Below are 57267 nucleotides of genomic sequence, written 5' to 3'. Positions count from 1 at the left end.
AGGACCAGCTGGTGGGCATCGAGGCCAAGGCGGACAGCCGGCCCATTTACGCCCGCAGCGCTCCCGAACTGCTGGATCTGCCCAGCGTGGGCACCGCCAAGCAGTTCGACCTGGAAGGATGCCTTGCGCTGGAGCCCGATCTGGTGATCCTGCCCCTCAAGCTGCAGGACAGCGCCGACACCCTTGCGGAAATGGGGATCCCGGCCCTGGTGGTCAACCCCGAGGACCAGGACCTGCTGAACGAGATGACCAGCCTGATCGGCCAGGCCACCAACACCGCGGACCGGGCCGACGCCCTGCTGGACTTTGTCGCACAGCAGGAGGCCGCCCTGGCCGAAAAGCTGGACGGCGTTGAAACGCCCAGCGTCTATCTGGCCGGCAACTCGGACTTTTTGTCCACCGCAGGGGACGCCATGTACCAGTCGGACATGATCCGGATGGCCGGCGGCGTCAATGCGGCGGCTGAGATCACCGACACCTACTGGGCCAATGTCAGCTATGAACAGATCCTGGCGTGGGACCCCGCCTACATCATCCTGGCTTCGGACGCGGCCTACACGGTGGAGGACGTGCTGAACGATCCCGCCCTGGCGGGCTGCGCCGCCGTGGAGAACGGCAGCGTCTACCAGGTGCCGGGGGACGCCGAGGCCTGGGACAGCCCGGTGCCCAGCGGTATCCTGGGGTCGGTGTGGCTGGCGTCGGTGCTGCATCCGGACCGGTGCCCCGAGAGCGAGGCCGTGCAGGTGTACAACGATTTCTATGAGAGCTTCTATGGTTTCACCTACAGCGAAAACTAAGATGCTGTGCGCAGCCGGGGCCGCCTTGTTGGCAGCCCTGGCTGCTGCCAGTTTATTCACCGGGAAATACCCCCTGACCCTGGCCGGCCTGCTGGCGGGGGAACCCATGCAGCTGCAGGTATTCTGGTCGCTGCGGTTCAGCCGGACGGTGGTGGGAGCCGCCGGGGGCTTTGCCCTGGGAGCGGCGGGGTTTGTCTATCAGACCGTGTTCCGCAACCCTCTGGCCTCCCCCGATGTGATCGGGGTGTCCTCGGGGGCCAGCGCCGGTGCGGCGGCGGGCATCCTCTTTTTACAGGGGGCGGCGGGGGTCACCCTGGCCGCCTTTGGGGGCGCGCTGGCCGCCGTGGGTCTGGCTCTGGGCCTGTCCGCCCTGGACCGGTCGGGCCGCCACAGCACCATCGTGCTGGCGGGCATTGCGGTGCACGCCCTGGCCCAGACCGTCCTGATGTGCCTCAAGCTGACCGCAGACCCCGAGCGGGAGCTGGCCAGCATCGAGTACTGGATCATGGGCAGCCTGAACGGCGTCACCTCCGACACCATGGGCGGCAGCCTGGCCCTGTGCGCCGTCAGCGTGGGGGCGCTGTTCCTGCTCCACCGGCAGATCCTCCTGCTGGCAGCGGAGGAAGGGGAGGCCCGGATGCTGGGGGTACAGGTGGGCCGGCTGCGGCTGGCCGTCCTGCTGGCAGCCACCCTGGCGGTGGCCTGTGTGGTCAGCCTCACCGGGCTGATCAGTTTTGTGGGCCTGCTGGCTCCCCACGCGGCGCGGATGCTGACCGGGCGCAGCAGCCTGGGAACCATGCTGCTGGGCGGCCTGCTGGGCGGCGTACTGCTGACCGGCGCGGACATCCTGGCCCGCAGCGCGGCGGCGGTGGAGCTGCCGGTGAGCATCTTCACCAGCCTGCTGGGCGCGCCCTTTTTGATCTTTCTGATCCTGCGCGGGAGGGTGAGGGCATGAGCTTTTTTACGGTGTCCGGCCTGGGGGCCGGCTATGGGGACAGGGCGGTGCTGCGTGAGGTGTCCTTTGCGCTGGAGGCTGGGCAGCTGGTGGGAGTGCTGGGCGCCAACGGCAGCGGCAAGACCACCCTTTTGAAGGCGGTGTGCGGTATCCTGCCCCATACAGGCCGGTGCACGCTGGAGGGGGCCGGTCTGGAGGGCCTTTCGGCCCGGCAGCTGGCCCGGCGGTGCAGCTATATCCCCCAGCGCAGCGGCATCGGCATCGACCTGCCGGTGCTGGATGTGGTGCTGATGGGGTTCAATCCGTGGCTGGGCTTGCTGGAGCAGCCCACCCCCGCCATGCGCGCCCGGGCCGCCGCCGCCCTGGCCCAGGTGGGGTTGGCCGGCCGGGAGCAGGAGAATTACCTGCATCTGAGCGAAGGCCAGAAGCAGCTGTGCATCCTGGCCCGCACCCTGGCGGCGCAGGGGCAGCTGCTGCTGTTGGACGAGCCCGAAAGCGCCCTGGATTTCCGCTACCGCTACCGGATGCTGGCCCTGCTGCGGGGCTGGGCAGCAGAGGGCGGGCGGGCAGCCCTGGTGACCCTGCACGACCCGGGCCTTGCCCTCAACTGCTGCGACAGGCTGCTGATCCTGGCGGAAGGCGGGGTGCAGGGGGTATTGGCTCCCAAAACCGACCCGCTGCCCCGGATGGAGGAGCAGCTGTCGGCGGTGTATGGAGCGGTCAGCCTGGCCCGATGCAGGGACCGGGCGGGCCGGGAGCAGCTTGTGATGCTGAAAGAACCTGACTAAAACGGAGGTACGACGGATGCAGGCAGTGACCCGGGTCATCTTTCTGGATGAAGATGGGGAGAAGTTCTTTGGCGAAGGCCCCTGCCGTCTGCTGCACGCAGTGGAGCAGACGGGCAGCCTGCGGGCTGCGGCCCAATCGATGGGGATGGCCTATACCAAGGCCCTCAAACTGGTGCGGCACGCCGAAAAAGCCCTCGGCTTTGCCTTGACCGAGCGGACTGCGGGAGGCAGGGACGGAGGCGGCAGCAGCCTGACGGCCCAGGGAAAGGAGTGGCTGAGGCAATATGAACGATATCGGGACGCCTGCGTGGAGGCCAACCGCCAGCTGTACCTGGCGTGCTTTCCGCAGCAGCGGTAAAAAGCATCTGCTGCTGACCGGGGGCCGGGGCAGCGGCAAGACCACCCTGCTGCGGGCCCTGCAGCCCCTGCTGTCCGCCGGACCCTGGCCGGGGGTGACTACATGGGCCCGGCCCGGCGCCGGGGTGTGGCTGCGGCAGGAACCGGAGGGCGCTGTGGTCCAGGCGGGACGCTTTGACCCCGCGCTCCCCGGGCCGGAGAACCGGATGCGGCCCACCGGCGGCTTTGACGCTTTGGGGGTGGAAGCGCTGGAGCAGGCGGCCCGGGCTCCCGGCCAGTGGGCCGCCATCGATGAGATCGGCTATCTGGAATGCGGCAGCTCCGCCTATTGCCAGGCCATCCTGCGCCTGATGGGCAGCAAGCGGCTGTTGGCGGCGGTGCGCAAACAGGACCTGCCCTTTCTGCGGCAGCTGTGCGCCCGGCCCGACGTGTTCTGCCTGGACCTGGACCGCCCTCTGGGCCGTGCAGGCTGCGTGGTGATGGCTTCGGGGCTGGGGCGGCGGTTCGGGGGCAATAAGCTGCTGGCCCCGCTGGGAGGCAGGCCTCTGCTGTCCTATGTGCTGGCATCCACCGAAGGGCTGTTTGCCCGGCGTGTGGTGGTGACCCGGAATCCCGACACGGCGGCGCTCTGCCGGCAGCAGGGGATACAGACGGTGCTCCACAGCCTGCCCGGCCGCAGCGATACCATCCGGCTGGGGCTGGAGGCGGCGACGGCAGAGGGGACGCTGGACGGATGCCTGTTCTGCCCCGGAGACCAGCCCCTTTTGCGGCGGGAGACGGCAGCGGCCCTGGCGCTGTGCGGGGCTGCCGTGCCGGACAAGATCTGGCGGGCGGCCTGGCAGGGGACGCCCGGCGCGCCGGTGTGGTTCCCGGCCTGGAGCTTTGGGGAACTGGCGGCCCTGAGCCAGGACCAGGGCGGGGGATGGGTGCTGCGCCGCCACCCGGAACAGGTGGGCCTGGTGGAGGCATCCAGCGGCGCCGAGCTGGCCGACGTGGACACCCGGGAGGACCTGCAGCGGATGCGATTTGGGCACATGAAATAAGTATTACACATAAGTACGACTTATTTTCCGCTTGCTTTATGCCGGATTTTAAGATATAATGTCCTGCGTTGGCTTTTTTGAGCGAAGTTTGGAAAGTGAGGAAATCAAATGAGCAATCCCTCTCAGGCGAACGTCGAGCTGATGAAGTTTGACGGCAAGCCCTCCTGGGCCGCCGCCTTCCCCCAGGCCATGCAGCACGTGCTGGCCATGCTGATCGGCAACATCACCCCGCCCATGCTGATCGCAGGCACCTGCGGTTTGTCGGCGGAGGAGAAGATCATGCTGACCCAGGCCGCCATGATCATCGGCGGCATCACCACTCTGCTGCAGCTGTTCCCGGTGTTCGGCTTCGGCATGAAGCTGCCCAACGTCATGGGCGTGGCCTTTGCCTATATGCCCATCCTGACCATCATCGGCCAGCAGTACGGCATTGCGGCCATCTTTGGCTCCCAGCTGGTGGCCGGTTTCGTGTCCATCTTTGTGGGTATGTTCATCGGCCATATCCGCCGGTTCTTCCCGCCCATCGTCAGCGGCACGGTGGTCATGAGCATCGGCCTGTCGCTGTACAAGACGGCCATCAGCTACATTGGCGGCGGCAGCGCCGCCCAGACGAACGGCACCTTCGGCTCGCCCAAGTTCTGGCTGCTGGCCATCCTGACACTGGTGGTCACCCTGGCCTGCAACTTCTTTGGCAAGGGTCTGCTCAAGGCGTCCGGTATGCTGATCGGCATCGTGGTGGGCTACTGCGCCGCCCTGGCCATGGGAGGCGTGGTCAGCTTTGCAGACCTGCAGGCTGCCTCCTGGTTCGCTCTGCCCCGGCCTTTCTACTTTGGGCTGGAGTTCCACTTTGACGCCATCATCATGATGATCCTGATGTATATGGTGCAGGCGGTGCAGACCATCGGTGACGTGTCCTCCACCGCCATCGGCGGCTTTGGCCGGCAGTGCACCGACCAGGAGCTGGGCGGCGCCATCAAGGGCCAGGGCCTCTGCGGCATGATCGGCGCGGTGATCGGCGGTCTGCCCACCGACCCTTACAGCCAGAATGTGGGCCTGATCTGCACCACCAAGGTGGTGGCCCGGCGCGTGTTCGCCATGGTGGGCGTCATCATGCTGGCAGCAGGCATTTTCCCCAAGTTCAGCGGCCTGATGGCCACCATCCCCCAGCCGGTGCTGGGCGGCGCCACGGTCACCGTGTTTGCGGCCATCACCATGTCGGGCATCCAGCTGCTGAATGAGCAGCCTCTGAATTACCGCAACCGGATGATCGTGGGCATCGCGCTGGCCATTGGTCTTGGCATCGACGCTGCCCCCGATATCCTGCAGTTCGTGCCCCAGCTGGCGCGCAATATCTTTGGCAGCAGCCTGGTGGTGTCCTTCCTGATCGTGTTCGTGCTGAACCTGATCATCCCCCAGGACGATACCCCCGCAGACTGATCCAATCATAAAAAGTCCTGTCCAGCTGACATGCGCGGATGGACAGGACACATACAGGGAAATTTAGCACTGAGAGTGTGCGAGGCCGCAAGGCCGAGTGCGCGATTCGGCGCTAAATTTTGTCCCCAGGGGGATACCAGGGGGAAGGAATTTCTGACGCGCGACTGCGCGCAGAAATGGGTTCCCCCTGGAGCGTGTCGTTCTTCGACACGCCCAAAAAAAGCCGGACCCCGCAAGGGGCCCGGCTTTTTGGTTTTCAGCGTGCGGGTCAGGCGAACAGCACCCAGAAATAGATGTAAGCGGGGATGATGGCGGCCAGAGTGAAGGGGATGCCGATGCGGCAGAAGTCGCTGGTCTTGACCTCATACCCGGCGCGGCGCAGGATGCCGATGCCGGTGATGTTGGCCGACGCGCCGATGGGGGTGCAGTTGCCGCCCAGAGTAGCGCCGGACAGCAGGCCGAAATACAGCAATGTGGGGTCGATGCCCAGGCCCGCCGCCAGGCTGGTGACCACCGGCAGCATGGTGGCAACATAGGGGATGTTGTCGATAAAGGCCGAGAACAGCACCGAGGCCCACACGATGACGGTGTAGATCACAAAGACGTTGCCCCCGCCCATATGGGCCAGCAGGTTGGCGGCTGCGTCCACCACGCCCATGTGGGTGATGCCGCCGATGACCAGGAACAGGCCGAACAGCAGGCCGATGGTCTCAAAGTCAATGGCCTTGAGAGGGCCGGTGACGGCGGCGGTGTCCTTCTTTTTGAAGTAGTTGTACACAAGACCAATGGCCATCAGGGACAGGCAGATCAGGCCGTTGGTGATATCGGGCTTGTTCGGGATGAAGGAGGCCGAGATCAGCAGCACGATCATGCCCACCAAAAGCACGGTGGGGACATAGTCGGTGACCGGGGTCAGGCTGCCGCTCTTGGGGATGGCGCCCTTTTCCTTACGGAACAGGAACGCCAGGATGCAGGCCGAAGCCACGGCGCCCAGCTCCACCGCCCAGAAGATGCCGGGGCGGCCCTTATAAAAGAAGAAGTCCAGGAAGCTCATGTTGGCATAGGAACCCAGCATGATGGCGGTGGTGTCGCCCACCAGAGTGGCTGCGCCCTGGAGGTTGGAGGACACCGCAATGCCGATGATGAAGGGCACGGGGTTGGTCTTGAGCTTTTTGCAGATCTCCATGGCGATGGGGGCCACCATCAGCACGGTGGCCACGTTGTCCACAAAGGCCGAGATGATGCCCGCAAAGAGGGCCAGTGCCACGGCGGCCATCTGTACATTGGGCACCTTGGCCATGATCATGTCCGCCAGACGGGCGGGCATTTTGCTGTCGATGAACAGCTGCACCAGCCCCATGGTGCCGGCGATCATCATCAGGACGTTGAAGTCGATGGCCCCCAGGATCTGGTCCAGGGGCAGCATGCCGGTGAGGATGAACACCAGCGCAGAGACAAGGGCAATGTATGGCCTGTACTTGCTGAAGGTGAGCATCAGCACATAGGTGATGGCAAAGAGGATCAGGGCGTATAGCATGGGTGAGATCAACTCGCTTTCCGGCCCGAGGGCCAATGTTTGGTGTGCGCGGTAGTATAGGATACTTACCATGGTACAATGAAAGAACCGAAATGTCAAATCAAATCGGCGGCCCTATCGTTCTCATGGGCCGAAAAGAACGGCATAGCGCGGCTTGAGCGCCTGCGGGGCGGCGCGTATCACCTTGATGCCTCCCTTGCAGCCCGGCGGGCCCCAGATGGCAAAGCAGATGCTCTCCCACAGGGCGGCCCGGGCGGCGGTGGAGCGGCGGTCCCCGGCGGGGAGATAGGCGGGCAGGTCGGCCTTGAGAGCCAGCAGGGCGTCCAGGCTGGCGGTGCTGGCGGCCAGCTTGGCAAAGGTGGGACCGGGCCGCAGCCGCCCGGCTGCCTGCACCCCGCGCACCAGCACCGGCAAAACCTCGGGGACAAAGCCGGTCTGGGCGATCAGCGTGTGGAGGAACTTTTCCACCAGATGGGCCTGGGCCGGACCGCACAAAGCCAGATGGTCACAGGCCAGGGGCCAGTATTGGGGACTGGCCAGGGCCAGGGCGAACACCGCAAAGGCGCCGGGCACAGCCTGGGGGAGGTTGGTGTACTGGGCTTTGGGCCGGGCCGCCAGCCGGGCATAGGTCTGGATGGCCGGGTGCAGGGCGGGATACCGCGCCGCACAGGCGAACAGCTGGTTGACGCCCTTTTTGGGCAGGCCGGGCAGATAGTCCCTGGCAGGACCGCGGTACTCGATGGCGTAGCTGTGGGGGAAGCAGGGCTGCTGCACCACGCGGCACAGATAGTCCAAAGCCTCAGCATAGGCGGCCGGGCTGTCCTCTTTGACCAGAAGGCGGATGGAGGCCATGGCGTCGTTGGCGCAGGCGGTCAGCCGGGGCGTTTTGCAGCGCTGCAAGTCGGAGGGCAGCTGGCCGGTGCCCTGTTCCTTCAGCTGCTGCGCAAGGCCGGGGCAGAGCGCTGCCGCCAGCTGAAAGACGCTGCACTGGGGCAGGGGCCCGCCCGAACCATAGACCATATGGCACACCGCCACATAGCACCCGAACCGCAGCAGGGGCTCTGAGACGGGCTGGTCCGGCTGGGCGTACCGCCGCAGGATCTGCTGTTCTACAAATTTGTCCAAAGGGAAGGCAAGCTCCCGCCAGGCGGTCAGCTGCCGCAGGGCGCTGCAAAGATCCATCGCTTCCGAACAGGGAAAATCCAGGGGGTCCGCCCCGGTCAGGTAGCGCTCCAGCAGCTGCCCCGGGGTGAAACTGCAGCAACCGCCGGGGGCGTACACGGCGGGCGGCAGGGCGCTGGCGTCGGCCTGGGCGGCGCCTGCCAGCACCGCCTGGATGCACAGATCCGCCTGGCGCTGCACATCGGGGGAAAAAGGGCTTTTGGCAGGGGTCAGGGGACGGGGCTCGTCGGAATGGGTCATGGTGGGATCCCTCCTTATGCAAAACGCCCCGCGCCGCCCCGCCGGCAGGGCAGGGAAGGGCGCAGGGCGCAAAAAGACCACAGGATGCCCGCCGGCATCCATGCCGGCAGACCGGACAGAGAAAACAGGACGAACGTGGATTTCATGGCGGGCCTCATGGAACGAAACAGAAAAGGGCGGCGGACGATCGGACAGCTTTGCAGTTATTATAGCACAAATTGTCCAAAAAGTCCCGCCTGTATGGCATCTGTGGGCCGGAAAGAAGGACAGGGGCAAAAGGGGCCTGCGCCATTGCGCCCGGAGGCCGGGCTGTGCTATAATGAAGCGGAAAAGCCGCCGCCCAGGCTGCGGCCCGGCGGAACGGCCATCCTTTGCAGACGGAACAAGGAGGACGGGCAATGAAGGACAAGACATTGGATGTGGTGGCTCTGGGAGAGCTGCTGATCGATTTCACCCAGAACGGGCTTTCGGAGCAGGGCAACCCCCTGTTTGAGGCAAACCCCGGCGGCGCGCCCTGCAACGTGCTGGCCATGCTGCGCAAGCTGGGCAAGCGCTGTGCCTTTGTGGGCAAAGTGGGCCGGGACGGCTTTGGCCGCCAGCTGGCCCGGGTCGCGGAGGAGGCGGGCATTGACCTGCAGGGCCTGCGGTATGATCCCGACGTACACACCACCCTGGCCATCGTGCAGACCTTGCCCGGGGGCGACCGGGATTTCAGCTTTTACCGCAAGCCGGGGGCGGACGCCAACCTGACGGTGGAGGACCTGGACCAGGAGCTGATCCAGAGCTGCCGGATCTTCCACTTTGGCACCCTGTCTTTGACCGGGCAGCCCTGCCGCGCCGCCACCCAGAAGGCGGTGGCCCTGGCCAGGGAGGCGGGCGCTCTCATCTCCTTTGACCCCAATCTGCGGGAGCCTTTGTGGGACAGCCTGGAGGAGGCAAGGGAGCAGATCGCCTGGGGGCTGGCCCGGTGCGACATCCTCAAGATCTCCGACAACGAGCTGCTGTTCATGACCGGGCAGAGCGACTTTGAAAAGGGTGCGGCCATCCTGCAAAAGCAGTACCCCAACATCCGGCTGATGAACGTCACCGCCGGGGCGCAGGGCAGCTATTCCTTCTGCGGGGAGGCGCACACCTTCCAGCCCGGCTGCACTTTGGGCGGCGTCATCGAGACCACCGGGGCCGGGGATACCTTTTGCGCCAGCGTGCTGAACTTTGTGCTGGAGCATGGCATCGAGGGTCTGACTCGGCCGGACCTCGACCAGATGCTCCGCTTCGCCAACGCCGCGGCCTACCTGGTCACCACCAAAAAGGGCGCCATCCGCTCGATGCCCGAACCCGAACAGGTGGAGGAGACCATGGCCAAAGCCTATCCGAACCCGTGATCCTGCGGGACTGGACGCTCCGATCAAAGAGAAAAACAGGGAACGGCATCCGCTGCCCGGGTGGGGCGGGATGCCGTTCCCTGTTGTTTTTGGCCGGGACGGCGCTTTTCAGGACGTCTGGTCCGGAGGGTCGGGGACCACGGTACTGACGATTTGGGTGCGGGACCAGCGCTCATAATAGAGGGGTTTGCGCAGCAAAGCCAGCACCAGGGCAAAGAACAGCCCGAACAGGTATCCGCCGGTCAAAAGGGTGCGCAGCACCGGGGCGGCCAGCGCGCCCACATGGCTGGCATCGGACCAGGCCAGAAGGAGCGCATCGAGCAGGAAGGGCAGTCCCCACACGCCTGCCAGCAGCAGGCCGTAGCGCAGAGGGTATTGGTACCAGCTGGCTTTCTGGCCGCCGGTGCGCAGGATGCGGGTGCGGGTCAGGCGCTTGCCGGGGGTCTGGCCGCCCATCAGAAGGGGCATCAGGCTGAAATAGCCCCACAGGAACAGGGGCAGCCACCGGGCGGGCAGGGCCTGGCCCAAAACCAGCGCCGACACCATAAAGAACAGGGGGCTGGCGACGGCGGCGCAGGCGCAGTCCACCAGAAAGGAGAAGGCCCGCCGCGCCAGGGATACCGAAGCGCCCCGGCGCAGGCTGGTGGCGTCCAGCTCCTGGCGGCTGGGCAAAAGGCGTCCCACAGGGCCGGCCAGGGCCCAGCCTGCCATGCTGCCCGCCGTGTTGACCAGCAGGTCATCCACATCGAACAGGCGGTAGCTGCCGGGATAGATGAAGTACAGCCCGCTGAGCTGGGTCAGCTCGAAAAAGAGGGTGAGGGCAAAGGAAAGCCCCAGGGCCTTTTTCCAGCCGCAGCAAAAGTAGTACCGCAGGTAGACGCCGAAAGGCAGGGTCATGAAAAAGTTGTAGAAGGTGACCCAGAACGTGCTGCTGTCCAGGATGGAAGGCCAGGTGGCGGGCTGGGTCAGCGCCGCGCCGGACTGCTGGGCGATCTCCCTGACGAACCAGAAGGGGATCAGCTGGGCCTGCCGCCCCTGCAGCGCGGCGGCCTCCTGAGGAGAGGGCAGGGGAAGGATCACCAGACAGTAGACGCACAGCAGATACAGGATGAACGAGTAGACGATCAGCACACGGAGGCTGAGCACCGACCCGTATTTGTGGTAATTGAACGCGATATAGGGGATGGTGAACAGCACGACGATGATGGGATAGATCACCGCCGCCTGCCCGAGCACCTGGATGTATGGATTCATAGGCCCCTGCCTCCTGTTGCAGTGTCAGGCCCGGGGGCCCGCGGCTTCATTGTAGCACCGGCCCGGGCCGCTTGTAAAGGGGAGGGATTGCAGCTGCCGGAGCCTTTGTGTTATAATAACGGCGTAACAAGAACCGCCCGGGCCGGGCTGCCTGAGCAAAGGAGGGGTGTTGTCGTGGCGACACAGGACAAGAAAGAACTGCCGGCCTGCCCGGTGGAGACGACCCTGATGCTGATCGGGAACAAATGGAAGGTGCTGATCCTGCGCGATCTGATGCCGGGCACCAAACGCTTTGGCGAGCTGCAGCGCTCGGTCGGGCATGTGTCCCAGAAGGTGCTGACCGCACAGCTGCGGGAGATGGAGGCCCAGGGGCTTGTGCTGCGCACCGTCTACCCCGAGGTGCCGCCCCGGGTGGAATACAGCCTGACCGCCCTTGGCCGCAGCCTCAAACCCATCCTGGATGTGATGGGCGCCTGGGGCGAGGAATACAAGGCGCATGCGTGATCGCGCCGCCGGCCCTTCCCGGAACGTCATGCAAAAACACCCCCGTCTTTTGAAAGAGGCGGGGGTGTTTAACGTTGTGTGGCCGTGTCACCGCCGGGGGTGGTCCTGGGCCAGCTGGCATTGCAGTTTGTGACGCAGGTAGTCCAGGCGGGCCAGCTGTTTTTCTTCAAAGTGGATCTGCTCCAGCACGGCGGCGCGGCGGCGCTCCAGCATCGAAAGACAGGCCTGGCAGCCGCAGTCCCGGGTCAGCTGTCCCATATAGGCTTCCACCTCGTCCAGGGTGAAGCCGATGTCCTGGAGGGTCATCATCAGGCTCAGGCGCTCCAGGTCCTGGTCGCTCCAGTGATCCAGCGCCCCGGGTCCGTAGACCCGCCGGTAGGCCTCCAGCAGCGAAGGCGGGATATGATAGCAGCCGCAGGCTTTTTGGATATCCATGGGCGTTTCCTCCTTGCAGCCTCTATTGTAGGCCGCAAAGAGCCGGATGTCTAATACTTATTCCGTATGGACGGGCATACCCGCTCTGCATCTTTCAGACGCCGGCGGGCTGCGCCCCGGCGGTTTGCGCCCCGGCGGACTGGATGTGCAGATGGAACTCGTTGACCAGGGGCGAAAAGACCTGGTCTTTTTTCCAGGCCAGGACCACCCCGCTCTCCATGGCGGGGGCCAGGGGCACAAAGCGCAGCTGGTCGGACAGGTTGCCCAGATCAAAGCCCATAGCGATGCCCACCCCGTTTTCCACCATGTTGACGGCGTTCAGCATCAAATTGAAGGTGCCGGCCACTTCCAGATGGTTCCACTGGTCCCCAAACCAGCTCTCCAGCTCGGTGACCACCTGATAGCGGCTGCTCATCAGAAGAGGCCAGGGAGCCAGGTCCTGGGGCGTCACCCCGTCCAGCTGGGCCAGGGGACTGTCTTTGGGCACCAGCACCCCCCACCGGTCCCGCTGGGGCAGACGGAGAAAGGCGTAGCGGCCGATCTCCACCGGCTCCACCAGCAGCCCCATGTCCAGCAGGCCGTTTTCCAGCCGCTCCTTGATGTCGTCGGCGTTGGCGCTGTGGATCCGGAACCGCACCTGGGGGTGCAGCGCCCGGAAGGAGCGCACCTGCGCCGACAAGAAATTCATCCCCCGGGTCTCGCCGGCCCCGATGGAGATCTCTCCCGACAGCTCGGCGCCCCGGCGCGCAAATTCCTGCTCGGTCTTTTCGGCCAGTTCCACGATCTCCTGGGCCCGGCGGCGCAGCAGCATACCGTCCTCGGTGAGGACGATGCGGTATTGACTGCGGCGGAACAGCTTGACCCCCAGCTCCTCCTCCAGCTGCATCAGCTGACGGGACAGGGTGGGCTGGGTCAGATGCAGCAAGGCCGCCGCCCGGGTGATGTTCTCCTCCCGTGCCACCGCAAGAAAGTAACGCAATACACGCAGTTCCATACCATCCCTCCTGTCACAAGAGTACCACATCCCGGCCCAAAAGAAAAGGGGCAGGGTGGATCTGTTGGTCCAGCGCATTGTGTTTGCGCGGCAAATCATGTATAATAAAAGAGAAAATGCACACCCGGTGCGCTGCACCGACAAACACAGGAAGGTCTTCATGAACGATCTGCAAAATGCCCCGGTATCGCCCGCCCCGGCGGGGCGCAGCACCTTGCTGGTGGTGGATGACGATGTCATCAACTGCGGCATCCTGGAACATATCTTTTCACCCTATTACAACATCGGCATGGCCCACGACGGCCAGGCCGGGCTGGACTATATCCTGGAGCGGCAGGACAGCCTCTGCGCCGTGCTGCTGGATGTGGTGATGCCCCGGATGGACGGCCTGCAGGTGCTGCGCCAGCTGGCCGCCCGGGGCCTGCCCGAGCGCATCCCGGTCTTTCTCATCACGGCGGAAGCCAGCGGCAGCGTGATGAAAGAAGCCTATGAACTGGGGGTCATGGACGTCATCGGCAAGCCCATCACCCCCTATGTGGTGCTGCGGCGGGTCCAGTCGGTGGTGGAACTGTTCCAGGGCCGCCAGCGGCTGCGCAATGTGGTCCAGCTGCAAAAAGCCGACCTGCTGGCCCAGGCCCAGCAGATCATTGAGCTGAACAGGGGGATGATCGAGGCTCTGGCGGCTGCCATCGAGTTCCGCAGCGAGGAGTCGGGGGACCATGTCCGCCGTATCCACGATATCACCCTCCACCTGCTGGCCCACACGCCCCTGGGCCGGGGTCTGAGCGATGACGTCATCGAGGCGATCGCCCTGGCTTCCATCATGCACGACGTGGGCAAGATCGCTGTGCCCGACAGCATCCTGAACAAGCCCGGCCGCCTGACGGCCGAGGAGTTCGAGATCATGAAGGGGCACACCGTCCAGGGCGCCCGCCTGCTGGAACAGATCCCCCAGCTGCGGGCCAACGGCGCCTATCCCTATGCATGGGATATCGCCCGCCACCACCACGAGCGGTGGGACGGCCGGGGCTACCCCGACGGGCTGAAGGGGCCGGATATCTCGCTGGCGGCGCAGGTGGTATCGCTGGCCGATGTCTACGACGCGCTCAGCTGCAAGCGGGTGTACAAGGACGCTTTTCCGCGGGAGGAAGTGCTGCGGATGATCCGGACAGGGGCGTGCGGCTGCTTCAACCCCTGGCTGCTGGAATGCTTTTTCGGCGTGGAGGAGCAGCTTAGCAGGATGTATCGGAAAGAAACGCTTTGATCGGAGGAGGAATGCCGGATGGATAGGGAACAGATGGAAAAGCTTGCGGCGGCAGGCATCAACGCGGTGGACGCGATGGAGCGGTTTATGGGCAGCGATGCGCTGTACAAAAAATACATGGAGATGTTTGTGCAGGACCGCACCTATTTCGACCTGTGCCGGGCGGTCAGCACCGGAGACTGGCGGCAGGCTCAGGATGCCTCCCATACCCTCAAGGGGATCTGCGGCAATTTGTCCATGACCGTGCTGTACAAGCTGTTCAGCAGCCAGGTGACCCTGCTGCGGGAAGGCCGCAGCGACGAGGCGGCCGCCCTCATGCCCCAGATCGACGACGCCTATGCCAAAGCGGTGCAGGCGGCGGTCCAGATGAGGACCTGGTGAGATGAAGGGACGCTACGACTGGCGCGGCGTGGTCAAAAAGCTGCGCTATTACATCGCGGCCACCGTCATCCTGCTGGCGGCGGGGGTGGTGTTCGCTCTGTTCCTGCGGCGGGTGCTGCTGCAAAATTACCAGACTTTGGAGACTTCGGTGGCCCACAACTATGCCGCAGAGGTGGACGGGGACCTGAACGCCTACCAGGCCCTGTTGTCTCTGGGAGCCGACGGCGTGGAAGCCCGCATCCAGGAAGGGGAGGACCGGCAGCAGGTGCTGGCCTGGGTCCAGCGGTTCCACCAGCGGCTGACCCAGATCTTTGGGGACGATATGCTGGACACCTATGTGGTGTACGAGGGCCGGATCCTGGCCGCCAACCCCTGGCCGGAGGACACGGGATACGATCACACCGCCGCCGGGTGGTATCAGCAGGCCATGGCCGCAGAAGGCCAGGTGATCTTTACCGACATCTACACCGACGCGGTGTCCGGCCGGGATGTGATCACGGTGGCCAAAAAATGCTGGGACTGCGACGCGGTGATGGCCGTCGATATCTTCCCCGAAAACCTGGCCATCGACCTGGAGGGCCTGCCGGTGCTGGAGCGGGCCTCGGTCTATCTGTGCGACGGCAGCAACCATCTGATCTATGCCCGCAGCGCGGTGGATTACAGCGACAGCGACTTCCCGGATTATCTGAACCGGATGCTGCGGGCCATCGATCAGGGCTATTTTGACCGCTACGACTCCTTCGTCACCGACATTGAAGGGGCCCGCCGCGGGGTGTACCATGCCACCACCGCCAGCGGCTGGCGGGTGATCATCACGGTGCCGGTGGACGCCATGCTGGCCAACCTGCGCCAGTTCTATCTTCTGTTCGGGCTGGTCATGCTGGCGTGGATCGCGGGCTTTGTGGTGGTGGTCTGGCGCAACCTGCGGCTGGACGCGCTGGTGTCCCGCACCAGCGAGACGGTGCAGGTGCTCAGCAATTCGTATTACGGGCTGTTCCGCATCAACTATGCCCAGAACACCTACGAGATGATCAAGGGCTCGGCTTATGCCCGGTGGCGCCTGGCGAGCACCGGCAGCTACGACCAGTTTTTGCAGGTGATCGGGGACGTGATGGAGCCGGACACCAACGCCGACTTCCGCAACAGCTTCTCGCTGGCCAGCATCCGGGACCTGGTGGCAGGCAATATCCGGGACTACGGCGGCGACTTTCTGGGCAAATATGAGACAGGGGACCGGTGGATCAACGTGCGGGTCCTGTTCGACGAGACCCTGGCCCCCGAGGAGGCGGTGCTCTGCTTCCGCGAGGTGGATCAGGACAAGCGCCGCCAGCTGCAGGAGCACAAGCTGCTGGAGGAAGCCCTGGCCAACGCCCGCAAGAGCGAAAAGGCCAAGCAGGCTTTCTTCAACAATATGTCCCACGATATGCGCACCCCCCTCAACGCCATTCTGGGCCTGCTGGATCTGGCCCGCCAGCACGCCGAACAGCCGGACAAGGTGCGGGAGTACCTGGACAAGATCGGCTATTCCGGCCGGCAGCTGCTGGATCTGGTGAATGACATCCTGGATATGTCCCGGATGGAGCAGGGCAAGGTGGTGCTGGACAACCAGGCCTTTGACCTGGCCCAGTGCATCCAGGCCTGCACCGACTCGTTCAAGCCGCAGGCCGCCCGGGAGCACAAGGCCTACACCGTCACCTGCCAGATCCAGGAGGCCCATGTGATGGGGGATGCCAGCCGCATCACCCAGATCCTCAACAATCTCCTTTCCAACGCCTTTAAGTTCACCACCGAGGGGGACAGCGTCTCGGTGTCGGTGCGGCAGATGGGCGGCCCGCCCACCCCGCAGTACCAGATCGTGGTGCAGGATACCGGCGTGGGGATGTCGGAGGAGTTCCAGACCCAGCTGTTCGAGCCCTACGCCCGGGAGACCCGCTTTTTCTCCCGTCAGGTGGTGGGTACCGGACTGGGGATGCCCATTGTCAAGAGCCTGGTCACCCAGATGAGCGGCCAGATCTATGTGGAGAGCAAACTGGGCCAGGGCACCACGTTCACCATCACGGTGCCCTTCATCACGGCGGACGCCGAGGAGGAGAGCCGCCAGCAGCGCCAGCAGCTGCCGGCCGGGGCCTTTTCGCTGGAGGGCAAGCGGATCTTGCTGGCAGAGGACAATATGCTGAACATGGAGATCGCCACCGAAGTGCTGACCATGCACAGCCTGGAAGTGCGCCAGGCGTGGAATGGCCGGGAGGCGGTGGAGACCTTCCAGGCGTCGGAACCCTTTGAGATCGACGCCATCCTGATGGATATGCAGATGCCTCAGATGGACGGCTGTGAGGCCGCCCGCACCATCCGTGCGCTGGACCGTCCCGACGCGGCGACGGTGCCCATCATTGCGGTGACGGCCAATGCCTTTGCAGAGGATATCGCCGCCACCACAGCCGCCGGCATGGATGCCCATATCTCCAAGCCCATCGACTTCAAGGCGCTGTGTTCTACTCTGGAAAATCTGCTGCGCACCCCCCGGGCGCCCGGCAAGGACGGACAGCCCCCGCATCCTTGACTTTTTCAAAATTCAGGAGGACCGTATTCTATGCTCAAACGTCTGCGGGCCAGTCACCCCATCCTCTACTGCATCCTGGCCATCGCTTTGTTCTGGGCCGTTATGAGCCAGGGCGGGCAGCTGCTCGTCCTGCTGCTGACATGGGCGGGGCCGGCCGTGGCCGCGCCGTTCGTCCAGGAAAACTTTTTGCTGCAGGCGGCCGGCGACCTGCTTGGCTTTGCAGCGGCTCTGGTGCTGCTGTGGCGTACCGGCCAGCTGTGGGTCTTTACCAAGCGTGGCTGCGGCTTCTGGGACGGGCTGCTGGTGGGCATGACCCCCTTTGTGATGGTCTGCCTGGGCCTCGCGGTCAATGTGGGGGCGCCCATCCTCCCCGAGGATGCCGTCCTCAAGGCCCCGTGGCGGATCGCGGTGTTTTTCGTCACCATGTTCCTCATCGGCCTGACCGAGGAATCCATGTTCCGGGGGGTGGTGGGCCAGACCCTGCTGCTCCACTTCGGGCCGAGCCGGACCGGCGTATGGAAAGCCTGCCTGCTGTCGGGGGCGCTGTTTGGGGCGCTCCATTTGACCAACCTGGTGTCCAGCGCCCCGCTGGGCGTGCTCATCCAGTGCTGCATGGCCGGCGGCCTGGGGGTGCTGTATGGGGCGATCTATTTCCGCACCGGCAACCTGTGGGTGGTCATCGCCCTGCATGCTTTGCAGGATACGGCGGCCCTCGTCAACACCGGCCTGTACGACGGGGTCGCTTCCACCAGCGAGGTGGTCAGCAGCTATGACCCCAGTATGCTGGTGGGGCTGCTGTTCTATCTGGTGCCCGCCCTCTTTTTGCTGCGGCGCAGCCGTCTGCCTCTGGTGGCGGCCTACTGGGGTCTGGAAGACACTCAGGATTGATTTCTGCACACGAATGGAAACCGCCCACGGCGGCCTTGCAGGGCCTGCTGTGGGCGGTCTTTTGCGTGGTGCTCAGATGTAGTCGATGGGCAGGGTGGGCAGGCCGTTCAGGTCCAGCCCGGCGGTGTGCCCGGCGGCGTATTCATAGTACCCCTGGGAGGCGATCATGGCGCCGTTGTCCCCGCAGAACTTCAGCTGGGGCAGGTAGACCTGGGCTCCCAGCTTTTGGGCTCCGTCGTTGACCAGCTGGCGCAGCCGTCCGTTGGCGGCCACGCCCCCTGCCAGACAGACCTGCCGGGCGTGGGTATCGGCGGCGGCAGCCAGCAGCTTTTCCGCCAGGATGCCGGTGATCCGTTCCTGGAAGCTGGCGGCCAGATCGGGCACATGGATCTCCTGGCCTTTCATCCGGGCCTGGTTCACCTCGTTCAGCACGGCGGTTTTAAGGCCCGAAAAGCTGACGTTGTATTTGCCCTCCACATGGGGCACCGGCAGCCGGTAGGCTTTGGGGTTGCCGGTCCGGGCGGCGGCCGAGACGCTGGGCCCTCCGGGATAGGGCAGCCCCAGGGTGCGGGCTACCTTGTCAAAGGCCTCGCCGGCGGCGTCGTCCACCGTGCGGCCCAGCACCCGGAACCGGGTGTAGTCTTCCACCTGCACGATGTGGCTGTGCCCTCCCGAGGCCACCAGGCAGAGGAAAGGGGGCTTGAGTTCCGGGTGGGTCAGATAGAGGGCTGCGATATGCCCCCGCAGATGGTGCACCGGCACCAGAGGCTTGCCGGCGGCGTAGGCCAGCCCTTTGGCAAAGTTGACCCCCACCAGCACCGCCCCGATCAGCCCCGGGGCAAAGGTGACCGCTACCGCATCCACCTGGCTGATGGTGCGGCCGGCGTCCGCCAGAGCTTTGGCCACGGTGCCGCTGATGTATTCGCAGTGGCGGCGGCTGGCGATCTCGGGCACCACCCCGCCGTAGAGGGCCTGTTCCTTGACGCTGGTGGCAATGACGTTGCTCAGCAGCACCCGGCCGTCTTCCACCAGGGCGGCGGCTGTTTCATCACAGGTGGATTCGATTCCCAATATAACCATGTTCCCGTTCGTTCCTCTCCTTGGGTGTTTAAAAAAGTATCAGTGCGCCTCCAGCCAGGAATGGCCCTGGCGCACCTCGGTATCCAGAGGCACCGTAAAGTGGACGCAGCCCTCCATCTCCTCTTTCAGGATGCGGGCGGCGATCTGGGCCTCGGCTTCGGGCGCCTCCACGATCAGTTCGTCGTGGACGGTCAGGATCAGGCGGCTTTGCAGCTTTTCGGCCCGGATGCGCCGCCATACCCGCACCATGGCCAGCTTGATCACATCGGCGGCCGTGCCCTGGATGGGGGTATTGCGGGCCATCCGCTCCCCGCTGGCCCGCACCGCGATGTTGGAGCTGGTCACTTCAGGCAGGGTGCGGCGGCGGCCGAACAGGGTGCTGACATAGCCCTTCTCTTTGGCGTCGGCGATGGTCTGCTTCATGTAGGTATCCACCTTGGGGAAGCTGGCCAGGTAGTTCTTCAAAAAGACGCCGGCTTCCCGCACCGACACCCCCAGGTCTTCCGACAGACTGAAAGCGCCTTTGCCGTACATGATGCCAAAGTTGATGGCCTTGGCGGCGGTGCGCAGCTGGGGCGTCACCTGATCCAGAGGGATGCCGTAGATCTTGGCGGCGGTGCTGCGGTGGATGTCCTCTCCGCTGCGGAAAGCGGCCTGCATATGCTCGTCCCCGGTGATGTGGGCCAGGATGCGCAGCTCGATCTGGCTGTAATCGGCGTCCACCAGCACGCAGCCCGGCTTTGCCACAAAGAAGCCCCGCAGCTGGCTGCCCAGCTGGGTGCGGATGGGGATGTTCTGCAGATTGGGGTTGTCGGAGGACAAGCGGCCTGTGCGGGCCTCGGTCTGGTTGAAGGTGGAGTGGATCCGCCCGTCGGGACCGATCACCTTGAGCAGCCCTTCGGCATAGGTGGAATACAGCTTCTGATAGGAGCGGTAGCGCAGGATATCGTCGATGAGGGGGTAATCGGGCCGCAGCTTCTGCAAGGTGGCGTTGTCGGTGGACCAGCCCCGGCTGGTCTTGCGGCCATGGGGCAGCTTCATTTTGATGAACAGCATATCCCCCAGCTGTTTGGGGCTGTTGGGGTTGAAGGCGGGGTCCTCCACCTGACTGCGGATGTAGGCCAGGGTATCGTCGATCTGGGCTTTCAGCTGCACCCCGAACTGCTCGATGCCCGCCCGGTCCACCAGCACGCCGGTGCGGGTCATGTCCGCCAGCACCTGGGCCAGGGGGAACTCGATCTCGTTGTACAGCTCGTCCTCGCCCAGGGCTGTGATCTCGGCCTTCATTTTCGCGAACAGGTCGGCCAGGAAGCCGGCGTCGGGCCATGCCGCGCAGGTAAAGGCGGGCTGGGCCTTGTAGGCCTCGGCCAGAGCGGCAATGTTGTACTTGGCCGCCGAGGCATCCAGCAGGTAGGCGGCCAGCTTGCCGTCCCAGACGATGGAGGCGCCCCAGCCGCCCTGCTCCATGGCGGCTGCATAGAGGGGGGCCGCGTCGAATACTTCCAGCTGCACGGCGGGGTCATCCAGCAGGGCGGGCAGCTGGGCTTCCTCCAGCGGGTAGACGCTGGTGCCCTGTACGGCGTACCAGTGGGCAGGCCGCGTCTCGATGATCCGGTTGCCCTGTTTGCCGTATTCAGCGGGGCGGGCCGCCAGCAGGTACAGGCCCTGGGGCTGCGGGGGCAGCTCCAGCACGTCGGCCTCGGGCAGGGGCTCGGCCGCGGCGCCGTCCAGGCCGGGCTCGGCGGGCAGTACGCCTTCCAGGCCCAGCCGGGGGATCAGGGCGCGGATCTCCAGATCCAGCATCAGCCGCACGGCGGCAGCCTTGTCGCCTTCCCCGGGCCGATAGGCTCCCTGGGCCGTCTCGATGGGGGCGTCGGTGCGGATGGTGCCCAGAGTGTAGCTGAGCTGTGCGTCCTCCCGGCAGGCCTCCAGATTGGCCCGCTGCCGCGGCTTGATGAGGGGGTCATCCAGATGGGCGTATACCTCCTCCAGGCTGCCGAAATGCTGGATCAGGGACAGGGCAGTCTTTTCACCGATGCCCTTCACCCCGGGGATGTTGTCGGACGAATCCCCCATCAGGCTCTTGACGTCGATCAGCTGCCGGGGCTCCAGACCGTACTGGGCCTGGATGGCGGCCTTGTCCATCACCCGGGTCTCACTGTGGCCCCGGCTGGTGGTGGCCAGCAGCACGGTGGTGTGATCGCTCACCAGCTGCAGGTTGTCCCGGTCGCCGGTGGCCAGATAGCAGGTCTCCTGGCGCTGGTCGCAGGCGGCGGCCAAAGTGCCCAGGATGTCGTCGGCCTCCCAGCCCTCGGCGGTCACCAGCTTGTAGCCCAAAAGGGTCAGCAGCTTCTGGAGCAGAGGCATCTGGGCGGCCAGCTCCTCGGGCATACCGTGGCGGTTGGCCTTGTAGCTGTCGTACATCTTGTGACGGAAGGTAGGGGCGGGCAGGTCAAAGGCAATGGCCACCTCGTCCGGCTGATAGTTCTGGGTCAGGGAGAGCAGGATATTCATAAAGCCATAGATGGCATTGGTGTACTGCCCGTCCTTGGTGGTCAGAACCTTGATCCCAAAAAAGGCACGGTTCGCAATGCTGTTGCCATCAACAACCAATAAACGCATTCAGTAGACTCCTCCCTGTATGTGCAGCCTTTGTGCAAGAGGGCTGCGGGTGTATAGACCATTCTTCATCTTTTTCCAGTATAACACAAAACCGCCGGCAGGAACAGGCCCCGGCGGAAAACAAAAAGATCCCCCGTCCGCAGCCAGAGCGCCGGGCAGGGGAGAGGGGCAGGGTCAGTCGCTTGTCTGGATGGCGCCCACCGGGCAGGCCTCGGCGGCCTGGACGGCCTGGGGCACATCTTCGCCGGGGATCTCTCCGGGGATGGCGACCGCCAGGGTCCCCTCCATCGAAAAGACCTCGGGACACAGGCCGGCGCACTGGGTGCAGCCGATGCAGAGGCTGGGATCAACGACAGCTTTCATAGCGCATGGACTCCTTTCCGGGGCGGCACAAAGGGCCCCACACAGAGTCTGCCCCCAAAACCGTCCCCCTATACTTTGGCCTGCGGGTATGCTACAATAAAATGGATCCAAAACAGCTCCGGCACGGGCGCTCTGCGCAGCGGGACCGGGAAAACGGCAAGAAAGGAATAAGGACCCTATGAATATCCAGATCTTTGGCACCAGCAAGTGCTTCGATACCAAAAAGGCCCAGCGCTATTTCAAAGAGCGGGGCATCCGCTTCCAGATGATCGACATGAAAGAAAAGGGGCTGAGCCGGGGCGAATTCGACAGCGTGGCCCGGGCAGTGGGCGGCTGGCAGAACCTGGTGGACCCGAACGCCAAGGACAAACAGACCCTGGCGCTGCTCCAGGCCCTGGTGGACTGGCAGCAGGAGGACAAGCTGTTTGAAAACCAGCAGCTGATCAGGACCCCCATCGTCCGCAACGGCCGTCAGGCCACCGTGGGCTACCAGCCCGAGGTGTGGGCCGGCTGGCAGTGATCAGGACAGGGCCTTCAGTGCCGCCAGAAAAGCATCCACATTGCCCTCGGGGGTGGCCCAGCTGGTCACCAGGCGGATGCAGGTATGGCCGGCATCGGGCTTGGAGGAGAACTCAAAGCCGAAATCGGGCTTGAGGGCCTCCACCACCCCGTCGGGCAGGATGGGGAACTGCTGGTTGGTGACGCTGTCGCAGGCAAAGGGATAGCCCAGCGCGGCAATGCCCGCTTTCAGCTTGAGGGCCATGGCGTTGGCGTGGGCGGCCAGCTGGACATACCGGTCCCCCTGCATCAGCTGCTCGAACTGGATGCCCAGCAGCCAGCCCTTGGCCAGCATCCCGCCCCGCTGCTTGATGTTGTAGCGGAAATCGGGCTTGAGGGCGTCGTTCAACAGCACCAGGGCCTCCCCGAACAGAGCGCCGTTCTTGGTGCCGCCGATGTAGAAGGCGTCGCACAGACGGCCCAGCTCCTCCAGGGTGGGGCCGCCGGCGGCCAGGCCGCTGGCCAGCCGTGCGCCGTCCAGGTACAGCCACAGGCCCAGCTCATCGCACACCTGCCGCAGGGACTGGAGCTCGGCCAGGGTGTACAGGGTGCCGATCTCGGTGGTCTGGCTGACGTACACCATCCGGGGCTTGACCATATGCTCGTCGGTGTGGGCGGCAGCGGCGGCCCGCACCGCATCGGCTGTCAGTTTGCCGTCTGCGGCGGGGCAGACGATGCACTTGTGGCCGGTGGCCTCGATGGCGCCTGTCTCGTGGACGCAGATATGGGCGCTGGCGGCGGCGATGACCGCCTCATAGGGCCGCAGGAAAGCGGCGATGGCGGTGGCGTTGGTCTGGGTGCCTCCCACCAGCAGGTGCACATCGGCGTCGGGGCGGCCTACCGCCTTGCGGATCATCTGCCGGGCGTGCTCGGTATGGGGGTCGGTGGAATAGCCGGGGTTGCCCTCGGTGTTGGTAGCGGCCAGAGCTTCCAGGATGGAGGGATGGCAGCCTTCGCTGTAATCGTTGGTGAAACGGATCATACCAAAACTTCCTTTCCTTTGGATACAGTACGCAATGCCCCTATTATATACCATGGCGGTGCCGGCAGGCAAGGGCGCCGGCCGGGGCAAACGGCATCATTTCACAAAATTACCATAGGCTATCTTTTGCGCACTGTGGCACAATGTGCTATACTATACCCGGATATCCCCACAGGGTGCGCCCTGCGCATACACTATTTGGACTTAGGAGACGGTAAAAAACCATGAGAACTTATGTGACCCCGGAGGAACACGCCCGCATCCACCGCCGCCGGCGCCGTCAGGCGCTGGGGCTGGCCATGGCGGTGCTGATCTGCATCGGGATCTTTACAGTGCTGGGGGCCGGTTACCGGCTGGTGGCCAGCCTGTTCGATGAGACAGAGCAGATGCAGGAATATGAGGACAAGCTGGAAGGGCTTGTGCTGTTCGACCCGCTGCCCTTTGACGGCATTGAGAACATCGATGATCTGACGCTGCGTCAGGCCGCCGTGTGGGGCTGCATTTACAGCATCCAGGAGACCCAGGGCAATTTTGACAACTACGCCCACGACCCGGTCACCGAACAGCTTCTGCTGCCCGCTGTGGATGTGGACGCCTACCTGGCCCGGCTGGTGGGACCTTCCTTCCAGCTGACCCACCGCAGCTTTGATATGGATGATATGACCATCGAGTTCGATGAGGCCACCCAGTGCTACAAGATCCCCATTACCGGCGGCGTGGGCTACTACCGTGCCGATGTGGTGGACCTGTTCAAGCAGGATGGCAAGCTCCATGTGACGGTGGGCTATATCCCCATGTACGCCCAGGGCGACCTGATCGGCACCATGTCCGACACGCCCACCAAGTATATGGACTACCTGTTCGAGCGCACATCGGGCAGCTGGTATCTCACCGGCCTCACCGAGAGCGCCACCAAGCCCCAGGAACAGGCCGCTTCCAGCCAGGCCAATTCGGTGGTCATGATGGAGCCCGACCAGCTGCAGGAGGCGATCCTTTCGGGTGTGGACCCGGACGCGGTCTCCAGCAGCAGCGCTTCCAGCGGGCAGACCGCTTCCAGTCCGGCGTCCAGCGGCGTGTCCAGCGAGACCCCCACCGGCGAGCTGGCCCGGGACGGCGCCGCCAGCGAGGAGACCCAGACGGCCTCCAGCGCGGATGCTTCCGCCAGCCAGGCCGCCTGACCGCCGGCCAATCAAAAACACAAAGCCTCTGCACAGGAATGGCCCGTGCAGAGGCTTTTTTGACGTTTATTTCAGGCCGAAGGGGACGATCACCAGCCGGTACCACAGATAGGGGAGCATGTTCCAGATCATCCATGCCTCCATCAGCAGATAGTTGGGCAGGTCCCGCAGGCGAAAGGGACGTTTGCCCAGCCGCCCCTGGCGCAGGATGTCGAAGGCTTCGCGCATCCCCTGGTCCCAGGCGTCCCCGAAGCCCTGCTTGTGAAATTTGTAGCACTTGAGCAGGTAGCCGGCGGCCAGGGGCAGGGCGTTGGCCAGCAGCATCAGGGCGGGCTCGTTTTTCAGAGGCAGCAGGATGCTGTTGCGGCCGCTCTGGCGGCTTTTGAATTCGTTGTAGCGCACCGCCCCGGTGCTGGCGCCGCAGATGTGGTAGCACCGGGCAGTGGGGCACAGGATGTTCTTGTAGCCCGCGTTGTTGGCGCGCCAGCTCAGGTCCACGTCCTCGAAATAGGCGAAGAAGTTCTCGTCAAAGACGCCGATCTCGTCCAGGATACGCTTGCGGTAGAGGGCGGCCCCGCCGCAGGCCGAGAAGATCCGGCGCTGTCTGGTGTAGCGGCTGGCCAGGCGGCCGTCCCCGGTCTTGCAGGCAAAGCCCATCCAGGTGACATAGTCGCCGGCATCATCGGCCAGCTCCCGCTCAAAGTGGCGGATCATCAGGCTTTGGACCGCAAAGATCCGCGGGTCGCTGTCGGCGGCCCGGATCAGCTCGGCCAGCCACTGGGGCTCTGCAAAGGCGTCGTTGTTGAACAGCACTACATATTCGCTTTTGGCCAGGACGATGCCCTGGTTGACCGCATGGGAAAAGCCGGTGTTCCTGCCGTTTTCGATCAGGGTGAAATTGGGCCGGCTGCAATAGCTGCGGGCCTGGGCCAGGCTCTCGTCGGTGGAACCGTTGTCCACTACGATCAGCTCAAAGTCCTGCTCGGTCTGGGCATAGACCGACTCGATGGAGTCCTTCAGCCAGCCCTTGCCGTTGATATTGGGGATGATGACAGTCGCTTTCATAGCCGCTCCTAGGTATGGGAAAAATCACAACGCAGCTATTATAGCACACTTGCAGCCCAAAAAACAGCCCGCAGGCCGGAAAACCTGCGGGCGTAGTTATTATATAGGGGAGCCGGCTCAGGCGGCCAGGGCGGCCTCGATGGCGGCCAGGACGTCAGCCGAGTTCTCGCAGCAGACCAGGACCACCTCGCCGGTGGGAACGGTGGTGACGGTGGCTGCCTTGGCGATCTCATACTGGTCGGCCAGGTAGTTCTCCATCGACATCTGCTGGCTGGTGACGTAGTTCTCCAGCGCTTCCTGCACGGCCTCGGTTTTGCCCTCGGCGGGCTTGACGATGGCGACGCCGTAGCTGCGCACATTCAGCAGGGAGACGGATGCGGAAAACTCCTCATAATCCCCGTCCTGCAGCCCCAGCATGGGCAGGATGAAGTTGTCGGCCTGGGCCTTGAGATCCTCCTCGGTCATCTCGCCGGCAGGGCCGTCGGCAGCCGTGAAGGAACCGTCCCCCTTGCCGGTCAGGATCATCAAGTTCTCGTTCTCCTCATCGGTGCGGGCGTCGTGGATGATCTGGCTGTAATCTTTGGGCTCTGCGGCCGAGGAGGCGTCCTTTCCGCCGCAGGCGGCCAGGGAAAAGAGTGCGAGAGAAGCCAGAGCGGCGGCGATCAAAAACTTTTTCATAAAGAGGTTCCTTTCTTTTGTTGCAATTTGATGCGGGGGCGGCAGGCCACACCGGCCGGTTTTACACAGGATGGGCCGGCGGGGCGGGGTTTATTCCCGCTGTTGAATGCCGTCATATCCTATACGAACAGCCCGGCGGCAAAATTGCGGACGTTCACAATCATTTAAGAATTGCCGCTGCGGGAAGTCGGGGCGCAAAAAATCCCCGGCCCGGGCCGGGGAAGAAAGGCTGCATAGACGCAGGTCACAGCAGCTGCAAAGACTCCAGCGGGCCGTGGTCCACCGGGGTGGAAAGGATGATCTGGGTGCAGGTGCTGCCCAGCTTCTGGAATTGCAGGATCAGCTGCTCCAGCTGCATCATGCTGCCGCAGCTGACCTTGATCAGGAAGGTGTATTCACCGGTGACGTGGTAGCATTGCAGCACCTCTTTGCTGTTCTGCAGCAGGTTGAGCAGCCCTTCCCGCTCGGAGGGGGCCACCGACAGGCTGATGAGGGCATCCACATACAGCCGGCCCGCCGGGCGGTTGAGCACCACCGTGTAGCCCCCGATGATGCCGTCGGACTCCAGTTTATGGATGCGGCTGGAGACGGCGGGGCTGGTCAGGGACACCTGCTCGGCGATCTCTTTGACGGGCATACGTGCATTGTGGGCCAAAAGGGTCAGGATCTTGCGGTCCAGATCATCCATTCTAACGTTACCTCCATACTCTATTTCCGGTGAAATAGATAAAATTTTCTTTAAATAAAGTTTCGAGTTGTAAAAAATCACAAAAGTTGTCAAAAACGCGAAACTCTCCGGTGCTGCCTTTAATTATATAAAGTTTTACCCGAAAAGTAAAGTGAAAGTTTAAGGTGAAAGGAAAATTTACAATTTGACAATAAATCAAATTTGCATATAATACAAATCACAAGGCCGCGCACCCCAGACGGCGCGGCGGATCTAAATTTGAGATTTACTGCTTTATATACTTTCCCACCCCTCTATACACAAAAACCCGCTGCCAGGCGGGTTTTTGTGTTTTTCTGCTTTTTTGCAGCAGAAAGCCCCTGCCCGGCGGGGGCAGGGGCCGCAGAACGCTGCAAAACTTACTTCAGATAGATATGGTGGGGCAGGCCCGCAATGTAAAGCGGAGTCAGCTCGGCCTGGATCAGGGGCCGGGCGTAATCCAGAAACTCATGGGTCATCTGGGTGTGGTTCTCGTTCATCCAGCTCAGGGGCACCTTCTTTTCCAGGTTGGCCACTTCGCTGATGGGATGCAGCTCGGTGGTGCACTGGTAGGGATTGTTGGAGATCCGCTTCAGGGCCACCATTTGCCCGGTGACGCCCTCAAAGGCGGCCTTGGCCGCAGCACCGCCCACCTGGTAGGCCTCGGTGATGTCGGTGCGGCTGGTCAGATGGCCTGCGCAGCGCTGCAGGGTGGAAAGCTCGATGCAGCGGGTCTTGGTGTCCAGGGCGCGGGCCACGGTGTTGGCCAGGAAACGGGCCGTACCGGTCAGAGCCTTGTGGCCGAAAGCGTCCACGGCATGGACATCGTCGGCCAGCTCACAGACATAGCGGCCGTCCTCCAGCTTGACGCCTTCCGACACGGCAATGACGATGCTGGGCTTCTTCTCCTGCATGGCCCGCACCTTCTCCACAAAGCGGTCCACATGGAAGGGAACCTCGGGCAGGCAGATCATGTCCACGCCCTCGCAGTCGTCCCCCTTGGCCAGGGCGGCGGCGGCGGTCAGCCAGCCGGCGTTGCGGCCCATGATCTCCACGATGGTGACATACTTGGTGCCGTAGACGGTGGCGTCCCGGATGACCTCCTTCATCACCACGCCGATGTACTTGGCCGCAGAACCGTAGCCGGGGGTGTGGTCGGTGACCATCAGGTCATTGTCGATGGTCTTGGGCACGCCCATGAACCGGATGTCGCTGCCCATCCGCTGACCGTAGTCGGCCAGCTTGCCGATGGTGTCCATCGAGTCGTTGCCGCCAATGTAGAAGAAGTAGCCGATGTCCAGCTTCTCCAGGATATCGAACAGCTTCTTGTACACGGCCTCATCCGCGTGCCAGTCGGGCAGCTTGTAGCGGCAGCTGCCCAAAAAGCTGGAGGGGGTGCGCTTGAGCAGCTCGATGTCCAGGTCGTCCTTCAGGATGGTGCCCAGGTCGATGACCCGCTCTTCCAGCAGGCCGGCCACACCGTTGCACATCCCGTAGACGACCTGCGCGCCGCGGTTGCGGCAGCTCTCATAGACGCCTGCCAGGCTGGCATTGATGACGGAAGTGGGGCCGCCGGACTGGCCGACGATTGCGTTTTTACCCATGATTCGTTTCTCCTTTACATAGCATCATTTATCTTGGCTGCATGGGGGCGGTGTGCTCCCAGCAGGAAAGAACGTCAGGGCGCGGCCAAAAGAGGGGGCAAAAGGGCTGGATCACATATGTACGTGGCGGGGGGTGCCGTTGACATAGATGGGGGTCAGCTCGTCCAGGATCAGGGGGCGGGCATACTCCTCAAAGCTGGCAGTTACGTGCATCCCGTCGGGGGAGATCCACTCCAGGGGGACCTTCTTTTCCAGGTTGGCCACCTGCTGCACATCCACCGACTCGGTGATGCACTGATAGGGTGCACCGGTCAGACGCCGCAGGGCGATCATCCGGCCGCTCTCCCCGGCAAAGGCCGCAGCAGCGGCGGCGCCCCCGGCAGCATAAGCCTCGGTGACGTCGGTGCGGCTGGCCAGATGGCTGGCGCAGCGCTGCAGCGTGGAGAACTCGATGGCCCGGCTCTTGCAGCCCAGGTTCTGGTGAATCAGCTCGGACAGATACCGGCTGGTGCCGCTGAGGATGGCCTTGTGGCCAAAGGCATCCAGCTGGCCCGCCGTGGAGACCAGGTCACACAGGTAGGTGCCGTCAGCCGTGCGGACGCCCTCGCTGGCCGCGATGATGACGTTGGACTTCCGCCGCTGCAGCTCATCTACCTTTTTCAAAAACAGCTCCTGGTTGAAGGGGACCTCGGGCAGCAGGATCATATCGGGACCGTCGCAGTCCTCGCCGGCAGCCAGGCAGGCGGCGCCGGCCAGCCAGCCGGCGTGCCGGCCCATGATCTCGGCCACGGTGACGCTGCGGATGTTGTAGACCGAGGAATCCCGGATGACTTCCTTCAGGATGGTGGCGATGTACTTGGCCGCCGAACCATAGCCCGGGGTATGGTCGGTCAGGCACAGGTCGTTGTCGATGGTTTTGGGCACGCCGATGAACCGCACGTCGCTGCCCATCCGCTGGCCATAGCGGCTCAGCTTGGCAATGGTGTCCATCGAATCGTTGCCGCCGATATAAAAGACTGCGCAGATGTCATACTTGTCAAAGAGGGTGAACAGCTGCACATAGGGGGTGGTGTCCTGTTCGGGGTCGGGCAGTTTGTACCGGCAGCTGCCCAAAAAGCTGGAGGGGGTGCGCTTGAGCAGTTCAATGCTCATCCGGTCATCCAGCAGGATGTCCAGATCCACCAGCTCTTCCTTCAGCAGGCCCTCGATGCCGTACTTCATGCCGTACACCTTGTCGGCTCCCAGGCTGCGGGCCGTCTTGTAGACGCCGGCCAGACTGGAATTGATGACGGCAGTGGGGCCGCCGGATTGGCCTACGATCACGTTTTTGCTCATAGAATAGCTCCTTCTTATCATGCGTGGAGGTGGTTTGGGGCCGGGGCGGGCCCTGCACTGCGCCGCTCCGGCCGGCAAAACGTCCGCAACCGGCATAAAAAAACCACCCTGGGTGGAGAGTCTTTTTGCCAGATTGCATGGTTTTTGCCCTGTTTCTATTGTAACCGTTTCAAGCGTTGTATGCAAGACCCAAGTTGGTTGCAGAGCGAAAAATTTTATGATAGAATCAGTGTACTTCTACAAAAGTCAAAGCCGCCCTGACAGGGCAAATACTTCGGGAGAATAAAAGTGCCATGGGTATTTCACATGATTACAATTACGCCCGCCGCCGGGCCCGGCAGCAGGGCGCTCATACCAAGCTGAAAGTGCTGCTGTGCGTGGCGGCCATCCTGCTGCTGTCGCTGGCCATCACCGCCATCCTCCAGACGGCCCAGCAGGAGGCAGCCCCTCCGCAGGAGGAGATCCTGCCCACCGGCACGGTGGAGGGGATCCTGGCGCCCCTGCCCATGCAGCCGGGCGAGGGGGGAGCGGGGACTGCCCAGGTCCTGCAGTTCGGCCCGGCCCGGCAGAGCGCGGGCAGTTACACCGTGCTGGCCTATGACAGCAGCGTCATCCGCCAGCCCGCCACCGGCCAGGTGGACCTGAGCTACTTTGCCGATGCCGCCTTTCTGGGGGACAGTCTGACGGTGGGCTTCACCGATTACAGCATCAACCTGGGCGGCGCGCTGGTCTGCGGCTATACCGGAGCAGGCCCCGACACCATCGTCAACCGGATGACGGTCAGCCATATGACCCGCGGGGACGAGGTGGCCCTGGACGTGCTGGCGGCGGCCCAGCCCAAAAAGCTGTATATCCTGCTGGGCACCAACACCCTGACCACCGCCGGTGCAGAGGACCGCTTCCTGACCTATTACGGGGCCATGCTGGACGCGCTGCGGGAGACGTTGGGCCCCGACTGCGTCATCTACGTCCAGTCCATCCCGCCGGTGCGGCCCGAGGCAGTAGCCCAGCGGCCCGGTCTGTCCAGCGACAACCTGCGGGCGGTGAACGAGCAGCTGGCCCAGCTGGCCCACAGCAAGGGCTGCGTCTATCTGGATCTGTGGGAGGCTCTGGCCGACGGCGAAGGCAACCTGAAAGCGGTCTGCGCCGCCCCCGACGGGGTACACCTGTCGGCGGGCAACGGTTATGGCGCCTGGGTCAACTACCTGCGCAGCCATACCCGCTACGCCGCCGACAGCCCCTGGACTCCCGGCAGCGCCTACGCTTCTGCAGGCTGAGCGATATGGAAAAAGCCTCGGAAAGCCTTTGGATGGGCCTTCCGGGGCTTTTTTGCTGGCGTCTCTAGATCAACCCAGTCTCCACTGGGCGCTCTCGGTCTGGAGCTCCACCATGCGGCGGTAAAGGCCGCCCTGCTCCATCAGCTCCGCCGGGGTGCCCTGCTGGGCCACATGGCCGTCCTCCAGCACCACGATGTGGTCGGCTCCGGCCACGGTGCGCATCCGATGGGCAATGACCAGCACCGTCTTGCCCCGGAGCAGGCGGGAGAGGGCGGTTTGGACGGCGCTTTCATTTTCCACATCCAGGCTGGCGGTGGCCTCGTCCAGCAGCACCACCGGCGCGTCCTTTAGAAGTGCCCGGGCGATGGAGATCCGCTGCCGCTCCCCGCCGGAAAGGGTGGAGCCGTTCTCCCCGATCACCGTCTGGTAGCCCTGGGGCAGCTTGCGGATGAACTCGTCGCACTGGGCGGCTTTGGCGGCTTCCAGCACCTCCTCGTCAGTGGCGCCCCGGCGGCCTAGGCGGATGTTCTCCATCACCGTGTCCCGGAACAACACCACGTCCTGGAACACCATGGAGTAAAAACGCAGGAGGGTCTCCGGGTCCACCGTGGATACGTCCGTTCCGCCCAGGGACACCTTCCCGCCGGTGACGTCCCAGAAACGGGCGGCCAGCTTGCAGGCGGTCGATTTCCCGCCCCCGGAGGGGCCGATGAGGGCGGTGACCTCTCCCTGGCGGGCGGTGAAGCTCACATCTTCCAGTACCCCAGTGCCCTCCCGGTAGGCAAAGGAGACATGGTCAAAGGTGATGTCGTAGCGGTCGGGGTGGAAGTCCTCCGTTCCCGTCTGCACCGGCTGCTCCAGGACGGAGCGCATCCGTTCAATTTGCAGCTTGGTATTGAAAGTGGCGGCGATGTTCTGGAGCACCACCCCCAGAGGATCGTACAGCCGGGCGGCAGCGAACAGGAAGCCCAGGAAATAGAGGAAGGACAGCTCCCCAGCCAGCAGCAGCGACCCACCGGTGAGCACCGTAGTGGCAAGCCCCAGACGCAGGAATGCCTGAGCGGAGCACACGAACACGCCGGTGGCCAGCTCGGACCGGATGGAACTACCCTCCATAGCGGCCAGCTTTGCCTCCAGATCGCTCAAGTAGCGCTCCTGCCGGTGGCAGGCCTTGATGTCCCGGATGGTCTCCAGTCCCTCCTGGATGCAGTCGGCCACTGCCCGCTTGTTCAGGATGTTTTTCGTCCCAAAGGCGTCCTGGATCTTCTTGGAGCCCGCCGTCAGCGCCACTGCCACGGGTACCACCCACAGCACGGCCAGGGCCATACGCCAGTCGCAGGCAAACATACACACCCCGATCACCAGCGTGGAACCGACGGAGGCGAACAGTTGGGGCACATAGTGGGAAAACATCTGGTCCAGGCTGGAGCAGTCGGCGATCATGGTGGAGGTCAGGTCGCTGAGGTCACGGTTCCCAAAAAAGGACAGGGGGAGCCTGCGCAGCGTCTCCGCCAAGCTCACCCGGCGGTTAGCACTCTCCCGGTAGGTGGCGATGTAGAGGGAGGCGTACTGGAACCAGTGAAGGACGAACAGTAGGACCAGCACCGCCAGGGCAAAGCCCACATAGAGCCAGAACCCGTCCGTGGGACTGCCGCCGCCCACCAGACAGCCAAGCAGATGTTGGATGGTAAACAGGACTGCTCCGACGGGGAACATGAGGGCCAGGTTGCACACAAAGCACCAAAATACGGCCTTCACCAGGTCTTTGGCTCCCTTCTCGCTGAGGGCAAACCAGTGCTGTAATTTCTTCGTCATACCGCAGCCTCCTTTCCGACCTTCCATTGGGCGCTGCGCTGATAGTCCGCCCACATGGCGGCATAGACGCCGTTTTTCTTCAATAGAGCGCTGTGGCTGCCCTGTTCCGCGATCTTCCCTTCGTTTAAGACGATGATGTTGTCCGCGTTCTGCACCGTGGATAGCCGGTGGGCGATCATCAGCACCGTTTTGTTCCGGGTCAGGGTCTCAAAGGCCTTTTGGATCTGATGCTCATTCTCCGGGTCGGCAAAGGCGGTGGCCTCGTCCAGCACCACGATGGGAGCGTCCTTCAAAATGGCCCGGGCCAGGGCAATGCGCTGCTGTTCCCCGCCGGAGAGGTAGACACCCCTGGCGCCCACCACCGTGTCCAGCCCCTGGGGCAGCTTTTCCAGGATGTCATCGCACTGGGCGGCATGGGCGGCGGCAAGCACCTCCTCCCGGGAGGCGTCCGGCCGGGCAGCCCGGATATTTTCCAACAAGCTCTCCTTGAACAGACGGGTATCCTGAAACACAAAGGCCACCTGCCCCATGAGGGCGGCGCCGTCCAGCTCCCGTACGTCCGCACCGCCCACAGTGACGCTGCCGCTGTCCACATCCCAGAACCGGGGGATGAGACTCGCCGCGGTGGTCTTTCCCCCGCCGGAGGGCCCCACCAGAGCCACCACTTCACCGGGCTGGACCGAAAAGCTCACATCCTCCAGCGCGGGTTGGCTGGCGCCGGGGTAGGTGAAGGTCACGTGTGCAAAGGCCACGGCGTCATCTGCCGGCCGCTTTTGCGTTTCCGGCTCCGGCATGGGCTGTTGGCTCAGGATCTCATCCAGCCGGCCAATGGCCTCGTCGGCCTCCATCACCGCCTCGCTCATATACATAATACGGTTGATCATCTGACCGCAGGCAGGGGCGAACAGGGCGTAGAAAATCAGGTTCACCAGCGTGGTACGCACATCTCCGCCGGAGGCGATCAGCAGTGCCGCCGGGATCAGCAGAGCAAAGGCCCCGTTGATCGATGTGAGGAAACAGGTCTGTCCTGTCCGGCAGCTCATGGCATACTGGCTGGCCAGATTGCTGTAATCCTGGATGGCGGCGTAGAAGGCCTTGAAGGAGTAGACCGTCTGCTGGAACATCTTCACCACCGGGATGCCCCGGACATACTCCACCGCCTCTCCGCTCATGCGCTCGATCTCTTTTTGATAGCGGTGGAAGAAGCCGGCGTTCTTGCCGCCCATCATCAGGCACATGGACAGCAAAGCCAGCACCATGGTCAGCAGGCACAGAAGGCCCATCCGCCAGTCAAAGAGGAACAGCACGACGATGGCGGCGATGGGCGTCACTGCCGTGGCGGCCAGATCGGGCAGCTTATGAGCCAGCAGATCCTCGGTAAGCCCGGCATTGTCGTCGATGAGCTTGCGCAGCCGTCCCGACTGGTTCCCGGTGAAAAAGCCCAAAGGGAGCTTTAGCACATGGGTCATGGCGGCGCGCCGGATGTTTCGGGCGGTGCGGAAGGCGGCAATATGGGTGGACATAAGGGCGGCAAAGTACAGCAGGATGCTGCCAATGGCAAACCACACCGCCATCCAACCAAAACGGCCCAGGTCACCGGCCCCGTCCAGGCTGGGCCAGGCGGCCAGCACGCTCCTGGCCACCAGCCAGACGCACAGGTAGGGAGCCAGTCCCAGCACCGCCGACAAGGCGGACAGGACACAGCCAAGGATCGTCAGGTTCTTGTGCCTGCCCGCATAACCCAGGATGCGGGCAAGACTGCTCGGTTTCTTTTGGTTCAAAATAATCCCTCCTTGTAAAATAGTTAGAATTAACTAACTTTTATCCCAAAAAGACAGGGGTCAAGCCCCCATCAATTTCAGCCATCCGGCGGTGTAGAACGCACGCAGCTGCGCCACATCCCGCAGCGCCTGCTCCCGGGGCATATCGTGGACCACGATCTCAAACACCCCATTGAACATCCCGCTCGCAATGATATGACACAGGGATTTGTCCAGCATGGGAATGTCCTTCCCCAGGCGGCGGAGCACCTCCATATACTGGAGGGTATACTCCACCTCGATCTCCACCATGTTGTGGACAAAGTGCTCATAACTGGTACCCTCCGCCCGGCACAACAGCAGCTTTACCGGTTCCCGGTGCTGGCAGATGTAGTCCACCATCCAGTCCAGATAGGTCCCGGATTCCACCCCCATGTGGGCGGGCTGCTGCTCCTCGGGCAGCTCGGCAAAGGTGATCTGAGCCTCCATGAACTTGCCCATAAGGGCAGCGGCATGGGGCTCCACCAAAGCGTTAAAGAGCGCCTCCTTGCTGGAAAAATAGCCGTAGAAAGCCCCGGTGGTCACCCCGGCGTTCTTCACGATCTGCCGCAGGGAAGCACCCAGAAACCCCTTGTCCAGGAATTCGCCCAGAGCGGCCTCCTGGATTTTTTCCAAGGTTGCGGTAGACTTTTCTTCCATAGAGAGCCCTCCTTATAGCGATGTTATATAACACTGTTATAATACATTCTTTTCCATGTTCTGTCAAGATGGCAAAGGAAATAAATTGTATGCATTTTGCCAGCGCCTGCCAAATCCTATCAGACTTGGAAATCGAATGCTTCCCTTATACAGTGCGGGCGCTTGCGCCCGGGTCAGATTTCTTCGGCGTAGGACAGCATCAGGCTGAGGGCCAGAGCCAGACCGGTGGGCAGGCTGGCGAGGTCCACCCATTCCTGCCGGGTGTGGGCCAGGCTGCCGGTCACGGTGCCTATGGTATTGGCCGGGATGCCCAGAGAGAGGGGGATATTGCTGTCGGTGGAGCCGGCCTCCATCTGGGGTTCCTGCCCGGTGACGGCCCGGATGACATCCACTGTATGGGCGGTAAAGCGGTCCATGGCGCCCTTGTCCAGAGGGCCGTTGCCGGGGCGGACTCCCAGCAGCTCTGCTTCAAAGCGGCCGCCCTGCCCTTCCCAGTGGGTCAGCGCGGTGCGGAACGCAGCCTCCATCCCGGCCAGGTTTTCCTGTGCGTCGGAGCGGAACTCATAGAGCATGGACGCCTCCTGCGCGATGGAGTTGACGGTGGTGCCCCCTTCGATGCGGCCGATGTTGTAGGTGGCCCCGGCAGGCGGGACGATGCGGTAGAGCTCGTCCGCCAGGCCGCAGAGCAGCCGGATGGCGCTGGGTTTGCCAAAGTCCTGGTAGGAGTGACCGCCGGCGGTCCGGCAAGTGATGCGGTACCGCCACGAGCCCACCGCCCGTGTGCAGCAGGACGGCATATACATATCAAAGGAGTAGTAGCCGCGGATGCGGGTGCCGCAGGCAGCAAAAAGAGCCTTGGTGCCGTCCAGGTTGCCCAGGCCCTCCTCGCAGGCGTTGGCTACAATCAGGACGCCGCAGCGCAGCGGCACCTGCCGGGCGATCAGGTAGCGGGCTGCCAGCAGCAGATTGACCAGGTTGGCGGTGTCATCCCCGATGCCGGGAGCATACAGCCGGCCATCTTCTTCCCGCACCGGGAGGAGATCCAGATCCGGAAAAACAACGTCGGTATGGGCCGCAAAGACCACCAGGTCTTCGCATTCCGCCGGCCCCAAGCGGCAGATGACATTTTTGGCAGCGTCGATGGTCACATCCTGCGCACCCTGCTTCTGCAGCCAGTCCCGGCAGAAGGCAGCCCGCAGATCCTCCTGACGGCTGGGCGCCGGCAGCCGGCCCAGCGTGCGCAGCAGTTCGGCCTGTTCGTCCCGGCAGCGCGCGGCATAGTCCAGAGCACGTGCTTTGATCGATTCGTTCATGGTATCTGTTCCTTTCTGCACAGCAGAGCATCCGCGGACGGTCCTTCCGCCCACGGATGCTCTTTTTATGATACAGCTTTCAGCCTGGTCAGGCAAGGTCCTCGCCGTTTGTGCGGATGCACTTCTGGTACCAGTAGAAGGAATCTTTCCGGCTGCGGGCCAATGTGCCGTGGCCGGCGTCGTCCAGATCCACATAGATCACGCCGTAGCGCTTGCTCATTTCCATCGAACCGCAGGACACCAGGTCGATGAAGCCCCACATGGTGTAGCCGATCAGATCCACCCCATCCTTGACAGCCTCTTTCATCTGCTGGATGTGGGCCTTGAGGTAATCGATGCGGTAGGGGTCATGGATGGAACCGTCGGCCTCGACCCTGTCCACTGCGCCCAGGCCGTTTTCGGCAATGAAAACCGGCAGCTGGTAGCGGTCGTATACCTGGTTCAGGGTGATACGCAGTCCAACGGGATCCTTCTGCCAGCCCCATTCGCTGGTCTCAAGGTAGGGGTTCTTGTTGGCCATGATGAGATTGCCGCTGGTCTTTTCCCAGCCCTGCTCGGTGGTGGATACCTGGGAGAAGTAGTACGAGAAGGAGACAAAGTCGATGGTGTTCTCCCGCAGAATGGCCTCATCCCCCGGCTCCATGTGGATATGGATGCCTTCCGTCTCAAAGTAGCGCTCCATATAGGCAGGGTAATGTCCGCGGGCCATGACATCCAAGTAGAACCAGTTGGAATACTGATCGTCCAGGATCATCTGCATCACATCGTCGGGTTTGCAGGTGGCAGGATAGGTGGTGAAGCGGGCGATCATGCCGCCGATCTTGCTGCCGGGCAGGATCTCGTGGCCGGCCTTGACGGTGAGGGCGTTGGCAATGAACTGATTGTGCAGGCACTGGAAAATGGCGTTGTTGTAGTCCTCTTCCTGATCCTCCACCAGGCAGACACCGTTGTAGGGGTTGAACTTACCTGCATTGAACTCGTTGAAGGGAAGCCAGTAGTCCACCCGACCCCCCAGCCGCTCAAAGAGGGTGCGGGCGTAACGGACATAGCACTCCACCGTCTTGCGGCTTTTCCAACCGCCATACTTGAGTACCAGGTCCACCGGGATGTTGTAGTGGAGAATGGTGGCAAAGACCTTGATGCCGCGGCGGTGGCATTCGTCGAACAGGTCGATGTAAAAGCGCAGGCCCTCCTCATTGGGGACAGGGTCGTCTCCGTGGGGATAGATGCGGGCCCAGTTGATGGAGGTGCGCAGCACCTTGATGCCCAGCTCGTCGAACAATTCCAGGTCCTGCCGCCAGCGGTTGTAGAAGTCGATGCCGTGGCGGAACGGGTAGTGGGTCTGGTCCTGGGTGTCGGCCAGCGCCTGGCGGAATTTGGCGTCACTCATCCGGCGGTTGGCCTTGGCGGCCCGCTCAGCTTTGGTCCAGGCAGGGTCGAAGTAGCGCAGGTCCTGGGTGTCCAGCCCTTTGCCGCCCTGATCGTAAGCGCCGTCCGCCTGGGAGGCAGCCATGGCGCCGCCCCACAGAAAATCCTTTGGAAAACCGTTTCTCATCGCAAGATCCTCCTGATTCCGTTGGTTTTTTACTCTTCTTTTTTGCACAGTACGAACGAGATGGCAAAGGAGGCCAGCCAGGCCACCGCCATGACCACCAGCAGCATCAGGAAGTTGTTCCCCTCGTCCATATAGGTGGCGATGCTGGTGATGCCGGGCGCCGAGAAAGCGTAGGTGACCACGCCAAGGATCATGGCCAGCGCGCCGGCGATGGCGCCGCCTGCCATGGCTGCGGCCAGAGGACGCTTCTCGGGCAGGGCGTAGCCGTAGAGCGCCGGCTCGGTGATGCCCAGGATGCAGACAAGGCCGGTGGAAATGGCCGCCGAGCGCTGGTCGCCCTTCTTGAGCTTGAGGGCGTAGGCCAGGATGGCGCCCGAGACAGCCAGGTTGGAGTAGAAGAAGTTGGGCAGCATGTAGTCATAGCCCAGGGTAGAAAGGTTTTGCAGCTCGACGGCGGACCAGCCCTTGATGCCGAAGATAACGGTCAGGGGGATGATGCCGCAGAACAGCGCGCCCGCAAAGGGTCCGGCATGGGTGAACAGCCAGGCAAAGCCGCCGGTCATGACGCTGGCAAACCAGTTGCCCAGAGGCGCCAGGAAGCCCAGGAAGATGGGGGCGGCGATCAGAAAGGACAGGGCCCCCGAAAAGACGATCCGCAGGTTTTTGGGCATCCGCTTGTCGATGAAGTGGAAGATGACCGAGAAGAACCACACCGAAAGGATGACCGGGAACAGCGAGCTCTTGTAGTTGTAAGCCGGGATATCAATGAAACCGAAGGCATAGCTGGAGACCCCTTCGGCCGGGGCCGAGAAGGTGGAGTACATCAAAATGCCGGCGGTCATCAGACCGAATACTTCCTTGACGCGGAACCGCTTGGCCGCTGCATAGCCCGCCATAAAGGGCATGAAGTAGAAGGGGGCGTCGCCGACGGCGCTCAAAACCGTGATGATGTCCGAGTCGGAGGCAGCCAGCCCCAGCGCGGTGATCAGAGAGACGATGCCTTTGATCATACCGCCGGCCACGATGGCGTAAAGGTAGGGAGTGACACAGGCGGCCAGGGTGTTCAGTCCGCGGATGATGAGGTTCTGTTTCTTCTCCTGGACGGCCGCGGCATCGGAAGCGGTATCCGCAGCGTCCGCCTTGACCTCGCCGCCGGGGTTGATCCCCGAAATGGCGATGAAGTCGTTGTACACCTCAGGCACCGTGGTGCCGATGACACATTGGATCTGCCCGCTGGATTCCACCACTTTGAGGATACCCTTGATGCTGCTCAGTTTGGCCATGTCCACCAGATCCCGATTGACAGGCACGATCCGCAGCCGGGTGATGCAGTGGAACACGTTGGCGATATTCTGACTGCCGCCCACCGCATCGAGGATGGCGCGGCATAGGGTCTCGAACTCGTATTGCGTTGCTTTTGCCATGACTGTTCTCTCCTTCATGTCCATAGTCGATTCACATCGTCCGGCAGCGGGGCGCGCACCCGCCGCAGCGGCCGGGAAGGACGGTTTTACAGCCCATCTCACAGGTTCCAAAAAGTGTTTCCATCCGCCCGGACTCCCTGGAAATACTCCAAAAACCATTGATGCTGCTGGAAATATCCTCCCCATTGCTGCCTTTATGATAGCCCGGCGGGGCCGGTTTTGCAATCACTTGACAAAAGCACTTTACTTACCAAACTTTATCTGTTATATTGATGGCAGACACTCTCCATCCAAGGAGGCATACCATGGACATCGGCAGTCTGGATTCATTCCTTTTCCGTTACACCGAGTCGGAACTGCGCCATCGCGGCGAACCTTCCGACGTTCTCTCCCCCCGCTACCGGCGGATCCCGCAGGTGAACTTTGCCGGACGGGATATGTACCTGTTCTCCTTCAACTCCCTGATGGAAGGACGAAGCATCTGCGTGAACAAGGAATCCCGTTTCACCTTTATCCCTGAGCACATCCATACCGTCATCGAGTTTCTCTATGTCTATGCGGGACACTGCACCCAAGTCATCGACGGCCGCCGGGTCGAGATGTCTGCCGGCGACATCTGCCTGCTGGACACCAACGTCCCCCACAGCATCGAGTACCTGAACGAGAGCGATATCGTCATCACCATTGAAATGCGCAAGGAATACCTCACAAGGGGCTTTTTGCAGCGGCTGGGTGACAACGCCATCATCAACCATTTTTTGGTCAATGCGCTGTCGGCGGACACTGCTCACGACCAGCACCTGCTGTTCCGTCGGCGCGGGGACAACGCCATCCATTCGATCCTGCAAAATATCCTCTGTGAATATTACGATCCCCAGCTGTGCAGCGACCAGGCTATAGAGGCCAATATGGTGCTGCTGTGCTGCGAGATCTTGCGCCAGTACCGGAACCAGGTCTTTTCTCCCCGCAGCAGCGACGCCGGCCTGATCGTGGAAATTCTGGAGTACATTGAAAAGAACTACCTCACCGCCACTCTGGAGTCCACCGCCCGGCACTTCGGCTTTCACCCCAATTACCTGAGCGCCTACATCAAAAGGCAGGCTGGCCGCTCCTTCAAAGAGCTGCTGATCCTGCAGCGGATGTACCAGGCCTGCTTTTTGCTGTCCAACACCGAACTGCCGATCTACGAGATCGCCCAAAAGGTGGGGTACAACAACCTGGGCTTTTTCTACCATAAGTTCGAAGCGGTCTATCACGTCTCTCCGGCAGAATACCGCGCCCGGCAGTGGGAAGCGCAACACTTTTAAGTCGGGTATCTCCTGGATTAAGAACACTTTATATGTCTCGCGGTGCACGCCTGTCTGCAAAACGGAAAATCGTACCTTTTATCAGCGTGAAGTTTCTGAGGCCGACAACAACCTGAAAGCGGTCTGCGCCGCCCCCGACGGAGTGCATCTGTCGGCGGGTAACGGCTATGGCGCCTGGGTCAACTACCTGCGCAGCCATACCCGCTACGCCGCCGACAGCCCCTGGACCCCCGGCAGCGCCTACGCGCAGTGACACAAAATGGGGTCGCTCCGCACGGATGAGCGCAGCGCGTCCCCTTTTTTGCATTTTTATCTTGATAAAAAGAGAAGAACATACGAGATCGAAAAGTAAGGGGCCTTTCGCCCGGACAAAACCGGGCACAGAAAATCGGGCACAGCCGGGAAACTTCGTGTATACTGTTGCCAGAAGGAGGGCGTGATCTATGGATTGGGTCGAGAGCATCCACAGGGCAATCCAGTATATCGAAGCTCATCTCCGGGAGGATTTGTCCATCTGTACTGTTGCGCAGCAGGCGGCGCTGTCCCCGTATTACTTCCAAAAAGGGTTTACCATGCTGTGCGGCATGACAGTGGGAGAGTATATCCGCCAGCGCCGGCTTTCCGCCGCCGGGCTGGAGGTCCTCATGACGGACCGGAAGATCATTGATATTGCGCTGGAATTTGGCTACGATGCACCAGACAGCTTTACCAAGGCGTTTGCCCGTTTCCATGGGGTCACGCCGGCCGCTCTACGAAAAAGCGGAGGCGCGGTCCGCTCCTTTGCTCCGCTGAGAATCAAAGTAACTCTGGAAGGTGGTCAGAATATGGATTGCAGAATTCAGAAAAAAGAGGCGTTCACGGTGCTTTGCCGGGCCAAAACATTCCGGTATGAGGAGGGTGCCGAGCAGGTGCCTCGATTCTGGGCGGAACATTTCCGTACCGGCGGCGGGGAAACCGTGCACGGTATGTATGGGATCAATCTGGACGAGAGCATGGGCGGCAGTGAATTTGAATATCTCATTGCCGACAATTATGACCCGGTCAAAGAGATCCCGGCGGGATTCATCACCCGGACCATTCCCGCATATACCTGGGCGGTCTTTCCCTGTACCGGCAAGATGCCGCAGGCGCTGATGGAACTCAACCGGCAGATTTTTTCCCAGTGGCTGCCTGTTAACACCGACTATCGCATCGCTGCAGGTATCAACGTAGAGATGTACAGCGATGCCAGCCGGTTTGAAAACGGAGCTCAGGACCAGGACTACTATTGTGAGGTCTGGCTCCCGGTAGAAAAGAAGTAACCGCAAACCGGGAGGCCCCCAAAAGAGAGAGCCTCCCGGTTATTGTTTTGTCGTTTTTGGTTAAAGATCACTTGTTGCGGCTGCGGGCCTTCATCCGCTGCTCGTGGTTGAGGATCTGCTTGCGGATGCGCAGGCTCTTGGGGGTGACCTCCAGCAGCTCGTCGGGGGCCAGGAACTCCAGGCAGCCCTCCAGGCTCAGACGGCTGATGGGCACCAGGCGCAGCGCGTCATCCGAGCCGGAAGCGCGGGTGTTGGTCAGGTGCTTGGTCTTGCAGACGTTGACGTCCACGTCCTCGCCGGTGGGGGTATAGCCGATGACCATCCCCTCATAGACCTTCTCGCCGGGTCCGATCAGCAGGGTACCGCGCTGCTGGGCGTTGTACAGACCGTAGGTGACCGACTCGCCGGTCTCGAAGCTGACCAGGGAGCCGGTGGAACGGTTGGTGATCATACCGGCCCACAGGTCATAGCCGTCAAAGATCTGGTTGATGACGCCCTCGCCGTGGGTGTCGGTGAGGAACTGATTGCGGTAGCCGAACAGGCCGCGGCTGGGCATACGGAACACCAGACGCACCCGGCTGTCGCCCAGGGCGTCCATCTGCTGCAGAACGGCCTTGCGCTGGCCCAGGCCGGTCATGACGGCGCCCTGGTACTGGGTGGGCACGTCGATCACAACCTGCTCCATGGGCTCGTAGGTCTTGCCGTCGATGACCTTGGTCAGGACGTGCGGGGGGGACACCTGCAGCTCGTAGCCTTCCCGGCGCATGGTCTCGATCAGGATGGACAGATGCATCTCGCCGCGGCCCATCACCCGGAAGGAATCGGTGGTGGCAGAGTCCTCCACCCGCAGAGCCACGTCCTTCAGCAGCTCGCGGTGCAGGCGGTCCCGCAGCTGGCGGCTGGTGACGTACTTGCCCTCCCGGCCGGCCAGGGGGCTGTCGTTGACCGAGAAGGTCATCTCCACAGTGGGGTCGTTGATCTTGACAAAGGGCAGGGGCTCCACCTTGGAAGGGGCGCACAGGGTGTTGCCGATGGTCACGTCAGGCAGGCCCGAGAAAGCCACGATGTCACCGGCGGTGATGTTGTCGCAGGGCACCCGGCCGTTGGCCTGGAAGTCATACAGCTTGGTCAGGCGGCCCTTCATGTTCACCGAGGGATCGTGCCAGTCGCAGACCACCACTTCCTCGCCCACACGGCAGGTGCCGTTCTGGATGCGGCCGATGCCGATGCGGCCCACGAAGTCGTTGTAATCGATGGAGGATACCAGTATCTGGAAGGGGGCTTCCGGGTCGCCTTCGGGGGGCTGGATGGTATCCAGGATGGTGTCGAACAGGGGCACCAGGTCGCTGCCGGGGACGTCGGGGTCCAGGCTGGCGGTGCCGGCGCGGCCGCAGCAGTAGACCATGGGGCACTCCAGCTGCTCGTCCGAGGCGCCCAGATCCATCAGCAGATACAGCACCTCGTCCACCACTTCCTTGATGCGGGCGTCGGGACGGTCGATCTTGTTGATGACCACCACCAGACTCAGGTTCTGCTGCAAAGCCTTCTGCAGCACAAAGCGGGTCTGGGGCATGCAGCCCTCGGCGGCATCCACCAGCAGAACGACGCCGTTGACCATCTTCAGCACGCGCTCCACTTCGCCGCCAAAGTCGGCGTGGCCCGGGGTATCCACAATGTTGATCTTGACGCCCTTGTAGGTGCAGGAACAGTTCTTGGCCAGGATGGTGATGCCGCGCTCCCGCTCGATATCGCCGCTGTCCATCACGCGCTCGGCCACCACCTGGTTGTCACGGAAAGCGCCGCTCTGGCGGAGCATGGCGTCCACCAGGGTGGTCTTGCCGTGGTCAACATGGGCGATGATGGCCACATTGCGCAGGTCGTTACGAATCATAAAATCAAACCTCTCTATACGATGCAGATCGGACACTGTCTGCGTGACCGATAAACTTCAACCCTATAAGTTTAATTCAGAACCGGGGCTTTGTCAAGGTTATCTAAAATATTGTCCGCTGTTTCGGCGTTTTGACGGATTCTGCCCCCGATTTTGGGCGGGAAATGAAGCCCCGGCTATGCTATAATAAGATCAGAACTATTTGTACAAGACCAGGGTGTATCTGGATCGTCCAAAAGACCGGACCATGCGCCGCAAGAGAGTGCACGCAAGGGGACAAGGCTGCGCTTTTTGGCAAAAACGGACCGTGCGAAAGCGATCTCAGATGCGCCCTATGCGCCGGACACACCGGAGCACAGGGAGGTATCCTCGTATGAAGCTGACATTTTTAGGCGCAAACCATGAGGTGACAGGCAGCTGCACCCTGCTGGAGACAGGGGGGCTGCACATTTTGATCGACTGCGGCATGGAGCAGGGCAAGGACGTCTATGAGAACCAGCCCCTGCCCATCCCGGTGGAGCAGATCGACGGCGTGCTGCTGACCCACGCCCACATCGACCACAGCGGCCATCTGCCCCTGCTGGCCAAGCAGGGCTATGCGGGCAAGATCTACGCCACCAGGCCCACCTGCCGCCTGTGCGACATCATGCTGCGTGACTCGGCCCACATCCAGGAGTCGGAAGCCGAGTGGAAGACCCGCAAGAACACCCGGGCCGGCCTGCCCCCGGTGGAGCCGGACTATACGGTGGCGGACGCCGAGGCGGCCATCCGCCTGTTCAAAGGGGTGGACTACGGACAAAAGATCCAGCTGGCCCCGGGGCTGGAGGCCCGCTTTACCGATGTGGGCCACCTGCTGGGTTCGGCCAGCATCGAGCTGTGGGTGACCGAGGGGACCGAGACCACCAAACTGGTCTTTTCGGGGGACATCGGCAACCTGCATCAGCCCATCCTGAAAGACCCCACCTATCTGACCGAGGCGGACTATGTGATCATGGAGTCCACCTACGGGGACCGCAGCCATCCGCCCCGCCCCGACTACGTCCGCCAGCTGACCGATATTTTGCAGCGCACCTTTGACCGGGGCGGCAATGTGGTCATCCCCAGCTTTGCGGTGGGCCGCACTCAGGAGCTGCTGTACTTCATGCGGGAGATCAAAGCCAAAGGGCTGGTGAAAGGCCACGATAACTTCCCTGTGTACATCGACAGCCCTCTGGCCATCGAGGCTACCCGTATTTTCCGGCACACCGATGCGTCCTGTTTTGACCAGGAGACCCGGGCCCTGCTGGCGGCAGGGGTGGACCCCATCACCTTCCCGGGGCTGCGGGTCAGCGTCACCAGCGACGAGTCCCGTTTGATCAACACCGACACCATCCCCAAGGTGATCATCTCGGCCAGCGGTATGTGCGACGCGGGCCGCATCCGCCACCACCTCAAGCACAACCTGTGGCGCAAAGAATGCACCATCCTGTTTGTGGGCTACCAGGCGGTGGGCACCCTGGGCCGCGCCCTGATCGACGGCATCGACGGGGTCAAGCTGTTTGGCGAGGAGATCGATGTAAAGGCCGAGATCGCCCAGATCGGCGGTATGTCGGGCCATGCCGACCGGGAGGGCCTGCTGCAATGGATCGGCTCCTTTGAGCCAAAACCCCGCCGCGTGTTCGTCAACCACGGAGATGATGCTGTGGAGGACCAGTTCGTCGCTACCCTGCAGGGGCTGGGCTATACGGCCTGCGCTCCCTACAACGGGGCCCAGTGGGCGCTGGGCGCGGACGGCGCAGTCTGCCTGAACGAGGGCAGCCGGGAACGCACCTCTGCCCGGGTCTCCACGGCGCCTGCCCTCAGCCGGGCGGCCGCCGTATTCCAGCGGCTGGTGGCCGCAGGCCGCCGCCTGATGCAGGTGATCGAGCACAACGAGGGCGGCGCCAACAAAGATCTGGCCAAGTTTGCGGACCAGATCAACGCCCTGTGCGACAAGTGGGACCGCTGACGCCCCCGCAGATATAAAACAGCCCCCGTCTCCCAAAAGGGAAACGGGGGCTTTGCGTTCCGTTCAGGCATGACCCGGCCGGCGGGCAAGGGTCACTTGTTTTTGTACATTTCCTCGTAGTATTTCTGGTAACTGCCGCTGGTGACGTTGTCCATCCACTTCTGGTGGGACAGATACCAGTCGATGGTCAGCACGATACCCTTTTCAAAGGGGGTCTCGGGATACCAGCCCAGATCGTTCTTGATCTTGGCGGGGTCGATGCCGTAGCGGCGGTCATGACCCAGGCGGTCGGCCACATGCTGGATCAGCGCCTCGCTGATGCCCTCATCCTGCAGCCGGTCGTGCAGCTGGCTGATGATGGTCTTGACGATGAAGATGTTGGGCCGCTCGTTGTGGCCGCCCACATTGTACACCTCGCCCACCTTGCCGCCGGTGGCTACCATGTCGATGGCTTTGCAGTGGTCCTCCACATACAGCCAGTCCCGGATCTGCATCCCGTCCCCGTAGACGGGCAGGGACTTGTGGTGCTTGACGTTGTTGATCATCAGGGGGATCAGCTTCTCGGGGAACTGGTAGGGGCCATAGTTGTTGGAGCAGCGGGTGATGTTGACCGGCATACCGTAGGTGTCATGGAAGGCCATGACGAACAGATCGGCGCTGGCCTTGCTGGAGGAGTAGGGGCTGTGGGGGCACAGGGGAGTGGTCTCGGTGAAATAGCCCTCGGCTCCCAGTGCGCCGTATACCTCGTCGGTGGAGACCTGCAGGTACTTCTTGCCCTCTTTCCAGGTCCGGGCGGCAGGATCGTACCAGGCCTCTTTGGCGCGCTGCAGCAGGTTGACGGTGCCCATCACGTTGGTCTGGACAAAGATCTCGGGGTTGGCGATGCTGCGGTCCACATGGCTCTCGGCGGCAAAGTTGATGACGTAATCGAAGTCATACTGGGCGAACAGCTTTTCCACCAGCTCCTTGTCGCAGATGTCTCCCTGCACAAAGACGTGGCGGGGGTCGCCTTCCACCCCCTTGAGGTTTTCCAGGTTGCCTGCATAGGTCAGCTTGTCCAGGTTGACCAGCAGGATGTCCTGGTGCTTTTTCAGCATATAATAGACGAAGTTGGAGCCGATAAAGCCGGCGCAGCCGGTGATAAGATATTTCTTCATAAACGTTTCTTTCCTCAATTCCATCGCAGGATCATTTCATGCCGTTTTCGCCGTCCCAATGGGCAAAGAAGCAGGCCAGGGCCTCCTGCCAGGGGCGCACCCGGTTGCCCACCGAGCAGCGCAGGGCACGGTTGTCCAGGGCGCTCCAGTGGGGGCGGTCGGCGCTGTCGGGATGTTTTGCCTTGTACTCGGCGCTGGTGCAGGGGGACACGGTGGCGTCCACGCCCGCCAGACGGATGATCTCGCAGGCAAAGTCGTACCAGCTGCAGATGCCCTCGCCGGTGCAGTGGTACAGCCCGTACTCGTGGGTGACGCACAGCTGCAGCAGCTCGTGGGCCAGGTCCACCGCATTGGTGGGGTTGCCCAGCTGGTCGTTGACCACCTCCAGCTTGCCGTATTTTTTGCCGGCGTTCACGATGGTCTTGACAAAGTTCTTGCCATAGTAGCTGTACAGCCAGGCGGTGCGCACGATGAAGTGCCGGTGGCAGAAACGCTGGACGTATTTTTCACCCATCAGTTTGGTGGAACCGTAAGCGCTGATGGGATCGGGCAGACAGGCTTCGTCCTGGGGGATGCCGCCGTTCTCCCGGCCCGAAAAGACATAATCGGTGGAGACGTGCACCAGCCGGGAACCCATCTTCTCGGCGGCCTGGGCCAGGTTGCGGGGGCCCAGGGCGTTGGCCTTGTAGGCGGCGTCGTGGTTGGTCTCACAGCCGTCCACGTTGGTGTAGGCGGCGCAGTTGATGATCACATCGGGTTTGTACCGGCGGACAAAGTCGTCCACCGCCTTGTAGTTGGAAATATCCAGCTCCGGCAGATCCACCGCGATGACGGTGGCGTTGAGCAGCTTCTCGGGGATGGGGCCGATCTCGCTCCGGCCTTCCCGCAGCTGCTTGATGATCTCGGTGCCCAGCTGCCCCTTGCAGCCGGTGACAATGATTTTCATACGATGCCTCCCATCTGTGAAGTGATCAGTAGCGCAGCTTGCCGTCGGCCACGTTCTTCAGGTGGACGCCGTAGGGGGACTTGCCGTACCGCTCGGCGGATTCCAGCAGCTTCTCCCGGCTGATCCAGCCGTATTTGAAGGCGATCTCCTCCGGGGCGCTGATCTTGATGCCCTGGCGCTTTTCGATCATGCGCACAAAGTCTGCCGCATCCACCAGACTGTCCATGGTACCGGTGTCCAGCCAGGCAAAGCCGCGGCCCAGCAGCTGGACGTCCAGCTCGTCCTGTTTGAGGTACATATCGTTCAGGGTGGTGATCTCCAGCTCGCCCCGGGCCGAAGGCTTGACCTGTTTTGCCATTTTGGCCACCTTGTTGTTGTAGAAGTACAGGCCAGTGACGGCGTAGTTGCTCTTGGGGTGTTCGGGCTTTTCCTCCACGCTCAGCACCTTGCCGTTTTCGTCAAACTCCACGATGCCGAACCGCTCGGGGTCCTGGACGTAATAGCCAAAGACGGTGCAGCGGCCATTGGCCTCGGCGTTGTGCACCGCATTCTTGAGGATGCGGGAGAAGCCGTTGCCATAGAAGATATTGTCCCCCAGGATCATGGCGCAGCAGTCCCCGCCGATGAACTCCTCACCCAGGATAAAAGCCTGGGCCAGGCCGTCGGGGGAGGGCTGCACCTTGTACTGCAGATGGATGCCGTACTGGCTGCCGTCCCCCAGCAGCGCCTCAAAGCGGGGGGTGTCCACCGGGGTGGAGATGATGAGGATATCCTGGATGCCCGCCAGCATCAGGGTGGACAGGGGGTAGTAGATCATGGGCTTGTCGTAGACCGGCAGCAGCTGTTTGCTGGTGACCATGGTCAGAGGATAAAGCCTGGTGCCGGCGCCGCCGGCAAGAATAATGCCTTTCATTACACGTGCACTCCTTTTATAGTTGCAAAAGTTGTGCAGCTCTCAGGCGGGGCAATGGCCCGCGCCGGAACACAAAGCGGAAGCTGCGTCCGCTGTAAACAAAAGAGGGGAGGCCGCCCTGGCGTCCGCCGGAGGGCCTCATGTTTATTTTACACGTCCGGGGGCAAAAAAGCAACCGTCTGCCTCACAGCCGGAACCCCCACTTGGCAAAGTAGCGGCAGAGGCTGCGGGCCTGCCAGAACATGGGCCCCAGGCTGCGGTGGGCCGCCCGGTGCCACACATGGACCGCGGTGAACTGGGGCGCCAGCCACACCTGCCCCCGGCGCAGCATCTTCTGGGTCAGGTCGGCGTCCTCCACATACATGAAGTATTTCTCGTCAAAGCCGCCCGCAGCCACAAAATCGGCGGTGCGCACCGCCGCAAAGCTGCCGGTGCAGAACTCGATCTGCCGGGGTCGGGTCAGGTCTTCGCCCGCCATCACATAGGCGTCGTTGTACTTTTTCAAAAAAGTGAGAAAGCCCAGCTGCCGGTAGACCATGGCCCGCAGGCTGCACCGGCGCAGGGGCAGCACCTGGGGCCGCCCGTCGGGAAAGCAGAGGCTGGGCCGGGCCATCACCACCTGGGGCCGTGCCTCCATCCACTCGGCCAGGTCGGACAGGGTGTCGGCCGTGAGCAGGATATCGGGGTTGAGGATGAAGTGATAGTCGCTGGCAAGGCTGTCCAGGACGGTGTTGTGCCCGGCCCCGAAACCGCCGTTGCGCCGGCGGCAGATCACCTGCACCGACTGTTCCGGTCCCGGCCGCAGCGCGCCGCTGGCCACGGCCTGTTCGAGGGCGCGGCCGGTGCCGTCCGGGCTGGCGTTGTCTACCAGGTACAGGGCCAGCGGGTGGCGCCGGGTATGGGCCAGCACCGAGGCGGCAGCCTTCAGCGCCTCGGTCTGGTCGTTGTAGGTGACGATACACGCAGAAAGATTCAATGCACGGCCCTCTCTTTCGGTCATTCCAGGGGCTGCAGCTTGATGCGGAAGTCGTCCCGGTCGATGTCAAAGTTGGGGTTCAGGCAGGGGTCCCCGGCGGCCAGTTCGGCCTTCCAGCGGGTCTGGAACCGGGTGACCTCCGAGACGAAACGGGCCCGCTTTTCGGGGCTTTCGTCCAGGCCGCGGCTCTTGCTCTCGTAGTGGTACAGCATGGCGAAGGGGGTGAACAGGTTCTGATACCCTGCCTTGTGGACCCGCACGCAGAAATCCACGTCGTTGAAGGCCACCGCAAAGCTCTCGTCCAGGCCGCCCACCTCCTCGTAGAGGGTGCGGCGGATCATCAGGCAGGCCCCTGTGACCCCGTAGACATCGTGGGCGTAGATCAGCCGGCCCATGTAGCCGGGATTGGCCACCGGGAAGTTCTTGTGCATATGGGCTGCCAGCGTCAGGTAGCCGAAGCCCAGGCCCGCGTGCTGGATGGTGTCGTCGGGGTAGAGGAGCTTGGCGCCCACGCAGCCGATCCGCTCCTGCTGGGCAAACATGACCATCTCCTCCAGCCAGCGGGGGGTGATGACCTCGGTGTCGTTGTTGAGCAGCAGCAGGTATTCGCCCTGGGCGAACCTGGCCCCGAAATTGTTCAGGGCGCTGTAATTGAAGCCGGTGCCTTCCCAGCGCACCACCCGGAAGCTGTCGGGATGCTGGCGCTCCAGCCGCTCGTAGGTGCGGAAGGTCTCCTCCTCCTTCGAGTTGTTCTCGATGACGATGATCTCAAAGTGGGGATAGGTGGTCTTGGCGTAGATGGAATCCACGCAGGTGCGCAAGTCCTTGGCGTGGTCGCAGCTGGGGATCAGGATGCTGACCAGGCCGGGGCGCTGGATGGTGTAGTCGGTTTTATAAAAGCCCGGTGTGTCGGGGATCATGGATACTTCGTCCACTGCCACGCCCAAACGGGCATAGTGGGCATAGAGGGCTTTGATGGCGGCCTCGATGCAGTAGGTCTTGGCCTCGATGCCGCTGGCCACGCTGGTGGGGCTGGAGCGCCAGTAATACAGCACATGGGGGATGTGGACGATCTTCTGCGCCTGCTCGGTCAGCCGCAGGTAGAGGTCGTAGTCCTGGCTGCCGTTGTATTCGCCCCGCTCGCCCCCGCCTGCGGCCTGCAGCAAAGCGGCCTGGAAGACGGACAGGTGGCAGATATAGTTGTTGGCCCGCAGGTTATCCAGCATGAAGTCGGGCTTGAGATGATAGAGGGTGGTATTCTCCACCTTGCCCTCGAAGGTCACCTCGTCGGTGTAGACGAAATCGGCCCCCTCCTGGACGATGGCCTGGGCTGCATACCACAAAGCGCAGGGATGCAGGATATCGTCGTGGTCCAGCAGGGCGATGTACTCGCCCCTGGCCAAAGCAAAGCCTGCGTTGGTGTTGCCCGCGATGCCGTCGTTTTTGGCCAGCTTCTGGTAGCGGATGCGGCTGTCCTGGGCCATGCGGGCGGCCACAGCCTGCCCCACCTTTTCGTCCTGGCCCGCATCCACCAGGCACAGCTCCCAGTTGCGGTAGGTCTGGTTGACCACCGAATCCAGCAGCTCGGTCAGGAAGGGCAGGGGGGTGTTGTACAGGGGCACCACAATGCTGATCAGGGGGCCCTGGGGCTGGGTTTTGGACTGGCGGACCAGCAGTTCCACCGGAGCCAGCCGTGCGGCCCGGAAGGTCTGACCGGGGAAGTTCTCCTCGTAATAGCGGCGGTCCTGGCGGCGCTGGCGCAGGCCGGCCAGGCCCTCCTGACGCAGCTGGGCCAGCAGCACGAACAGGGGGAAGCTGTGCCACAAAGCGCGCCCCTTGCTGAGGAGGTAGCGGACAGGCCAGGTCAGCTTCCAGCAGTGGGAGCCGGTGACGCTGCTCAGCGCGCCTTCCAGCTGCTGCTCGTGCTGGTGGGCGGCGCTCAGTTCGCTGCGCTGGTGCTCGGTCAGCTTCTGGTAGTCCCGGCAGCTCTGTTCGGCCCGGTCGAGACGGAGCCGCAGGGCCTCCATGGCTTCTTCATAGCCCTGGGCAAGGCCGGCAGCGTCCTCACTGCCGGGGCGGTAGAGGGCCGCCCCCGACAACAAGCCCCAGCTCTTCCAGCTGAAATCCCGCTGCAGGCCGCCCTGGGCCAGAGCAGGCGCCCAGGCAGGCAGGGCAGAAGGCTCCTCGGGCTCCGCCGCCAAAAAAAGCACCCGGCTGCCCGGCAAAGCGGGCGGCGCAGGGACATCGGACCCCTGCACCACCACCAGGTCATAGCTTTGGGGCCAGCTGTCCGGCAGGGCGGGACCCTTGCCCTCTGCCAGGCCCCAGGCCTCCACCTGCAAAGCCTGCAGCGCGGCGGCCAGGCCCTGGTCGCCCAGCACCAGCACCCGCTGGGGGTTGAACTCGGGCTGGATCAGACGGGCCAGTTGGCGCTGCCTGCGCTGCTGTTCCTGCTTTGTCAAATCTGCTGCACTCTGCATCTTGTCGCTCTCCATCCTATCCGGCCGGGCATACGCCGGCCTGTATCATCAATTATATTAGTATAGCAGATTTTTCCCTGTTTGAGAAGCATTTGAACAAATTCTTGCCTTGCAGGTGGGATGGTGGTATACTTTGGGCAGGACAGCGGTGTCCATACGGGACACGCTGTCTTTTTATTATGATTGGGAAGGGAAGTACAGGATATGAAAAAACCAGTCATTGGCCTTGTGCCGTTGGTGGATGTGGAGCGGGACAGCTATTGGATGATGCCCCCTTATTTCGATGCGCTGGAGCAGGCAGGAGCCCTGCCTCTGATGCTGCCCCTGACCGGGGATCCGGACGATCTGGCGCAGCTGACAGCTCTGTGCGACGGCGTTTTGTTCACCGGAGGGCCGGATGTGGCGCCCGCCTTCTATGGAGAGGAGAAGCTGCCCGCCTGCGGGCTGGTGGTGCCCCGCCGGGATGAGATGGAGCTGCGGCTGTTCCGGACCGCACTGGAGGCAGGCAAGCCGGTATTTGGGATCTGCCGGGGCATCCAGCTGATCAATGTGGCGCTGGGAGGCTCCCTCTGGCAGGACCTGGCCAGCCAAAAACAGATGGACGCCGCCGCCCACGAGCAGAAGCCCCCCTACGACCGGCCCTGCCACCGGGTATCCATTGTGCCCGGCAGCCCGCTGGCCGCATTGCTGGGAAAAGAGGAGACGGAGGTCACCAGCCGCCATCATCAGGCGGTCAAGGAGCTGGCCCCCGGGCTGGAAGCCATGGCTTACTCGGAGGAGGGCCTGGTGGAAGCGGTGCGGATGACCGGCCGGCCTTTCGTGTGGGCGGTGCAGTGGCACCCGGAAAACAGCTACCAGGTCAGCGAGGACAGCCGCAGGCTGTTCGCCGCCTTTGTGGACAGCTGCAAAAAAGAGAACGGAACGACGGTTTGACGAAAAACCCCGCACTGTGCTGGGCACAGTGCGGGGTCTATGTTTCTTACAGGGTGAACTGGATGGCGCAGTAGCCGGCATAGAGGGCCAGCAGGGCCACACCCTGCCAGCGGTACAGCTTGCCTTTGAGCAGGGGCGGAGCGACCAGCAGCACCATCACCAGGAACATCACGGGCAGGTCCAGCACCAGCGAGGCGTTGTGCCCGGCGATGACTGCGTTCTCAGGGATGCCGAAGGGGGCCAGCGTCACCGAGACGCCGCTCACCAGCACCAGATTGAACAGGTTTGCGCCGATGACATTGCCCAGCGAAAGGGCGCTGTGCCCTTTGACCAGAGAAGTGATGGCGGTGGCCAGTTCGGGCAGGGAAGTGCCCAGCGCCACCACCGTCAGGGCGATGACCGATTCGGGCACGCCCAGGGCGGCGGCGATCAGGATGCCGTTGTCCACCATCAGGTTGGCGCCCAGGGCGATCAGCCCCGCTTCCAGAACCAGCTTGAGGATCTCCAGCCCCAGGCTGCCCGCAGGGGCTTGGTCCTGCTCCTGGGCGTCGGGCTGAGGCGTCTTGCGGGCGGCAGCCACCTGGGCTGCCGTATAGGCCAGAAAGACGCCCAGCAGGATGACGCCCACCACCCGACTGAAGGAGCCGGTGGTATAGGCTACCGCCGCATAGAACACGGCGGCCCCGAAGAAGAAGAAAACAGGCAGCCGCAGGGCGGCGGCATCCGCCTTGCCGGGGCGGAATACGATGGTGATGGCGGCTACCAGAGCCGCATTGCAGATGACGGAACCGATGGCGTTGCCGTAGGCGATCTCGCCGTGGCCGCCCAGGGCCGAGGAGGCCGAGATCATCACTTCGGGCAGGGTGGTGCCGATGGACACCACCGTGGCCCCGATGAGCAGGTCGGGCAGATGGAACCGCCGGGCGATGCCCACGGCCCCGTCTACAAACCAATCCCCGCCCTTGACCAGGCACACCAGCCCCACGCAGAACAACAGGATAGGAACCAGCATAGGTTTTTCCTCCTAGCACATGATATGGTTGGGTCAGAAATCTGCCGGGATACCGGCGTTCTCGGGCTTTTTGGCGCTGGGGTAGATCTGGCTCATCCGCTCGTCGGGGAAGTGCTCATCCAAAAAGACGTCCAGAGCGTTGGCAGGGGGGATGTCGTTGGAACGGGCGTCGCTGCGGATCAGGGCCAGGCCCGACACCACCATATTCACCAGCATGAACAGCCCCACCAGGGCGGTCAGCCAGCGGCCCGCGTGTCTGCGCACCCAGTTGATGCCGCGCAGCACATAGGGGAAGCACAGCTTGACCCATGCCACCGCTGCAAAACCCCAGAAAAAGCAGTACAGCAGGTTGATGCGTCCCCCCAGGTTGAAGGGGATGTGGCTGTAATCCCAAAAGATCACACCAAAGACCAGTTCGCCCAGGGCGCTGCAAATGTACTCATAGGCGCCGCCCATGACGGTGCCCAGTACAAACAGTTCGCTGGAGGTGCGGGGGCTGCCGTCCTTTTTGCGGGGCAGCAGCAGGGATACCACCACCAGGGCGGTGCCCCACACCACGCTGAAGGGCCCCCACACCAGACTGGAACGGCTCATCCAGACGTGTATGGTCAGGTAGCAGAAGATGGTCTCCACCAGGTCGCCCACCAGTGAGCCGATGGTGAACAGCCAGATCACTTCTGCCAGCCCCAGACCCTGTTCGGCGCGGGCCGAGCGCTGGGCAGCCTGAGGATAGGCGCCCTCGATGCGGCGCTCCATCCAGTTGCTGATGCGGTCGTAGAGGGTGCGGGACTGGCTTTCCAGCTGGAGATTCAGCCGGGCCAGCCGGGTGGGCTGATGGGCCATGATGGCGGCGCTGCCCAGCTGGTCCAGTACGGCCAGGATGCCCAGCACCCAGGCCAGAATGGTGATCAGCAGGTCGGGCAGCAGATGGAAGACCCACACCAGAATGTCGTTGCCCCACAGCAGGACAAGACAGCCCAGCACGCCCCACAGCAGCGAGTAGGGCAGACAGACATAGCCGTCGATGTTGAACTTGTGGTTGGAATAATCCCACCAGGTGCGGTGGTGCAGCCGCTCCAGGAGTTTGGCCGCCAGCCACTCCACCAGGGTGGAGATCAGGGCGCAGCCCAAAAACAGGTATCCCAGAGAGGAGCGCAGATCCGCAAGGCCGATGGTCATGACCACGGCGGCAAAACCGTAGACATAACAGAAGGGGCCTGCGGCAAAGCCCCGCTTGACAAAGCCCCGGCCCCGTGCCGCCGCTACCACCGTTTCGGCCACCCAGCCCAGGAACGAGTAGACCATATACAGCAAAACCAGGTCATACCATGAGTATTCCATGACGTCCTCCTTTGGTTTTTACAGCATACCCCGCATACAGATGCGAACACGCCAAAAAGTATGATTTATCCTAGCAGATTTTGCCTGCAAATACAAGGCCGTTTGGATACGATCTGTGTAAATAAAGTGTAAACAGTGCAAAAGGGGCGGCCGCCGGGCTCACCCCTCTTTTTTGAAGTCCCGCAGGCCCGGCAGGGCCAGCAGGAACGACACGGCCAGGATAGCCCTGTCGGTGGCAGAGACCGACGGCATCCACCGGTCCATTACCCCAAGCCCGGCGGCGGTCACCAGGGTGTCCAGGATGAGATAGAGGATGCAGCCTTCCAGCCGGTTCAGCTTACCCATCTGGTACAGGGCCTTGGGCAGGGAGCTGAACAGATTCCCCAGCACAAAGGACAGCAGGGAAGCGAGTATAAAATAGAGCACCAGGCTGCCGACGGAATCGTAGGTGAAGCCGAACAGTTTCATGACGCCCCCGGCCACCAGCGCAACGGCCGACAGCAGCGCCAGGATGAGCCCGACTCCCAGCAGGACGGACAGTAGATCGTCGAATTTTTTCATGGAGTCCCTTCTTTACAGGCGCTTCTGCGCCGGTGTCACATCGCAGAACGGACACTGCGCCGTACAGTGAGCGGCTCAGTCCGGCGGCGTTTGCCCTTTTAGAGTGTATCTGAGGAGTCGAAAATGATGGGATATTCGCCCAAAAGACACCCTAGTCCAACCTATAAATATTCCCTGAAAATTTGTACTCCGGCATGCTGCTATGACGGATGACCAGCCTGGCTGCTGTGCAGCGGTCGTCTTGGGGATTCCACTTTACGCCATTGCGATAGAGATTTACAAAACAGGTTTCTCCCAGTATGCAATGCGTTTGGTACAGCAGCTCTTTCGGGATTTTCAATCGTTCCGCAATTTCCTCCGCCTGCATTTGAAGGGCAGCATCTGCACCATGAAAAGCACAAATGACGCCATCCAGCAAAGGTTTCATAATGCTGGTCAGATGAAGGCTTT

General features: G+C 62.6%; 49 protein-coding genes (2 of these 49 running past the window's edge). 19 read left to right on the top strand and 30 right to left on the bottom strand.

Translation table 11 applies throughout. The features are described 5' to 3' along the window. The 6 genes from B5E66_RS06380 to B5E66_RS06355 form a co-directional block, all read left to right on the top strand. A protein-coding gene (locus B5E66_RS06380) for an ABC transporter substrate-binding protein (RefSeq protein WP_087230272.1) crosses the window boundary here: on the top strand, positions 1–797 show its 3' portion. Its footprint begins 307 nt before the window's first position; the window shows 797 of its 1104 coding nt (coding positions 308–1104); its start codon lies off the left edge, out of view; it ends in the stop codon at positions 795–797. Continuing rightward, entirely contained in the window at positions 772–1752 is a 981-nt protein-coding gene (locus B5E66_RS06375; RefSeq protein ID WP_242958111.1) for a FecCD family ABC transporter permease, read from the top strand. Before B5E66_RS06380 ends, B5E66_RS06375 begins: the two co-directional genes overlap by 26 nt. Then, on the top strand, positions 1749–2540 hold the full coding sequence (locus B5E66_RS06370) for an ABC transporter ATP-binding protein (RefSeq protein ID WP_087230266.1): 792 nt from the start codon (positions 1749–1751) through the stop codon (positions 2538–2540). The genes B5E66_RS06375 and B5E66_RS06370 overlap by 4 nt, the downstream gene beginning before the upstream one ends. Before the next feature lie 16 nt (positions 2541–2556). Further along, complete coding sequence (locus B5E66_RS06365) at positions 2557–2898, top strand: winged helix-turn-helix domain-containing protein (RefSeq protein WP_087230262.1); 342 nt, start codon at positions 2557–2559, stop codon at positions 2896–2898. Then, positions 2825–3940, top strand: coding sequence for an NTP transferase domain-containing protein (locus tag B5E66_RS06360; protein WP_087230259.1), 1116 nt, complete (start codon positions 2825–2827; stop codon positions 3938–3940). Before B5E66_RS06365 ends, B5E66_RS06360 begins: the two co-directional genes overlap by 74 nt. Before the next feature lie 108 nt (positions 3941–4048). Continuing rightward, positions 4049–5377 (top strand): uracil-xanthine permease family protein, encoded by a 1329-nt coding sequence (locus B5E66_RS06355; protein WP_087230256.1) that lies wholly within the window; start codon positions 4049–4051, stop codon positions 5375–5377. A gap of 268 nt (positions 5378–5645) precedes the next feature. Here the strand turns inward: B5E66_RS06355 and B5E66_RS06350 are convergent, their stop codons facing one another. Both B5E66_RS06350 and B5E66_RS06345 read right to left on the bottom strand, forming a co-directional pair. Then, positions 5646–6914: an SLC13 family permease gene (locus B5E66_RS06350; RefSeq protein WP_087230253.1), complete on the bottom strand. Its 1269-nt coding sequence runs from the start codon at positions 6912–6914 to the stop codon at positions 5646–5648. Between the two features lie 123 nt (positions 6915–7037). Further along, positions 7038–8336 (bottom strand): DUF6138 family protein, encoded by a 1299-nt coding sequence (locus B5E66_RS06345; protein ID WP_087230250.1) that lies wholly within the window; start codon positions 8334–8336, stop codon positions 7038–7040. A 398-nt stretch (positions 8337–8734) separates the two neighbouring features. Between B5E66_RS06345 and B5E66_RS06340 the strand changes: the two genes are divergently transcribed. Next, entirely contained in the window at positions 8735–9718 is a 984-nt protein-coding gene (locus tag B5E66_RS06340) for a carbohydrate kinase family protein (RefSeq protein ID WP_087230247.1), read from the top strand. Positions 9719–9826: 108 nt separating this feature from the next. Here the strand turns inward: B5E66_RS06340 and B5E66_RS06335 are convergent, their stop codons facing one another. Continuing rightward, on the bottom strand, positions 9827–10972 hold the full coding sequence (locus B5E66_RS06335) for a VanZ family protein (protein ID WP_087230243.1): 1146 nt from the start codon (positions 10970–10972) through the stop codon (positions 9827–9829). A gap of 228 nt (positions 10973–11200) precedes the next feature. Here B5E66_RS06335 and B5E66_RS06330 point away from each other — a divergent pair, with 228 nt between their 5' ends. Next, positions 11201–11476 (top strand): winged helix-turn-helix transcriptional regulator, encoded by a 276-nt coding sequence (locus B5E66_RS06330; RefSeq protein WP_087230304.1) that lies wholly within the window; start codon positions 11201–11203, stop codon positions 11474–11476. A gap of 87 nt (positions 11477–11563) precedes the next feature. Here B5E66_RS06330 and B5E66_RS06325 read toward each other — a convergent pair whose 3' ends face one another. Both B5E66_RS06325 and B5E66_RS06320 read right to left on the bottom strand, forming a co-directional pair. Continuing rightward, entirely contained in the window at positions 11564–11911 is a 348-nt protein-coding gene (locus B5E66_RS06325) for a MerR family DNA-binding protein (RefSeq protein ID WP_087230240.1), read from the bottom strand. Positions 11912–12005: 94 nt separating this feature from the next. Further along, complete coding sequence (locus tag B5E66_RS06320) at positions 12006–12905, bottom strand: LysR family transcriptional regulator (protein ID WP_087230237.1); 900 nt, start codon at positions 12903–12905, stop codon at positions 12006–12008. A gap of 160 nt (positions 12906–13065) precedes the next feature. Between B5E66_RS06320 and B5E66_RS06315 the strand changes: the two genes are divergently transcribed. The 4 genes from B5E66_RS06315 to B5E66_RS06300 are packed head-to-tail and all read left to right on the top strand — an operon-like array spanning position 13066 to position 17998. Continuing rightward, on the top strand, positions 13066–14169 hold the full coding sequence (locus B5E66_RS06315; RefSeq protein ID WP_087230301.1) for an HD domain-containing phosphohydrolase: 1104 nt from the start codon (positions 13066–13068) through the stop codon (positions 14167–14169). An 18-nt stretch (positions 14170–14187) separates the two neighbouring features. Continuing rightward, complete coding sequence (locus B5E66_RS06310) at positions 14188–14550, top strand: Hpt domain-containing protein (RefSeq protein WP_087230234.1); 363 nt, start codon at positions 14188–14190, stop codon at positions 14548–14550. A gap of 1 nt (position 14551) precedes the next feature. Next, positions 14552–17110: a hybrid sensor histidine kinase/response regulator gene (locus B5E66_RS06305; protein WP_087230231.1), complete on the top strand. Its 2559-nt coding sequence runs from the start codon at positions 14552–14554 to the stop codon at positions 17108–17110. Between the two features lie 30 nt (positions 17111–17140). Beyond that, positions 17141–17998 carry a CPBP family intramembrane glutamic endopeptidase gene (locus B5E66_RS06300; protein WP_087230228.1) on the top strand — a complete coding sequence of 286 codons (858 nt, stop codon included), beginning with the start codon at positions 17141–17143 and terminating at the stop codon, positions 17996–17998. A 72-nt stretch (positions 17999–18070) separates the two neighbouring features. Here the strand turns inward: B5E66_RS06300 and tsaD are convergent, their stop codons facing one another. The 3 genes from tsaD to B5E66_RS06285 form a co-directional block, all read right to left on the bottom strand. Then, positions 18071–19078 carry a tRNA (adenosine(37)-N6)-threonylcarbamoyltransferase complex transferase subunit TsaD gene (gene tsaD / locus B5E66_RS06295; RefSeq protein ID WP_087230225.1) on the bottom strand — a complete coding sequence of 336 codons (1008 nt, stop codon included), beginning with the start codon at positions 19076–19078 and terminating at the stop codon, positions 18071–18073. 39 nt (positions 19079–19117) lie between these two features. Continuing rightward, positions 19118–21700 carry a DNA polymerase I gene (gene polA, locus B5E66_RS06290; RefSeq protein WP_087230222.1) on the bottom strand — a complete coding sequence of 861 codons (2583 nt, stop codon included), beginning with the start codon at positions 21698–21700 and terminating at the stop codon, positions 19118–19120. A gap of 174 nt (positions 21701–21874) precedes the next feature. Next, entirely contained in the window at positions 21875–22063 is a 189-nt protein-coding gene (locus B5E66_RS06285; RefSeq protein WP_087230220.1) for a ferredoxin, read from the bottom strand. Between the two features lie 178 nt (positions 22064–22241). Between B5E66_RS06285 and B5E66_RS06280 the strand changes: the two genes are divergently transcribed. Then, on the top strand, positions 22242–22583 hold the full coding sequence (locus tag B5E66_RS06280) for an arsenate reductase family protein (protein ID WP_087230217.1): 342 nt from the start codon (positions 22242–22244) through the stop codon (positions 22581–22583). Here the strand turns inward: B5E66_RS06280 and B5E66_RS06275 are convergent, their stop codons facing one another. Beyond that, positions 22584–23603 (bottom strand): threonine aldolase family protein, encoded by a 1020-nt coding sequence (locus tag B5E66_RS06275; RefSeq protein WP_087230214.1) that lies wholly within the window; start codon positions 23601–23603, stop codon positions 22584–22586. A 224-nt stretch (positions 23604–23827) separates the two neighbouring features. Between B5E66_RS06275 and B5E66_RS06270 the strand changes: the two genes are divergently transcribed. Then, entirely contained in the window at positions 23828–24781 is a 954-nt protein-coding gene (locus B5E66_RS06270; protein WP_087230211.1) for an Ice-structuring protein, read from the top strand. Positions 24782–24847: 66 nt separating this feature from the next. Here B5E66_RS06270 and B5E66_RS06265 read toward each other — a convergent pair whose 3' ends face one another. From B5E66_RS06265 to B5E66_RS06245, 5 genes are all read right to left on the bottom strand, one after another. Beyond that, on the bottom strand, positions 24848–25846 hold the full coding sequence (locus B5E66_RS06265; protein ID WP_087230208.1) for a glycosyltransferase family 2 protein: 999 nt from the start codon (positions 25844–25846) through the stop codon (positions 24848–24850). Between the two features lie 117 nt (positions 25847–25963). Beyond that, positions 25964–26524 carry a DUF4358 domain-containing protein gene (locus B5E66_RS06260; RefSeq protein ID WP_087230205.1) on the bottom strand — a complete coding sequence of 187 codons (561 nt, stop codon included), beginning with the start codon at positions 26522–26524 and terminating at the stop codon, positions 25964–25966. A 244-nt stretch (positions 26525–26768) separates the two neighbouring features. Next, positions 26769–27212 (bottom strand): Lrp/AsnC family transcriptional regulator, encoded by a 444-nt coding sequence (locus B5E66_RS06255; protein ID WP_087230202.1) that lies wholly within the window; start codon positions 27210–27212, stop codon positions 26769–26771. Between the two features lie 398 nt (positions 27213–27610). After that, on the bottom strand, positions 27611–28834 hold the full coding sequence (locus tag B5E66_RS06250; protein WP_087230199.1) for a 6-phosphofructokinase: 1224 nt from the start codon (positions 28832–28834) through the stop codon (positions 27611–27613). 111 nt (positions 28835–28945) lie between these two features. Next, positions 28946–30169: a 6-phosphofructokinase gene (locus B5E66_RS06245; RefSeq protein ID WP_087230196.1), complete on the bottom strand. Its 1224-nt coding sequence runs from the start codon at positions 30167–30169 to the stop codon at positions 28946–28948. A gap of 293 nt (positions 30170–30462) precedes the next feature. Between B5E66_RS06245 and B5E66_RS06240 the strand changes: the two genes are divergently transcribed. Then, positions 30463–31446: a GDSL-type esterase/lipase family protein gene (locus B5E66_RS06240; protein WP_087230193.1), complete on the top strand. Its 984-nt coding sequence runs from the start codon at positions 30463–30465 to the stop codon at positions 31444–31446. Between the two features lie 69 nt (positions 31447–31515). Here the strand turns inward: B5E66_RS06240 and B5E66_RS06235 are convergent, their stop codons facing one another. From B5E66_RS06235 to B5E66_RS06210, 6 genes are all read right to left on the bottom strand, one after another. Further along, positions 31516–33261, bottom strand: coding sequence for an ABC transporter ATP-binding protein (locus tag B5E66_RS06235; protein WP_087230191.1), 1746 nt, complete (start codon positions 33259–33261; stop codon positions 31516–31518). Then, positions 33258–35042 carry an ABC transporter ATP-binding protein gene (locus B5E66_RS06230; RefSeq protein WP_087230187.1) on the bottom strand — a complete coding sequence of 595 codons (1785 nt, stop codon included), beginning with the start codon at positions 35040–35042 and terminating at the stop codon, positions 33258–33260. Before B5E66_RS06230 ends, B5E66_RS06235 begins: the two co-directional genes overlap by 4 nt. A 60-nt stretch (positions 35043–35102) precedes the next feature. Next, positions 35103–35720, bottom strand: coding sequence for a TetR/AcrR family transcriptional regulator (locus B5E66_RS06225; protein ID WP_087230184.1), 618 nt, complete (start codon positions 35718–35720; stop codon positions 35103–35105). Positions 35721–35893: 173 nt separating this feature from the next. After that, complete coding sequence (locus B5E66_RS06220) at positions 35894–37033, bottom strand: M20/M25/M40 family metallo-hydrolase (protein WP_087230181.1); 1140 nt, start codon at positions 37031–37033, stop codon at positions 35894–35896. Between the two features lie 88 nt (positions 37034–37121). After that, positions 37122–38588, bottom strand: coding sequence for a glycoside hydrolase family 1 protein (locus B5E66_RS06215; RefSeq protein ID WP_087230178.1), 1467 nt, complete (start codon positions 38586–38588; stop codon positions 37122–37124). 29 nt (positions 38589–38617) lie between these two features. Then, positions 38618–40012, bottom strand: coding sequence for a PTS transporter subunit EIIC (locus B5E66_RS06210; protein ID WP_242958110.1), 1395 nt, complete (start codon positions 40010–40012; stop codon positions 38618–38620). A gap of 305 nt (positions 40013–40317) precedes the next feature. Between B5E66_RS06210 and B5E66_RS06205 the strand changes: the two genes are divergently transcribed. Beyond that, positions 40318–41319, top strand: a complete 1002-nt coding sequence (locus B5E66_RS06205; RefSeq protein WP_158098339.1) for an AraC family transcriptional regulator — start codon at positions 40318–40320, stop codon at positions 41317–41319. A 443-nt stretch (positions 41320–41762) separates the two neighbouring features. Then, a complete protein-coding gene (locus tag B5E66_RS06200; RefSeq protein WP_087230169.1) occupies positions 41763–42620 on the top strand; it encodes an AraC family transcriptional regulator in 858 nt (285 codons plus the stop codon). A 67-nt stretch (positions 42621–42687) separates the two neighbouring features. On the opposite strand, the gene typA is transcribed toward B5E66_RS06200, so the two are convergent. After that, positions 42688–44511, bottom strand: coding sequence for a translational GTPase TypA (gene typA / locus B5E66_RS06195; protein WP_087230166.1), 1824 nt, complete (start codon positions 44509–44511; stop codon positions 42688–42690). A 373-nt stretch (positions 44512–44884) separates the two neighbouring features. On the opposite strand from typA, the gene B5E66_RS06190 reads away from it, so the two are divergent. Then, on the top strand, positions 44885–46498 hold the full coding sequence (locus B5E66_RS06190; protein WP_087230163.1) for an MBL fold metallo-hydrolase RNA specificity domain-containing protein: 1614 nt from the start codon (positions 44885–44887) through the stop codon (positions 46496–46498). Between the two features lie 92 nt (positions 46499–46590). Here the strand turns inward: B5E66_RS06190 and rfbB are convergent, their stop codons facing one another. The 5 genes from rfbB to B5E66_RS06165 form a co-directional block, all read right to left on the bottom strand. Next, the gene (rfbB, locus tag B5E66_RS06185; protein ID WP_087230160.1) at positions 46591–47655 is read right to left on the bottom strand and encodes a dTDP-glucose 4,6-dehydratase; all 1065 of its coding nucleotides are present in this window, start codon (positions 47653–47655) and stop codon (positions 46591–46593) included. A 31-nt stretch (positions 47656–47686) separates the two neighbouring features. Then, on the bottom strand, positions 47687–48601 hold the full coding sequence (rfbD, locus tag B5E66_RS06180; RefSeq protein WP_087230157.1) for a dTDP-4-dehydrorhamnose reductase: 915 nt from the start codon (positions 48599–48601) through the stop codon (positions 47687–47689). Between the two features lie 25 nt (positions 48602–48626). Then, entirely contained in the window at positions 48627–49514 is an 888-nt protein-coding gene (rfbA, locus tag B5E66_RS06175) for a glucose-1-phosphate thymidylyltransferase RfbA (RefSeq protein WP_087230154.1), read from the bottom strand. A gap of 184 nt (positions 49515–49698) precedes the next feature. Further along, complete coding sequence (locus B5E66_RS06170; protein ID WP_087230151.1) at positions 49699–50490, bottom strand: glycosyltransferase; 792 nt, start codon at positions 50488–50490, stop codon at positions 49699–49701. A 20-nt stretch (positions 50491–50510) separates the two neighbouring features. Beyond that, positions 50511–52970 (bottom strand): glycosyltransferase family 2 protein, encoded by a 2460-nt coding sequence (locus tag B5E66_RS06165; protein WP_087230147.1) that lies wholly within the window; start codon positions 52968–52970, stop codon positions 50511–50513. Between the two features lie 204 nt (positions 52971–53174). On the opposite strand from B5E66_RS06165, the gene B5E66_RS06160 reads away from it, so the two are divergent. Then, the gene (locus B5E66_RS06160) at positions 53175–53903 is read left to right on the top strand and encodes a gamma-glutamyl-gamma-aminobutyrate hydrolase family protein (RefSeq protein ID WP_087230144.1); all 729 of its coding nucleotides are present in this window, start codon (positions 53175–53177) and stop codon (positions 53901–53903) included. A gap of 46 nt (positions 53904–53949) precedes the next feature. Here B5E66_RS06160 and B5E66_RS06155 read toward each other — a convergent pair whose 3' ends face one another. From B5E66_RS06155 to B5E66_RS06140, 4 genes are all read right to left on the bottom strand, one after another. Next, on the bottom strand, positions 53950–54915 hold the full coding sequence (locus B5E66_RS06155; RefSeq protein ID WP_087230141.1) for a calcium/sodium antiporter: 966 nt from the start codon (positions 54913–54915) through the stop codon (positions 53950–53952). A 33-nt stretch (positions 54916–54948) separates the two neighbouring features. Then, on the bottom strand, positions 54949–56256 hold the full coding sequence (locus tag B5E66_RS06150; RefSeq protein ID WP_087230138.1) for a putative ABC transporter permease: 1308 nt from the start codon (positions 56254–56256) through the stop codon (positions 54949–54951). A gap of 159 nt (positions 56257–56415) precedes the next feature. Beyond that, positions 56416–56817, bottom strand: a complete 402-nt coding sequence (locus tag B5E66_RS06145; RefSeq protein WP_087230135.1) for a YrvL family regulatory protein — start codon at positions 56815–56817, stop codon at positions 56416–56418. Between the two features lie 151 nt (positions 56818–56968). Beyond that, positions 56969–57267, bottom strand: the final stretch of a protein-coding gene (locus tag B5E66_RS06140) for a hypothetical protein (protein WP_087230132.1). 559 nt of this gene lie beyond the right edge of the window; the window shows 299 of its 858 coding nt (coding positions 560–858); the start codon falls outside the window, past its right edge — the gene reads right to left on this strand; it ends in the stop codon at positions 56969–56971.

Source organism: Faecalibacterium sp. An121, from assembly GCF_002160915.1.
Taxonomy (GTDB): domain Bacteria; phylum Bacillota; class Clostridia; order Oscillospirales; family Ruminococcaceae; genus Faecalibacterium; species Faecalibacterium avium.
This window is presented reverse-complemented; position numbering and strand designations above follow the sequence as displayed.

Bases quoted from the DNA above. Each gene is read 5' to 3' on its own strand.
- B5E66_RS06325 (WP_087230240.1), bottom strand. From the start codon at position 11,911: ATGGATATCCAAAAAGCCTGCGGCTGCTATCATATCCCGCCTTCGCTG.
- B5E66_RS06365 (WP_087230262.1), top strand. From the start codon at position 2,557: ATGCAGGCAGTGACCCGGGTCATCTTTCTGGATGAAGATGGGGAGAAG.
- B5E66_RS06155 (WP_087230141.1), bottom strand. From the start codon at position 54,915: ATGCTGGTTCCTATCCTGTTGTTCTGCGTGGGGCTGGTGTGCCTGGTC.
- B5E66_RS06210 (WP_242958110.1), bottom strand. From the start codon at position 40,012: ATGGCAAAAGCAACGCAATACGAGTTCGAGACCCTATGCCGCGCCATC.
- B5E66_RS06300 (WP_087230228.1), top strand. From the start codon at position 17,141: ATGCTCAAACGTCTGCGGGCCAGTCACCCCATCCTCTACTGCATCCTG.
- B5E66_RS06165 (WP_087230147.1), bottom strand. From the start codon at position 52,970: ATGCAGAGTGCAGCAGATTTGACAAAGCAGGAACAGCAGCGCAGGCAG.
- B5E66_RS06280 (WP_087230217.1), top strand. From the start codon at position 22,242: ATGAATATCCAGATCTTTGGCACCAGCAAGTGCTTCGATACCAAAAAG.
- B5E66_RS06345 (WP_087230250.1), bottom strand. From the start codon at position 8,336: ATGACCCATTCCGACGAGCCCCGTCCCCTGACCCCTGCCAAAAGCCCT.
- rfbD (WP_087230157.1), bottom strand. From the start codon at position 48,601: ATGAAAATCATTGTCACCGGCTGCAAGGGGCAGCTGGGCACCGAGATC.
- B5E66_RS06260 (WP_087230205.1), bottom strand. From the start codon at position 26,524: ATGAAAAAGTTTTTGATCGCCGCCGCTCTGGCTTCTCTCGCACTCTTT.
- typA (WP_087230166.1), bottom strand. From the start codon at position 44,511: ATGATTCGTAACGACCTGCGCAATGTGGCCATCATCGCCCATGTTGAC.
- tsaD (WP_087230225.1), bottom strand. From the start codon at position 19,078: ATGGTTATATTGGGAATCGAATCCACCTGTGATGAAACAGCCGCCGCC.
- B5E66_RS06250 (WP_087230199.1), bottom strand. From the start codon at position 28,834: ATGGGTAAAAACGCAATCGTCGGCCAGTCCGGCGGCCCCACTTCCGTC.
- rfbA (WP_087230154.1), bottom strand. From the start codon at position 49,514: ATGAAAGGCATTATTCTTGCCGGCGGCGCCGGCACCAGGCTTTATCCT.
- B5E66_RS06145 (WP_087230135.1), bottom strand. From the start codon at position 56,817: ATGAAAAAATTCGACGATCTACTGTCCGTCCTGCTGGGAGTCGGGCTC.
- B5E66_RS06315 (WP_087230301.1), top strand. From the start codon at position 13,066: ATGAACGATCTGCAAAATGCCCCGGTATCGCCCGCCCCGGCGGGGCGC.
- B5E66_RS06205 (WP_158098339.1), top strand. From the start codon at position 40,318: ATGGACATCGGCAGTCTGGATTCATTCCTTTTCCGTTACACCGAGTCG.
- B5E66_RS06340 (WP_087230247.1), top strand. From the start codon at position 8,735: ATGAAGGACAAGACATTGGATGTGGTGGCTCTGGGAGAGCTGCTGATC.
- B5E66_RS06350 (WP_087230253.1), bottom strand. From the start codon at position 6,914: ATGCTATACGCCCTGATCCTCTTTGCCATCACCTATGTGCTGATGCTC.
- B5E66_RS06330 (WP_087230304.1), top strand. From the start codon at position 11,201: ATGCTGATCGGGAACAAATGGAAGGTGCTGATCCTGCGCGATCTGATG.
- B5E66_RS06355 (WP_087230256.1), top strand. From the start codon at position 4,049: ATGAGCAATCCCTCTCAGGCGAACGTCGAGCTGATGAAGTTTGACGGC.
- rfbB (WP_087230160.1), bottom strand. From the start codon at position 47,655: ATGAAGAAATATCTTATCACCGGCTGCGCCGGCTTTATCGGCTCCAAC.
- B5E66_RS06375 (WP_242958111.1), top strand. From the start codon at position 772: ATGGTTTCACCTACAGCGAAAACTAAGATGCTGTGCGCAGCCGGGGCC.
- B5E66_RS06235 (WP_087230191.1), bottom strand. From the start codon at position 33,261: ATGACGAAGAAATTACAGCACTGGTTTGCCCTCAGCGAGAAGGGAGCC.
- B5E66_RS06335 (WP_087230243.1), bottom strand. From the start codon at position 10,972: ATGAATCCATACATCCAGGTGCTCGGGCAGGCGGCGGTGATCTATCCC.
- B5E66_RS06310 (WP_087230234.1), top strand. From the start codon at position 14,188: ATGGATAGGGAACAGATGGAAAAGCTTGCGGCGGCAGGCATCAACGCG.
- B5E66_RS06360 (WP_087230259.1), top strand. From the start codon at position 2,825: ATGAACGATATCGGGACGCCTGCGTGGAGGCCAACCGCCAGCTGTACC.
- B5E66_RS06275 (WP_087230214.1), bottom strand. From the start codon at position 23,603: ATGATCCGTTTCACCAACGATTACAGCGAAGGCTGCCATCCCTCCATC.
- B5E66_RS06220 (WP_087230181.1), bottom strand. From the start codon at position 37,033: ATGAACGAATCGATCAAAGCACGTGCTCTGGACTATGCCGCGCGCTGC.
- B5E66_RS06200 (WP_087230169.1), top strand. From the start codon at position 41,763: ATGGATTGGGTCGAGAGCATCCACAGGGCAATCCAGTATATCGAAGCT.
- B5E66_RS06370 (WP_087230266.1), top strand. From the start codon at position 1,749: ATGAGCTTTTTTACGGTGTCCGGCCTGGGGGCCGGCTATGGGGACAGG.
- B5E66_RS06190 (WP_087230163.1), top strand. From the start codon at position 44,885: ATGAAGCTGACATTTTTAGGCGCAAACCATGAGGTGACAGGCAGCTGC.
- B5E66_RS06265 (WP_087230208.1), bottom strand. From the start codon at position 25,846: ATGAAAGCGACTGTCATCATCCCCAATATCAACGGCAAGGGCTGGCTG.
- polA (WP_087230222.1), bottom strand. From the start codon at position 21,700: ATGCGTTTATTGGTTGTTGATGGCAACAGCATTGCGAACCGTGCCTTT.
- B5E66_RS06225 (WP_087230184.1), bottom strand. From the start codon at position 35,720: ATGGAAGAAAAGTCTACCGCAACCTTGGAAAAAATCCAGGAGGCCGCT.
- B5E66_RS06255 (WP_087230202.1), bottom strand. From the start codon at position 27,212: ATGGATGATCTGGACCGCAAGATCCTGACCCTTTTGGCCCACAATGCA.
- B5E66_RS06150 (WP_087230138.1), bottom strand. From the start codon at position 56,256: ATGGAATACTCATGGTATGACCTGGTTTTGCTGTATATGGTCTACTCG.
- B5E66_RS06270 (WP_087230211.1), top strand. From the start codon at position 23,828: ATGAGAACTTATGTGACCCCGGAGGAACACGCCCGCATCCACCGCCGC.
- B5E66_RS06305 (WP_087230231.1), top strand. From the start codon at position 14,552: ATGAAGGGACGCTACGACTGGCGCGGCGTGGTCAAAAAGCTGCGCTAT.
- B5E66_RS06245 (WP_087230196.1), bottom strand. From the start codon at position 30,169: ATGAGCAAAAACGTGATCGTAGGCCAATCCGGCGGCCCCACTGCCGTC.
- B5E66_RS06215 (WP_087230178.1), bottom strand. From the start codon at position 38,588: ATGAGAAACGGTTTTCCAAAGGATTTTCTGTGGGGCGGCGCCATGGCT.
- B5E66_RS06285 (WP_087230220.1), bottom strand. From the start codon at position 22,063: ATGAAAGCTGTCGTTGATCCCAGCCTCTGCATCGGCTGCACCCAGTGC.
- B5E66_RS06160 (WP_087230144.1), top strand. From the start codon at position 53,175: ATGAAAAAACCAGTCATTGGCCTTGTGCCGTTGGTGGATGTGGAGCGG.
- B5E66_RS06240 (WP_087230193.1), top strand. From the start codon at position 30,463: ATGGGTATTTCACATGATTACAATTACGCCCGCCGCCGGGCCCGGCAG.
- B5E66_RS06320 (WP_087230237.1), bottom strand. From the start codon at position 12,905: ATGGAACTGCGTGTATTGCGTTACTTTCTTGCGGTGGCACGGGAGGAG.